At 58.4% G+C, this 57,671-nt stretch carries 40 protein-coding genes and 5 pseudogenes (1 of these 45 cut by a window edge); 23 read left to right on the top strand and 22 right to left on the bottom strand.

Translation table 11 applies throughout. The features are described 5' to 3' along the window. Nucleotides 1-89 precede the first annotated feature (89 nt). Nucleotides 90-474: pseudogene (locus C3L37_RS15640) on the top strand (zinc ribbon domain-containing protein); the annotation flags it as partial. 420 nt (nt 475-894) lie between these two features. Here C3L37_RS15640 and C3L37_RS15635 read toward each other — a convergent pair. Continuing rightward, nucleotides 895-1,875, bottom strand: coding sequence for a C-terminal binding protein (locus C3L37_RS15635; RefSeq protein ID WP_129115523.1), 981 nt, complete (start codon nt 1,873-1,875; stop codon nt 895-897). Nucleotides 1,876-1,961: 86 nt separating this feature from the next. Continuing rightward, nucleotides 1,962-3,326 carry a GntP family permease gene (locus C3L37_RS15630; RefSeq protein WP_129115522.1) on the bottom strand — a complete coding sequence of 455 codons (1,365 nt, stop codon included), beginning with the start codon at nt 3,324-3,326 and terminating at the stop codon, nt 1,962-1,964. Nucleotides 3,327-3,553: 227 nt separating this feature from the next. Between C3L37_RS15630 and C3L37_RS15625 the strand changes: the two genes are divergently transcribed. Next, a complete protein-coding gene (locus C3L37_RS15625; RefSeq protein WP_129115521.1) occupies nt 3,554-4,300 on the top strand; it encodes an SDR family oxidoreductase in 747 nt (248 codons plus the stop codon). Between the two features lie 66 nt (nt 4,301-4,366). Here the strand turns inward: C3L37_RS15625 and C3L37_RS15620 are convergent, their stop codons facing one another. Next, nucleotides 4,367-5,275 carry a dihydrodipicolinate synthase family protein gene (locus C3L37_RS15620; protein WP_129115520.1) on the bottom strand — a complete coding sequence of 303 codons (909 nt, stop codon included), beginning with the start codon at nt 5,273-5,275 and terminating at the stop codon, nt 4,367-4,369. 682 nt (nt 5,276-5,957) lie between these two features. Between C3L37_RS15620 and C3L37_RS15615 the strand changes: the two genes are divergently transcribed. The 3 genes from C3L37_RS15615 (at nt 5,958) to C3L37_RS15605 (ending at nt 9,384) form a co-directional block, all read left to right on the top strand. Then, on the top strand, nt 5,958-6,803 hold the full coding sequence (locus C3L37_RS15615) for a succinylglutamate desuccinylase/aspartoacylase domain-containing protein (protein ID WP_129115519.1): 846 nt from the start codon (nt 5,958-5,960) through the stop codon (nt 6,801-6,803). 448 nt (nt 6,804-7,251) lie between these two features. Further along, nucleotides 7,252-8,565 (top strand): sulfatase-like hydrolase/transferase, encoded by a 1,314-nt coding sequence (locus C3L37_RS15610; protein WP_129115518.1) that lies wholly within the window; start codon nt 7,252-7,254, stop codon nt 8,563-8,565. A gap of 510 nt (nt 8,566-9,075) precedes the next feature. Next, nucleotides 9,076-9,384, top strand: coding sequence for a hypothetical protein (locus C3L37_RS15605; protein ID WP_129115517.1), 309 nt, complete (start codon nt 9,076-9,078; stop codon nt 9,382-9,384). 496 nt (nt 9,385-9,880) lie between these two features. On the opposite strand, the gene C3L37_RS15600 is transcribed toward C3L37_RS15605, so the two are convergent. Both C3L37_RS15600 and C3L37_RS15595 read right to left on the bottom strand, forming a co-directional pair. Next, nucleotides 9,881-11,416, bottom strand: a complete 1,536-nt coding sequence (locus C3L37_RS15600) for a flippase (protein ID WP_129115516.1) — start codon at nt 11,414-11,416, stop codon at nt 9,881-9,883. 188 nt (nt 11,417-11,604) lie between these two features. Next, nucleotides 11,605-13,035 carry a sulfatase-like hydrolase/transferase gene (locus tag C3L37_RS15595; RefSeq protein WP_129115515.1) on the bottom strand — a complete coding sequence of 477 codons (1,431 nt, stop codon included), beginning with the start codon at nt 13,033-13,035 and terminating at the stop codon, nt 11,605-11,607. A 212-nt stretch (nt 13,036-13,247) separates the two neighbouring features. On the opposite strand from C3L37_RS15595, the gene C3L37_RS15590 reads away from it, so the two are divergent. The 3 genes and pseudogenes from C3L37_RS15590 to C3L37_RS15580 all read left to right on the top strand — a co-directional run bounded on the left by C3L37_RS15590 (nt 13,248) and on the right by C3L37_RS15580 (nt 17,176). After that, nucleotides 13,248-14,402, top strand: a complete 1,155-nt coding sequence (locus C3L37_RS15590) for a sulfatase-like hydrolase/transferase (protein ID WP_129115514.1) — start codon at nt 13,248-13,250, stop codon at nt 14,400-14,402. A gap of 242 nt (nt 14,403-14,644) precedes the next feature. Next, a pseudogene (locus C3L37_RS15585) lies at nt 14,645-15,523 on the top strand (RNA-guided endonuclease InsQ/TnpB family protein); the annotation flags it as partial. Between the two features lie 327 nt (nt 15,524-15,850). Beyond that, nucleotides 15,851-17,176: a hypothetical protein gene (locus tag C3L37_RS15580; RefSeq protein WP_129115513.1), complete on the top strand. Its 1,326-nt coding sequence runs from the start codon at nt 15,851-15,853 to the stop codon at nt 17,174-17,176. A gap of 498 nt (nt 17,177-17,674) precedes the next feature. Here C3L37_RS15580 and C3L37_RS26000 read toward each other — a convergent pair. Further along, nucleotides 17,675-18,277 (bottom strand): annotated as a pseudogene (locus tag C3L37_RS26000) (RNA-guided endonuclease InsQ/TnpB family protein). Between the two features lie 440 nt (nt 18,278-18,717). Here C3L37_RS26000 and tnpA point away from each other — a divergent pair. The 3 genes and pseudogenes from tnpA to C3L37_RS15560 form a co-directional block, all read left to right on the top strand. After that, nucleotides 18,718-19,101, top strand: a pseudogene (gene tnpA, locus C3L37_RS15570) (IS200/IS605 family transposase). A 201-nt stretch (nt 19,102-19,302) separates the two neighbouring features. Then, nucleotides 19,303-20,484, top strand: coding sequence for a sulfatase-like hydrolase/transferase (locus C3L37_RS15565; RefSeq protein WP_129115512.1), 1,182 nt, complete (start codon nt 19,303-19,305; stop codon nt 20,482-20,484). 430 nt (nt 20,485-20,914) lie between these two features. Further along, nucleotides 20,915-21,157: pseudogene (locus C3L37_RS15560) on the top strand (hypothetical protein); the annotation flags it as partial. 81 nt (nt 21,158-21,238) lie between these two features. Here the strand turns inward: C3L37_RS15560 and C3L37_RS15555 are convergent. Beyond that, the gene (locus C3L37_RS15555) at nt 21,239-22,219 is read right to left on the bottom strand and encodes a hypothetical protein (protein ID WP_129115511.1); all 981 of its coding nucleotides are present in this window, start codon (nt 22,217-22,219) and stop codon (nt 21,239-21,241) included. A gap of 554 nt (nt 22,220-22,773) precedes the next feature. Between C3L37_RS15555 and C3L37_RS15550 the strand changes: the two genes are divergently transcribed. After that, a complete protein-coding gene (locus C3L37_RS15550) occupies nt 22,774-24,084 on the top strand; it encodes a sugar transferase (protein WP_228546268.1) in 1,311 nt (436 codons plus the stop codon). 765 nt (nt 24,085-24,849) lie between these two features. Here the strand turns inward: C3L37_RS15550 and C3L37_RS15545 are convergent. Together C3L37_RS15545 and C3L37_RS15540 are read right to left on the bottom strand one after the other, a co-directional pair. Then, nucleotides 24,850-26,037, bottom strand: coding sequence for a glycosyltransferase (locus C3L37_RS15545; RefSeq protein ID WP_228546267.1), 1,188 nt, complete (start codon nt 26,035-26,037; stop codon nt 24,850-24,852). Continuing rightward, entirely contained in the window at nt 26,034-27,500 is a 1,467-nt protein-coding gene (locus C3L37_RS15540) for an O-antigen ligase family protein (RefSeq protein ID WP_129115509.1), read from the bottom strand. The genes C3L37_RS15545 and C3L37_RS15540 overlap by 4 nt, the downstream gene beginning before the upstream one ends. 221 nt (nt 27,501-27,721) lie before the next feature. Here C3L37_RS15540 and C3L37_RS15535 point away from each other — a divergent pair, with 221 nt between their 5' ends. Next, the gene (locus C3L37_RS15535) at nt 27,722-28,543 is read left to right on the top strand and encodes an undecaprenyl-diphosphate phosphatase (protein ID WP_129115508.1); all 822 of its coding nucleotides are present in this window, start codon (nt 27,722-27,724) and stop codon (nt 28,541-28,543) included. Between the two features lie 22 nt (nt 28,544-28,565). On the opposite strand, the gene C3L37_RS15530 is transcribed toward C3L37_RS15535, so the two are convergent. The 4 genes from C3L37_RS15530 to C3L37_RS15515 form a co-directional block, all read right to left on the bottom strand. Beyond that, complete coding sequence (locus tag C3L37_RS15530) at nt 28,566-29,672, bottom strand: glycosyltransferase family 4 protein (protein ID WP_129115507.1); 1,107 nt, start codon at nt 29,670-29,672, stop codon at nt 28,566-28,568. Continuing rightward, a complete protein-coding gene (locus C3L37_RS15525) occupies nt 29,669-30,730 on the bottom strand; it encodes a glycosyltransferase family 4 protein (protein WP_164974767.1) in 1,062 nt (353 codons plus the stop codon). The genes C3L37_RS15530 and C3L37_RS15525 overlap by 4 nt, the downstream gene beginning before the upstream one ends. 169 nt (nt 30,731-30,899) lie before the next feature. Next, nucleotides 30,900-31,304: a helix-turn-helix domain-containing protein gene (locus C3L37_RS15520; RefSeq protein WP_129115505.1), complete on the bottom strand. Its 405-nt coding sequence runs from the start codon at nt 31,302-31,304 to the stop codon at nt 30,900-30,902. Nucleotides 31,305-31,567: 263 nt separating this feature from the next. Further along, complete coding sequence (locus C3L37_RS15515) at nt 31,568-32,713, bottom strand: MBL fold metallo-hydrolase (RefSeq protein ID WP_129115504.1); 1,146 nt, start codon at nt 32,711-32,713, stop codon at nt 31,568-31,570. Between the two features lie 232 nt (nt 32,714-32,945). Between C3L37_RS15515 and C3L37_RS15510 the strand changes: the two genes are divergently transcribed. Together C3L37_RS15510 and C3L37_RS15505 are read left to right on the top strand one after the other, a co-directional pair. Beyond that, a complete protein-coding gene (locus tag C3L37_RS15510) occupies nt 32,946-33,272 on the top strand; it encodes a hypothetical protein (RefSeq protein WP_129115503.1) in 327 nt (108 codons plus the stop codon). 555 nt (nt 33,273-33,827) lie between these two features. Beyond that, the gene (locus C3L37_RS15505) at nt 33,828-35,000 is read left to right on the top strand and encodes an MFS transporter (protein WP_129115502.1); all 1,173 of its coding nucleotides are present in this window, start codon (nt 33,828-33,830) and stop codon (nt 34,998-35,000) included. Between the two features lie 56 nt (nt 35,001-35,056). On the opposite strand, the gene C3L37_RS15500 is transcribed toward C3L37_RS15505, so the two are convergent. Beyond that, complete coding sequence (locus C3L37_RS15500; protein ID WP_129115501.1) at nt 35,057-35,266, bottom strand: hypothetical protein; 210 nt, start codon at nt 35,264-35,266, stop codon at nt 35,057-35,059. A gap of 171 nt (nt 35,267-35,437) precedes the next feature. Here C3L37_RS15500 and C3L37_RS15495 point away from each other — a divergent pair, with 171 nt between their 5' ends. Beyond that, nucleotides 35,438-36,157 carry a haloacid dehalogenase type II gene (locus C3L37_RS15495; protein WP_129115500.1) on the top strand — a complete coding sequence of 240 codons (720 nt, stop codon included), beginning with the start codon at nt 35,438-35,440 and terminating at the stop codon, nt 36,155-36,157. 112 nt (nt 36,158-36,269) lie between these two features. Here the strand turns inward: C3L37_RS15495 and C3L37_RS15490 are convergent, their stop codons facing one another. From C3L37_RS15490 to C3L37_RS15480, 3 genes are all read right to left on the bottom strand, one after another. After that, on the bottom strand, nt 36,270-37,538 hold the full coding sequence (locus tag C3L37_RS15490; protein ID WP_129115499.1) for an RNA-guided endonuclease InsQ/TnpB family protein: 1,269 nt from the start codon (nt 37,536-37,538) through the stop codon (nt 36,270-36,272). A 32-nt stretch (nt 37,539-37,570) separates the two neighbouring features. Next, complete coding sequence (locus C3L37_RS15485; RefSeq protein ID WP_164974766.1) at nt 37,571-38,329, bottom strand: bile acid:sodium symporter; 759 nt, start codon at nt 38,327-38,329, stop codon at nt 37,571-37,573. 1,319 nt (nt 38,330-39,648) lie between these two features. Then, nucleotides 39,649-40,407 (bottom strand): IclR family transcriptional regulator, encoded by a 759-nt coding sequence (locus C3L37_RS15480; protein ID WP_129115497.1) that lies wholly within the window; start codon nt 40,405-40,407, stop codon nt 39,649-39,651. Between the two features lie 454 nt (nt 40,408-40,861). Between C3L37_RS15480 and C3L37_RS15475 the strand changes: the two genes are divergently transcribed. Beyond that, nucleotides 40,862-41,773 carry an HpcH/HpaI aldolase/citrate lyase family protein gene (locus C3L37_RS15475; RefSeq protein ID WP_129115496.1) on the top strand — a complete coding sequence of 304 codons (912 nt, stop codon included), beginning with the start codon at nt 40,862-40,864 and terminating at the stop codon, nt 41,771-41,773. Nucleotides 41,774-41,793: 20 nt separating this feature from the next. Here the strand turns inward: C3L37_RS15475 and C3L37_RS15470 are convergent, their stop codons facing one another. After that, complete coding sequence (locus C3L37_RS15470) at nt 41,794-42,165, bottom strand: VOC family protein (RefSeq protein WP_129115495.1); 372 nt, start codon at nt 42,163-42,165, stop codon at nt 41,794-41,796. Between the two features lie 178 nt (nt 42,166-42,343). Here C3L37_RS15470 and C3L37_RS15465 point away from each other — a divergent pair, with 178 nt between their 5' ends. Further along, on the top strand, nt 42,344-44,593 hold the full coding sequence (locus C3L37_RS15465) for an NADP-dependent malic enzyme (protein ID WP_129115494.1): 2,250 nt from the start codon (nt 42,344-42,346) through the stop codon (nt 44,591-44,593). 123 nt (nt 44,594-44,716) lie between these two features. Here C3L37_RS15465 and ddh read toward each other — a convergent pair whose 3' ends face one another. Continuing rightward, nucleotides 44,717-45,655: a D-2-hydroxyacid dehydrogenase gene (gene ddh, locus C3L37_RS15460; protein ID WP_129115493.1), complete on the bottom strand. Its 939-nt coding sequence runs from the start codon at nt 45,653-45,655 to the stop codon at nt 44,717-44,719. A 155-nt stretch (nt 45,656-45,810) separates the two neighbouring features. On the opposite strand from ddh, the gene C3L37_RS15455 reads away from it, so the two are divergent. The 4 genes from C3L37_RS15455 to C3L37_RS15440 all read left to right on the top strand — a co-directional run bounded on the left by C3L37_RS15455 (nt 45,811) and on the right by C3L37_RS15440 (nt 53,570). Further along, nucleotides 45,811-47,421, top strand: coding sequence for a thiamine pyrophosphate-requiring protein (locus C3L37_RS15455; RefSeq protein WP_129115492.1), 1,611 nt, complete (start codon nt 45,811-45,813; stop codon nt 47,419-47,421). A 225-nt stretch (nt 47,422-47,646) separates the two neighbouring features. After that, a complete protein-coding gene (locus C3L37_RS15450) occupies nt 47,647-48,891 on the top strand; it encodes an RNA-guided endonuclease InsQ/TnpB family protein (protein ID WP_129115491.1) in 1,245 nt (414 codons plus the stop codon). 174 nt (nt 48,892-49,065) lie between these two features. Beyond that, nucleotides 49,066-50,328: a CaiB/BaiF CoA transferase family protein gene (locus tag C3L37_RS15445; RefSeq protein ID WP_129115490.1), complete on the top strand. Its 1,263-nt coding sequence runs from the start codon at nt 49,066-49,068 to the stop codon at nt 50,326-50,328. 275 nt (nt 50,329-50,603) lie between these two features. Continuing rightward, nucleotides 50,604-53,570 carry an FAD-binding and (Fe-S)-binding domain-containing protein gene (locus C3L37_RS15440; protein ID WP_129115489.1) on the top strand — a complete coding sequence of 989 codons (2,967 nt, stop codon included), beginning with the start codon at nt 50,604-50,606 and terminating at the stop codon, nt 53,568-53,570. A 40-nt stretch (nt 53,571-53,610) separates the two neighbouring features. On the opposite strand, the gene C3L37_RS15435 is transcribed toward C3L37_RS15440, so the two are convergent. From C3L37_RS15435 to C3L37_RS15425, 3 genes are all read right to left on the bottom strand, one after another. Then, on the bottom strand, nt 53,611-54,642 hold the full coding sequence (locus tag C3L37_RS15435) for a TatD family hydrolase (RefSeq protein WP_129115488.1): 1,032 nt from the start codon (nt 54,640-54,642) through the stop codon (nt 53,611-53,613). 240 nt (nt 54,643-54,882) lie between these two features. Beyond that, complete coding sequence (locus C3L37_RS15430) at nt 54,883-56,103, bottom strand: CaiB/BaiF CoA transferase family protein (RefSeq protein ID WP_129115487.1); 1,221 nt, start codon at nt 56,101-56,103, stop codon at nt 54,883-54,885. Then, nucleotides 56,100-56,882, bottom strand: a complete 783-nt coding sequence (locus C3L37_RS15425) for an enoyl-CoA hydratase/isomerase family protein (protein ID WP_129115486.1) — start codon at nt 56,880-56,882, stop codon at nt 56,100-56,102. Before C3L37_RS15425 ends, C3L37_RS15430 begins: the two co-directional genes overlap by 4 nt. Before the next feature lie 219 nt (nt 56,883-57,101). Between C3L37_RS15425 and C3L37_RS15420 the strand changes: the two genes are divergently transcribed. Continuing rightward, nucleotides 57,102-57,671, top strand: partial view of an isocitrate/isopropylmalate dehydrogenase family protein gene (locus tag C3L37_RS15420; RefSeq protein WP_129115485.1) — the 5' portion only. The gene runs 486 nt beyond the window's last position; the window shows 570 of its 1,056 coding nt (coding positions 1-570); its start codon is at nt 57,102-57,104; its stop codon lies beyond the right edge, outside the window.

Here is a 57,671-nt window from a genome sequence, read left to right as displayed (position 1 = left end):
GGGCGCTACGACGGCCCTCTGTCGAGGAAATCGGGGATTTCAACCAATTGGTTGCGCGGAGCCCCCTTCCTCAAGCGTGAGCGAACAGCGCATCGTGGGGTCCCAAGTGGGCGTTCCGAACGCTCTGCGAGTACGTCAGGTACAAAGCCGAAGCCGCCGGCATCTCGATGAAGCAAGTCAGATCGGCGTACACGTCGAAGCGGTGTTCCGAGTGTGGATTTACGATAGAAGAATCACCCGGCGCGTGACGATTTCCGATGCGTGAAACGTGGGTCGGAAGCGAACGCGGACTCCAACGCGGTCGTCCGATCGCGCACGATCTGACGGGCAGCAAAGTCGCTTCGCGACTTTGCGACGGCGAAGAATATCGGTATGCGCTATGTCCGTCGGGGCCAACAGTCGTCTCGTAGGACGGGCGACAGTCAATTCGCCCTAAAGTCTGGAACGGTGACGCCGAAGCGCAGATTAACCTGAATTGCTGGCGGGTAAGGTCCCTCTCTCAATCGCGAGCGAAGTGAGCGATAGGGAGGAGATACACTCGCCGTCATCGTCTGAATCCACGAATTCGGCAGGTTTACTACCCACAGCGGACGTATCTGCAGGATGCGTCCGATGTGAGAACGCACACACACGCGTGTATCGGTCGTGTGGCCGAGTGTCGATTCGGGAGGAGCGGGACACTCCGAACCGCCCGTAACGGGAAGTCGCCTGCGGAGGCTGGAACCTTTGTGTCCATGTCGGATGCACGTGCCGACGCAGAAACAGGAAGCTCCGACCTCAACAAGCGAGGGGCGGGTAGCCCTGAGTGCGGTAGGGCAGGGTAGTTCACCGCCTACCCGGGGATGGGTTCGAGGCAGAGGTCACGGACATCTCCCATCAACGCGCCGAAGGCGCTTAGGGTGGGGTAGTTGACTCGAAGACATCGGGATTGACGAGGTTCTCCGGACGCTCCCCCACTATCGCGCGGAGCACATCCCTCGTCGCGGTCCGCCGGAGCTCTTCGATCGACTCCTCGGAGTACCACGCGACGTGCGGGGTCAACACCACGTCGTCGCGATCGAGAAGGGGCGACGGCTCCGGCGGTTCCTCCGGGAGCACGTCGAGGCCGGCGCCCGCAAGTTCGCCCGCCGTGAGCGCGTCGGCAAGCGCGTCCGTGTCGACGACGCCACCCCGGGCGGTGTTGACGAGGACCGCTGACTCCTTCATCACCCGGAACGCGTCGGCGTCGAACAGTCCCCGCGTCTCGTCCGTCAGCGGCGTGTGGACGGAGATCGCGTCCGCCCGTTCAAGCAGTTCCTCGAACTCGACCTTCTCCGCGCCGCGCCCGGCGATCTCCTCGGCTGAACGGTACGGATCGTAGGCGACCGCATCGAGGCCGAACCCGCGGACCTTCTTGACCATCCGCTCGGGGATCTTTCCGAACCCCGCGAAGCCGAGCGTCCGGCCCCGAAGCCGGTGGATGGGACGTCCCCGTTTCCAGTCCCACGTTCCCCGTTTGATCTCCGCGTCGTAGTTTGACACGTTTCGAACGCACGCCAGAAGGAGCGCGATGGCGTGCGTCGACACCTCATCCTCACAGTAGGCGGGAACGTTCACGACTTGAACGCCGTGAGCCGTCGCGCTCGCGACGTCGACGGCGTCGACGCCAACCCCGTATCGACCGACGACGACAAGGTCGGGGAGCGCGTCGAACACCGCTTCGGTGATCGGCGCGTACTGGACGAGCAGCGCGTCCGCGCCCGCAGCCGCCTCGATCACCTCCGTCGGCGTCGTCGCCTGTGCGGTCTCGAGCGTCGCGCCATGCGCCTCACAGAGTTCGCGTTCGAGTTCGACGTCCGGAAAGTCGAAGTCGGTCACGACGACCGTGTGCGACATGACCGCGTGGTCCCGCGGTCGGCACAAAAACCCTTCGGCAAATCCTCACCATCCTCCTGCCGTCGTCGGTAAACGCACCTCGTTGTCTATTGCAAGGGCAGGAGCGTGGAGAGGATCAGAACGAACGTGATCCCCGTGATCGACATCACGAAGTTGACCGCGGAGAACGTCTTGAACGTCTCCTCCTGCGTGATGCCGGCGACCTCCTTTACGATCCAGTAGCCGCTGTCGTTGTACCACGCGAACAGCATGCCGCCGGTGCCGACCGCCATCATCATGTACACTGGGTGGACGGACAACGACCCCGTGAGCGGGGCCATGATCGCCGCCCCCGTGAGGATCGCGACCGTCCCCGATCCCTGCGCGATGCGGATCAGCCCGGCGATGAGCCACCCGGTGATCAGGAGGGGGATGCCGAGGTCGCTGAGCCCCCCGGCGATGTAGTCGCCAATCCCAGCATTCTGAAGCATCACGCCGAACGCGCCGCCGGCCGCGGTGATGGCGATGATGTTCCCGCCGCTCTTCAATGCCTCCGTCAGTTCGTCGCCGAGGGCTTCCTTGCTCAGCTCTTTCATCCGGTAGAACGTCCACGTCGCGACAAGTGCTGCGGCGGTCAGCGCAATGTTCGGATCGCCGAAGAAGCCTGTGACGGACCGCACCGGTGACGTCTCCGGGAAGACAACTTCCGCGATGGTGTTCGACGCAATCAGCGCGACCGGCAGCGCGATGGGGAGGAGTGACTCAAAGAGTCCCGGGAGCTCGGATACCGGCCGATCGGCCGCCGCCTCGATGCTCTCGGCCGTCGTTCCCATCGCGTCCCGGAGTGGGATTTCCATTCGCTTGTCAATCCAGCGCCCGTACACAACGCCGCCGACGAGGCTCGTTGGGAGGGCGACCAGCGCGCCGACGCCGATAGCGATCCCGAGGTCGACGCCGAGTTCGTCCGCCATGGCGAGCGGACCGGGCGTCGGCGGGACGAGCATGTGCGTTCCGAGGGCGCCCGCTCCGAGCACTGCCACGTACACCGGGAACTTCCCGCCGGTGCGCGCGCGCATCGACCGACCGATCGGCGCGAGGAGGTAGAACACGTTGTCGAAGAACACGGGGATCGAGAGGATGTAACTACTCCCGAGGAGCGCGTACTCCGAGCGATCGTTACCGGTTAGGCGGAGGAACGCGCGGACGATCCGCTCGGCTGCGCCGCTTTCCATCAGCGTCTTCCCAATGATCGCCGCCATCAGGATCGGGATGCCGATCGAGACCAGCACGTCACCGAACGCTTCCGCCGTCGCTGTCGGTACCTCGACGAACGGCACCGCCGGCGTCACGACACCTACGGCGAAGGTCGCGATAATGAGTCCCACGAACGCAGGAAGTTTTAGCCACACGAGCAGTGCGACGACGACGAGCAGTCCGACCGCGAACGGAACAAGTGGGTTATCGAGCACCATACGTCCCTCGTATCATAACTACCGTTAATTAATGTGTTGGTGATTCATATGACACGTTACTGCTTTGCTTGCACAGGTGTAGAATGGTCACGTCGGCGGGGCGGTACTGTTTTCCCCATCGCTGAAATGGCGATCCGGCCGATGTCATCCGCCACAGTGTTTGGACGTATCGTCCCTCATCTCGAAAGCTGGGCAATGTTTATCACGCCTTAGTGTGATGCGAATCTATGACCGAAACCGACACGCTGGACGGGGCGACGACGCTCGTGACGGGCGCGACGTCCGGAATCGGGCGCGCGACTGCACTCGCACTCGCCGAGCGAGGTGCGAACGTCGCGCTTGCAGCGCGGCGCGAGGAGCGACTCGACTCGATCGCCAAGACGCTCCGCGCCGATCACGGGGTGGAAACGCTCGCGGTGCCGACCGATGTGAGCGACGAGGCTCAGGTCGAGCGGATGATCGAGCAAACGACGGAGAAGTTTGATAGCCTCGACGTGCTCGTCAACAACGCGGGGCTGGGCCGCGAGGGTTCGGTCGAGGAGCTCTCGACAGAGGACTACCGCCAGATGATGGATGTGAACGTCGATGGGATGTTCTTCGCGACGCGCGCGGCGATCCCGCACCTCCGGGAGTCGTCGGGAAACCTCGTGTTCGTCGCGAGCTTCGCCGGTCAGTACCCGCGGCCGGCGAACCCGGTGTACGCCGCGACGAAGTGGTGGACGCGCGGGTTCGCCCACAGCCTCGAAGGGAGCGTCGGCCCCGACGGAGTCGCAGTTACGGTGATCAACCCGACCGAGGTCCGGACCGAGTTCGGCTCGGAAGACGATGACCCCCTCGTCGAGCGGTTCGACGAGGGCGAGGTGACGGAGCCGAGGGAGATCGCGGAGGCGATCGTCTTCGCCGCGAACCAGCGACGACCGACGACGGTGAGCGAGATCGACCTCTATCGGCGCGACAAGTTCAGCCACTTCTGACGCGTCGGCCGCTTTCGCACTGAACGACGCCGAAATCCACGCAGCGACGAGCACCGACCCGTCGACTCAGTCCGACGCGCTCGCGGCCGACGCCGCGAGTCCCTCGATCTCCTCGAATCCGTCGCCTGCGTCGTCGAGTTCGACGAGCGGCGGGCGGACGGCCGGATCCGAGAGGACGCCGCGGGAGACGAGTGCCGCCTTCGTCGCTGGGGCGAATCCGTGGTCCACACACGCCTCGAACAGCGGGACAATCCGTGTTGTCTGGATCTCCAGTGCCGTATCGAAATCACCGCGCTCCCACGCGTCGACGGCCGCGACGAACGCCTCGGGGACGACGTTCGCCAGCGCGTTAATGCCGCCGGTGCACCCGTGTGTCAGCCCCGCAAGGAACTGGCTGTCGAAGCCCTGATACAGCTCGAAGTCGTCCGGAGTCCGGCGGAGTACCTCGACGAAGTAGGTGAAATCCCCGCTCGAATCTTTCATCCCGTGGATGCTCTCCATTGCTGCGACTTCTTCGATGATCGCCGGCTGAATCGCCTGTCCCGTACATAATGGAATATTATATAAGTACAGCGGCAGCGCGGCCTCCTCGGCGATCGCCGAGAGAAACCGGGCGTTGCCGGCCGGGTCGTTCGCAGTGTGGAAGTACGGTGTCGTGACGAGCGCCGCGTCAGCGCCGACGTCCGCGGCGGTGGCGATCCGATCAAGCGTTCCGTCGACGCTCGTTGAGGCGGCCCCCGCCATCACCGGCGTGTCCCCCGCGGCGTCGACGGTCGTCGAAACGACCATCCGGTACTCGTCGTCGGTAAGGCTGGCGAACTCGCCGGTGGTTCCGCACGGGACGAGCCCGTCGATCCCCCCGTCAAGGACGTGGTGAACGAGCGATTCGAGCGCGTCGCGCGACACGGATCCGTCGCCGAACGGCGTCACCAGCGGACAGAGCGTCCGTCCGAACCGTCCAATGCGTTTGGACATCGTGCCGCACGGTTCGAGGAGAGCCGTTATAGGTCTACCCGTCACCGCGCGGTCCGGAGCGGGGGGGTCGGTGCACGACCCGCCCTGACGTCCTCTCGTGAGCTGTCGATCTCTTACTTCGAAGACGACACTTACACGCGTCCATTGGAAATACTTGGATCGATGTCGCGAGCGTTCGCGTCACCTCAGTTCCCTCACGACCTTGGTTCGACGGTTCGGGCGCGGGTCTGTCTTTTCGCGCGAACCAACCGTCGTTCCGAATAAGTGCGTTTTCTCCCGACAGGTATATTCGACAAATTCTGTCCAAGTTCGGAACTGAGAACCGACAAAATCGGCGCAGCTCGACCTCGCCCTCGGAATGTCGATACAGTAACATCTACCTACCGCCGACACCGTCGATCTCGGGACGATCCGTGTCCGACGACTGCCCGCTTCACCGCGGATAACGTGGACGACTCGGCCCAATGTGGCCGTTCAGTCGGAGGATTCGCCGAACGACGCCGTTCGTGGTAACGTGTCCGCGATTGCCCGGTCGTTATCAGCGTAGATGGATAGTAATTTGTGGTACACTGTAAATAACTATCAACGTTATACCCCACTTGAAACTCGAAGTAGCAAAACATACAGTTAGTACATCCAATTTGGAAGAATAGTCCTCGACCGAAACGCGAGACCAACTGAAATGACGAAACAAGGTGCGGACGAACATGCGGCAGTCGAATCGACTACGAACTCAACCCGCCGGACGTTCCTGAGGCATTCCGGTGGTGTTCTCGCCGCGTCCACGATCGGCTTCGCGGGCGCGGGTACGGCCTCGGCGAACAGCATTACGCGCGATACGTTCACCATCCGGGACGATACGGCGGAGGAGACGGAGGTTCACGTCACGACCTACACCGAGTCTGGGCCCACGGCACTCGTCGTCGGCGGCGTCCACGGCAACGAGGAGGCGGGCTACGAGGCCGCCGATCAGATCACCAACTGGCACCCCGACTGCGGTCAGCTCATCACGCTTCCGGAGGCGAACGCTCCCGCGGTCGAAGCCGAAACTCGATACGGCAACAACGGTGACCTTAACAGACAGTTCCCCGCAGGCGAGCAGCCGACGACCGCGCTCGCCCGGGCGATCTGGGACGTCATTCTCGACTACGACGTCGACATCACCTTCGACCTGCACAGTTCCTACGGCATCTATGAAGCCGACGACGCGCCCGAGGCCAGCGGTCAGGCGATCTATCCCACCAGCGCGAACGGCGCGCGGGCGAATGCCGGTCGGACGGTCGATTACATGAACGAGAACCACGATCTGACCGAGCGATCCGCCGACCACGAATTCGTCATCGGCAACACTCTGACAGGGAAGCGACCGCTCCTGATCCACAAGGTCGCCGCTGACCTCGACCGCCCCGGTTACCTCGTTGAGGTGACCCAGTACGAGACGGGTCTCACCGCACGCATTCAATGGAGTAAGAAGATCGTCAAACATCTTCTCGGACAGCATAGCATAGGGGTTTCTACAGGACAATAACCAAACTAAATACAGTTATCTTTATTGGTATCTAATGGACAAATATTTTTGGTGATGTCTCACAGCTGATTTTTTTCGCCATCTATCCCACCGAAGCGGTGCATGTGCGTGGTAGTTGTAGAAATTGAAACCCTCAAGGCCTACCACGCACTGCGCAGTGCGGAAAGATGGACATGTGGCAGGACGAATCCGCGGCTTCGGAGACTGCGATCGCTGTGGATCCCTTGCGAATCTACAAGACGCGTCGTTGAACGAGGAAGCCCTAACCTCAAGAAGCGAGGGGGTAAGCAATCCCGTACGCGGTAGGTGGGGGTAGTTCACACGTAGGTGTTTCCGACTGGAGAGCCGAACATATTATTACCTCTGAGAAGCAGGGCTATAGTACCGAAACGCATTATCGGTTCCAAAATAACCATGCATAATTATCAAATTAATAACATCACAACCCATGACTAACATTGCACTTGTTGTTTTAGACACGTTGCGAAAGGATACGTTTGATAAACATTTTGATTGGTTGCCAGGAAGACGATTTGAGTGGGCATACTCAACAGCAAATTGGACTGTCCCCGCTCATGCATCCTTGTTCACAGGTCTCTATCCGAGTGAAGTTGGTATCCATGCGAAGCATATCTATTGTGATTGTGACGAGCCTACTCTTGCTGAACAATTGCAAAAAGCAGGATATACCACTCGTGCCTTCAGTGCTAATACAAATATCACGAGTCATTTCAACTTTGATCGAGGGTTTAATGACTTTAACACTCCTGATGAATTTGAGAAATTTAAGGATGATGGCATATTTGATTTCCCTAAATTCAGTAGGGAGACTAACACATATGGGATTAAAAAATATCTTGCTGCCGCTTATGAATGCGTCCGAAGCGATGCTTCCATTATTCCTTCCTTGATTCTTGGTGGAAAATATGCACTGGGCGATAACGAAATTACAGAATACGGCGGTGCAGTCGAAGCCTTGGACGCGATTTCCGAGATGGAATTTAGTGACCATGAATTCCTCTTTATGAATTTGATGGAGGCTCACGAACCGTACAGGGCCCCAGAAGAATACATGACCGTTGAGGAACCAGGCCTCACTGAATCTATTGGTGATTTAAGCTTTGGTGGTGGAGATAAACAACAAATACAACTAGCTTATGATGACTGTGCACGATATCTCTCTGATATATATAAAACAGTCTTTAATGAACTCCGGACGGATTTCGATTATATTATTACTCTTTCAGACCATGGTGAGATGTTGGGTGAGCATAATGCTTGGGGTCACGAGCATGGCGTCTATCCAGAATTAACACACATTCCTCTGTGTATTTCTGGAAGTGGTCTTTCCGGAAGTTGCCATAAAACCGTCAACTTACTCGATGTTCATTCAACAATCCTGGATATTGCAGAAATCGAAGGTGATGGCCGTGGGCAACCAATTTTATCAGAAGTAGGGGATCATGATCGACTAACTGAGTATATGGGACTTACTTCTTGGAGCGAAAGAAAATTGACAAAAAACGGCCATGAGGAACAATTAGAGAAGTATAATAATCCACTTCGTGGAATCGTTTCGAATGAAAAATACTATGGATTTGAATCCAATTCGGGATTTATTGAAACCCGCGAAAATTATATCGTCAATGGCGAGAAACGTCTGAAATCCTTAGTAAAGAACTTGAACTTAAGAGAAGTTGATCAGCAAAACGAAGTGCCTGACGAAGTTAAAAACCGATTGGAAGATCTCGGCTACGCATAAATTCGAGATAATATTGGTTGTATCCTTTTAGGCCATCAATGTCATATGCCCACGGGAAACTTAACGAATTTATCAAAAAACGTGTGTGAATCACAACTGCAGGTATCGTCACAACCAGCCAACTGAGATCAAATTATAGTACGTGGACGGTTAGTTCCACAATCTGGTCGATATCGACGAGATCCAGAACGTCCAACTGGTTCGTGCCGTCTACGAACACGGCGAGTGGTGCTTGCATATCGTCTGCGGGCTGGAATCGATACGAACCCATTAGACAACCAAACCGCCGGCGTCGGACTCGGCATCTGCAACTTCGCTCCCGTCTCCTATGGGAATGAAGTATACTGCATCCCGACGGCGTACTCAAAGAAGACATCCACTACTTCGCGATTCATCCTCTGGAGAAGCACGTTGGCTTGCCCGCAAATAAACCGAGTTCGGGGGGCACTTCCTGCATATACTCTTGAAACAAACATCCCGAAATGCAAGTACCGTGATGGTGGTACCATCGTGGTCGGGAACCTCGGCGATATCTGCGATGATGAGAACGATACTGTTCGTAATTGGAGAAAGTACGGCAATCTCGACATTCACGGATGGGCGTTCGTCCGCTTTACGTTAATGTTTGAATACAAGGGCGAAGACGTGGGACTGAGGCCATTCGGAAGTCTGAGCGATAACTTAAAGACGCGTTCGTCATACCGGATGATGAACGGTAACCAGTGCGTTGATCTTGGATTGTACGTCTGGATGACTGTGAAATGGTTGCCACCGGCGATGTTAACGAATCCGAGGATATCCAACGAAAAATACCTCTGAGTCCCGAGGGAGATAGGAGTACCGACTGGGTGTCACAGCCAGCGGTTCATCTGATTGACCGAAGCACGGGATGTTTCTCCCTGCAAGAAAGGTCGTGGACCGCGAATCCTAATATCCTACCGCGGCATGGGAAATCCCAGCGTAAACGGCGGGAAAGATGTTATCTGAAACTAACGTGCCGAGACTTCCTGCACAAACTCTCGAACCATACGTCTGGAAGTGATCCTCCTCGGGGTAAAGTCCCGAGGCTTCCTGCTTCGGCGTCAGAACGTCCATCGCGAAAGGCGGCAGAGTGGTTCCAGACTCCACAGGCGTTCTCCCTCGCTGGGATGATTCGGCCCATCCCCTACCTATCTGGTTCGATGGGCGCTCCAGAGCGCGTCGAATCGAACTTCCGGCGTTCGTTCGTCGGAAGTTTGTGCAACTCCCGTACGTACGTCCAATCGGGCCACGCGGCCCATCACACCCAAAGAATCGGGCGGTTGGGCGATAAATCTTACTCTGTAAATCGCCTCGCTACGTCTTTAACAGGATTCAAATCAATCCCGAGTCTATCTTCGACTGATTGCATCATCATCATTTCTTCCCTTTCAATTCCTCCATATCTAATAATTATAGTGCCGTATATAGGAATGAATAGCAGCACTGAGGTTATGAAAGCTAAATAATCTGCTAGTGGAAGAGCTTTTCCAATCAAATATAGAGCGGTCCAACTACCTAAAGAAGCGATAGCCGGTCGTATTAACTCTGGTCGAATAGGGTGGATTCCAATTTTCTGTTGTAGTTGATGGAGATATAGACCATTCATGAGTAAGTACCCAATGGTCGTTGCGACTGCTGCTCCTAAGAATGAGTACCTAGGTATAAGAATCAGATTCAATATTGCGTTCACTACGGCAACTGAAATATTATCATACATAATTAAACGGGATTCTCCAACAGCCATCAGGGTGTTACCGGTTGGTCCGACTATCGTATGAGTGAAAAAGCCAATCGTTAGCACTGTCAGAGCGAGTGCCCCACCTGTGTATTCTGAGCCGAATGTATAACTAATAACGATCTTAGGATAGAATGCGAGAACAATAAACAATGGAAGTGTGAATACAAAAATCCATTTTGAAACTACTTGATACGTTCGCTCAAGCTCTCCATATTTATTACTTGAATGAAGTTCAGACATTATGGGCATGAACACAAAGTTAAACGCCGTTAGAAGAACTGTTAACATTTCCGCTAGTGGATATGCGACGTTGTAAACACCCACGTCACCAGGCGATGAGAGAATACCCAGCATAAAAATATCTAAATTTGATAATATTATATTCATTGTGGCTGATATCATGAGAGGTGCAGAAAAAAGGAGAAGTTCTTTCCGCATGAATACGGGTGCACTCTTATCTAAAAGGGGTGTTTTTTTCCAGAGGTATATGAGTGAAAATGTAGCGGCTACGATATAAGCACCTGTATATGCCCACGCAACCCCTACACTTTCGAATCCTAGAACGATAGCTAGCGCAATCAAAGAAAAGCGTGTTAATGGGAGTGCTATATTTTCAATATATACTCTAGGAAGTGCTTCTTTCATTCCCTGGATACTCCCGATGGTAAGGCGAACAAAAGCGGCAAATGGAATAGCTATTCCAAAAATACGGAATACTGGTGCAATTTCAGGTTCGTTAAAGACGAAAGAAGCGATGAAGTCAGCTAAAATAAAATTTAACACTCCTATCACCGCTGCCATCGGAACCACAACTTGGATTGCTGAAAGTAACACACCGCGTCTTCGCCCTTGATCATCATACCGGGGGAGATATCTCCCTACCCCTTTGTCAACCCCAACGACAACGAAAATCGATGCTGTTACCAGTAGCGTGTATCCAAGGGACACACTCCCATAGTTAACTTTTCCCAGAAATCGAGCAATTACTAATCGGCCAAGAAATCCCAACCCCATCTGAAACGCTAGTCCAAAAACTAGTATACCACTTGATGTTAGGATTGCTTTGAAGATGTTGTCTTGGTCACTCGCCATTATTACCCTCCTTCAAATGTAAACTAAAACTTGGACTCACTGTACGTGTTAGGAATTCAACCATCTTTCCACCATTGCTGAAATGCCCCAGTATACACATCAATAGGTTCTCCTTGTTATTCAATATTCCCAGACATTTGTTACCAAACCCAAATTAATGGCTCTTCACTCACCATTAGTATACAATTTCAATCAGTGTATCCTAATTGTTGAAGTTGTTCCATTGTCTCTGAATCTATTTCTTCATTTACCGTACGAATCTGATTATTTAGTCTGGCGCACTCGTCAAGCCAGTCAACTAGCTGTGTTTCTAATTCATCTGTAATATCTGGACGTTCTTTTGCCACATTATATAATTCTCCCGGATCTTTCTTAATATTGTACAATAATTTCTTTTCCTTATTAAAAACTTCGTCGATCACGGCATCCTTAATAGTTTTCAACACATACTTTCTATTTGATAATTCTCCCCTTCGATTATACATTAACTTTAATGTTTGAATAAGTGAAGAACGTTTTGTTTCTATATATTTCCAGTCAGTATTCCTCACAGAATAATACGCGGGTTTGAAATCGCGGATATGTGTTTCTGAATACACACTCCTCTCATTATCATAGTTCGGATTAAAAGGAGGTATGGCTTTACCTTGGATGTGTTCCTCCTGAACGTCTATGTTCATAATCTCAAGTATTGTGGGTAGAACATCAATAAGGGAAACAATATTAGATATCCTTTGAGGTTCTTGGATAGTACCTTTTGGTGGCTTTATTACTAAGGGTACGTGGAGTACTTCATCATGCGGGACAGACCCATGGAAAATATGATCGTGCTCGTAAAATGCTTCTCCATGATCGCCCATAACTATTATCAAACTTTCCTCGTATTCCCCTATCTGCTTTAGTTTATTTACTAACTTTCCAAATTGTGAATCTGTGTATTGTATTTCACAATCGTATAGGTCCTGCAGTCGATTAAGATCTGATGTAGTGAATTCATCTGGGAGAGTCTCAAAACTCCCGTCGATAGGGCCCTCATAATTTGTATCGAGGAAGTCCTTGTAAGCATTTGGTGGGTCTAAAGGCATATGCGGATCGATGCTCCATGCAAAGGCGAATAAATCGTCATTTGCGCACTCAAACTCTGGCTCAAGGTACTTGTTAATGTCCTCACCACGGGGTAGAGCAATTTCTTCACGGTCCTCATGTAAGAGCTTCTCTCGGTCAGTTGACGCCCGTTGTCGTTTTTGAATAATTTCTTCTTCTTTATAGATGTCGTAATATGTATCAAACCCTACGTCGTATCCAAGCGTACTAGAAACGTTTCCCATAGTCGATGCTCCAACCGTCTTGAAACCTGCTTCAGAAAGGTACTGGGGGAGGCGCTTGAGATCTGATGGGAAAATATTATTCCGATGTCGAACTCCATGTGTTGGTGGATAAGATCCTGTAAGTAAGGAAACGCTAACTGGTCTCGTCCAGGTCGCTGGAGAAAAACACTGAGTATACTGAATTCCATCCGCAGCTACTGCATCTATATTGGGTGTTGTTTCGCGTGAATAGCCATAACACGAAACATGGTCACTTCGAAGACAATCAATTACATAAACGAGGATATTCATATGTTACCTGTGACTCACACTGGAAAGCCTGTAAAATCTATCGGTATTACTTGTATACTCTTAATTCCTGAATGAATTTTTAGATATAATACTCAATATTTTATATGAATAGCATCTCGATTATCGTAATCGTCGGCATTTGCATGTGTGACTGGAACAACAATTCTGGCAGATAGATTTATAGATTCTCAAGAGGACGATCCAGTTGGTCAATGAATTTCAAAAATGTCCACATCTACGTCGCCGATAGCCTTCGGTGGGATTATCTACCCGACACCATCTCTGAGCTTGGTGTCACCTTTAAGACAGTGGCGCAATCCAATTTTAGCGCCCCGTCGTTCGCTACTTTAGGTACTGGGCTCTACCCCGTCCAACACCAAGTTCACAATTGGGGTGACGTCCTCGCTCCCGATACTCCTACCATCTTTGAACTGGACGGACTTCACACTGGATATCGAGATCATGCTGAAGGTACAGAAGCTACAGTATTCCGAATTCTAAAACAGGATGAAGCAGTCGATCTAAGTGATTTAAAACCACCATTTTTACATGTTGAACGGAACTCTTACCCTCACGTTCCTTTTGGGAAAAACGCTCCTGACACTGTACAGGAGTATTATAATGATCGAGGAAATGATTGGCAGCAGATGCGTCGTGATTATAAGTGCGGTATTAAACAAAGTGTGAATCGATTTCAAAAACGGCTAGATTATCTTGAAGACTCTGGATTACTTGAGGATACGCTCATTGTCTTCACTAGTGACCATGGAGAACTGTTTGGTGAATACGGAACGAAGGGTCATGGATCTCCAACTTGTCCAGAACTAGTTTATGTCCCTACAGTCTTCATCAACCCCCAATTGCAAGAGGAAGACTTTCAAATTAACCCACAATCTGAAATTATCGAACACGTAGATCTCGTTCAAACCATGCTTTCTTCTATTGGTTATGGTAACGCACTTACCACTTCAGGTGTGGATCTCTTTTCTAGGGATCGGATGCGAGATTGGGGTTACAACCATATAAACATCGTTCGAAAAGGAAGGAAATTTTATACAGCTGAATCAGCATGGGATTACAACGGTGGCCATGTTTTCGCTCAAAATAAGACTTTCTACAGATTTATTTACGCTATTTCTCAATTTAGAGACGCGCCGGCTAGAGAGAATTTGGTAGCCAATCCAACTAAGCTTATTAGATATTATATAAAAAACACTGAATTATTCGGATCGCCAACTCACTCGGAGTCTAAAAGCAAAGAAAATATTGACACATTCACAGATCAATTGTCTAGAGAAGAAGGATACGCACACGGTCTAAGTGAGAATGAGAAAGAGCGTTTGAAAAACTTAGGATATTTAACCTAATCGAGGCGCTACGTCCCCTTCCTCAACGAGCGCCGGAGGCGCGAGTAGGGAGTGGATACAGCGTTTACAAGAACGAAGCTCTTGTGTGCGAACGAGACGCGCAGCGTCTCGTCAACGCGCACAGTTCTCAAACGTGTCCGGTAGCAGGCCCACAGGCCCACGTACACGATACACTTTTGTCTATCCATGGTCTATACACTCGTAATGGATCGGTTCGAAATCGACGGCCACGAAGTCCTCGATGGCACCGCGAAACCCCCAATGACGCGACGGTCAAGCAAGTCACGGTCAAGCGAGAACCTACCAGTGAGTGGTTCGCCGTCCTCGGACTCGAAACCGAGAACGACGCGCCGCCGAAACCCGAGAACCCCGAGCAGTGCGTCGGCATCGACGTAGCGATTCTCTCGCATACTCACTACTCGGACGGATTCTCGGTCGGATCACTCGACCTTTCCGACGAACGCGAGCGACTTGAACGTGAACAACGCAAGCTTTCGCGAAAGGAACACGGATCGGCGAACTATGAGAAGCAACGGCGCATCGTTGCCCACCGTCACGCCGATCTGAAATGGAAGCGTCGGGACTTCCTTCACCGACTGTCCGCATACTACGCTCGGGAACACGACCTCGTCGCGGTCGAAGACCTTGACGCGAAGGAACTGATGGGACTTCCGTCGAACAGCCGTAACCGAGCGTCGGCGTCGCGGGGAACGTTCCTGCGGATGCTTGAATATGAGTGCGACCGCAAAGGCACGCACTACGTTCCGGTTGACCCGAGGGGGACGACCAAGGAGTGTTCGCAGTGCGGTGTTTCGACCGACAAGCCGTTGTGGGTCCGCGAACACTCGTGTCCATCGTGCGGATTCGAAGCGGACAGAGACGCGAACGCGGCGCTGAACATTCTTTCTCGCGGCCTCGATCAAGTAGGAGTTGTTCACTCCGAATCAACGTCCTCAGAATCGCGGTGCGATCCTGATGAGTTGCGAAAATCGCTACGCGATTTTCGAACGCCTGTGGAGACTACGCTCCCTACGGGAACCACTACGGTTCCTGCAAAGCGCGTCGTGGGAGCAGGAAGCCCTGCCCTCAGGGAGCGAACGGCGTCAGCCGTGAGTGAGTAGGGTAGTTCACACAGCTCCATTCATAAAGTAGTTGTTGAAGATGATCCGATATTTTTACTCTTCACACGACAATAGATAATAATGGATATAGATCATGTTTTTCCTTTATTGGCTAAAAAGACAGTATGAATGCCAAAGGAAAAATGGAAGTGTTTATATTTTCCGAGTAGAAAGACATTCATGAGACGGATAACCAATGATGGCATCAGATGATACTCTACCCGCCTCGATTAGAAGCTCTCATTATAAAATTGAGTATGACTTACAGATTGTGGGTGAATCGTATAAGTACTCAATTACCGATGGTGCTGAATCACACTTAGAAAGATGAATCTTGCAGGTATTTTTCTGGCACTCGTCTTTAGCATCTCTGTTGGTTTTACTTCCTGGCGCCGTGTCGGCGAGGATCTGTTTCACCCTATTGTATTAGTAAACGTCATTATGTTGTATTATATTATTGGCCCTGCTTGGTTTTTGCTATTTACCAATAAGTATCATTTTGGAGAATCACTAAACGATCCTAGCGGCTCGTTAACGCTGACGTTGGGGATCGCATTCCTCACATACTGTGTAATTGTTGGTGTATATTCTCGAACATCACCACGGACGCAATCGTATTCCAGATCGAATCGATTTTTCCCTGACACAGACGACATCGATCGACGAGTCCTCTTTGGACTTGGGGTAATCGGGTTTTTGACCGGCATTTTCACGTATCTATACTATGTCTTCGTTAATGGAGGATTCATTCGACTACTGACTATTACTCCTCGAACAGCGTTTGCAGCTCCGGATACAGCACGCTTTAGCTTCCTCGCATACGCCGGAATTATGGCTGGAATGGTGACAATCTTTTTAGCGTATCGTCCTGAAATACGTCGTGACAACCTCACGAAATTTGATTATTATGTACTCGCGGCTATTCTCTCAATAACGTTTGCTATTGTCCTCTCACTACGTTCACGTATGAACCTCGTTATCCCGGCTGCGTACATTCTCCTTTACGCAGAGGATACGGACCAACTTCCTCGTTCATATTTAATAGGCGGTGCTGCGGCGCTTTTCACCGTAGGTATGAGCTATACTATGTTTGAGGCAATCTTCGCGGATCGTGGCGCGCACTTAATGATGCTTGTGTCTCAGGGACTGATTGATACAATACGCCTTGAAGTGCTCATGCATGTTATCGATGCAGTGCCTTCGTCCCACCCGTATCAGTGGGGTGCAACCTTTGTACACACGCTGGGAATTCGATGGGAAGGTATGCCGGCTTCATATGGTAACCAGTTGCAGGAGATCGTGATTGGTCAGCAGCGAGACTACATCACTTTTCCTGCGCTCATGCTCGGTGAACTTTATCTAAACTTTGGAGCCTTGGGGTTGTTCCTAGGTGGCGGCATATTTGGTTATGTTCTCAAGGTGGTTCATCATATGAGGACTCAAGCGCGGACCTGGCTTTCGCGTGGCATTTCCCCTCTTATCCTACTCGGCATTGTGTCTATGCTCCCAACGAGCATTGCTTGGGGAGTGAAGTCTATTTGGCTCCGTGTTGTTGTTCCAGTGACTCTCGCAATTTTTGTTGCATATGTGATCACACATGTTGTGCTTCGCGGACGTCGCCGCCAAATTGAAAGTATTTCTGACTTCTTATAGAGATTAGGCGAGAAAACCTACGACTGAAGTCGTGGGATGAATCGCCGCACGGTTCTCAACCACTGAAACCGCAAAGTATGAGTGCCCACACTGCGTTTCTGTGATTGTCGTTGCGACGGATTCCCGTCGTAATTGACTGTCCGAGAACTGGCAGTTGACTTGGTGTTTGCCTCAGCAAAACGTAAGCCTTCGGACAACCAGACCGACGTTAAACAACCAGATACCTCCGATTCCTTCACGGGATAGGAGTAACGGGGGCGTGGCACTCCCATCGGCGTGTCGGGTCGGAAACGTACGTTCCCAAACCGGCGTGGGAAGCCCACGACTTGAGTCGTGGGAGGATGTCACAACAGATCGTTCTTATCTCACCACTCCTACTATGTAACCCGGAGTCGTTACATCGTATATATATATATATATATATATATATATATATATATATTTAAATCTAATCAGAAACTAGGGCGATCCCTCCTGAAAACGTGAACGTACTCGCGGTCAAGCCGCGGAGCTTCCTACCTCCACGGCGTGCTTTGCATCTCCTCGTCCTGAATAACGAGCAAACCCAGGGAGCACAGTCTGCACAGGCGGTGATTCGTACCGTCCCGACCCTACATGAAGAGAATTGCGTCCCCTGTCGAGGATGTTTTTCGCCGCGTTTAGGTCGCGGTCCTCGGTGTGACTACACGCCGGGCACGAATGTTCCCGCACCTACGGCGGCTTGCTGGTTTCGACGCCACACTTGGTGCACTCTTTCGTCGTGCCGCAAGCGTTTATTCGAACGAAGTGAGTTCCGTGAAGGTCGCCCTTATATTTGAGTAGGTCGAGAAACCGTCTACGCTGTGTCTGTTTGTTCTTCGCCAACTGGCTGGTTTCGAACATCGGCTTCATGTCGAGGTCTTCGACCGCCACCACATCGTATTCCCGAACGAGCCATGTCGAAAGCTTGTGCTGGAAGTCGAGTACTTTCCATCGAACTCGTCGCTTCGCTCTGGCGACCTTCTGGCGGTGTTCCTCCCAGTTCGCCGACCCGCGTTGTTTCCGGTCGAGCGACCGTTGTTCGCGGGCGTATTGGTCGTACTCGTCGGAGAGGTTGAGCATTCGACCGAAAGATTGGCTCATGTGAATGTACGATTGAATGTCATGATCTACGCCGATGCAATCGGCGAGTCGATTTCGTCCGGGCTGGGTTTCTCAGGTTGATCGACTTCGACCACAAGGCAGGCGAACCAGTCGCCGGTTCGTTCCTTCTTGAGGATCGTCGCTTGAGGTTCTCCGTGTTCGGCAGGTCGCGGTATGCGCGGATCGGTATCTCGCCGAATTTTGAGAGAGTGAGCGTCCCGAAGTCGTCGTTGTGGTCCGTCGAGTGATTGACGTTCAAACCTTCCGACTAGTACGGTACCGACCGAACTTCTCCCGGACCTTGCAACTTGAGTCGCCCGGTCTTGCGACCGTTTTTCCGATATTCTTTGATGTAGTCGTGTCGAGGATGTCAAGGAAGCCATACGGTCTATACAACCAACTATCACTTTATTTGATGCCTGAAGTACCGACACGCGATACTGGACCGGATCAAAGCTTCACACAATTTCGAGGCGGAAGCCCACGACTGAAGTCGTGAGTACCTGACTCGAGCGGAGCATCCAGGACGTGGCCGAACGGTACGGATACGACATTCTCTCGTTGCATATAGTACCGGACCACGTGCATCTGTTCCTGGTGGCACACCTGAAACACGCTCCGAGCGAAATCATTCGAACGATTAAGAGCGTCACCGCCCGAGAGATGAGGGAACAGCACACCCAATGTTGGAACGAGTGTTTTGGGGCTGTGGCTTCTGAGAACATTCGTTTTACGTGGGAACGGCAGGAGAAATGAGCAGCCGGACTGTGAGACGACACGTCAAGCGCACGGAGCCTGTTTGAATCGGACTTACGCGATTCACCCTCGGGGTCAAGCCCCGGGCCGCTCTTGCTGTATTTCCTGTAAATAGGGCCGACCGCGGTATTCCACAGCAAAATACCAGTTCTCTCTATTCATATGATCGGTTATAAACGATATTTGTGCTACATTTCGGCTACTGGGTCACACTACTTTTTTATACCTATAGTTAATCCTTTAGCCTGATGCTACTCGATTTGGATGTCAAAAACGTATACGTCTATGTTGCAGACGCAGTCAGATGGGACTTTGGGCCGGATGATATTTTAAATCAAGGCTTGAGTATTAAAACCATTGCCGCGGGGATTCACTCACCTACAAGTATTGCAAGCATTGTTTCTGGCACTTACCTTCCTCAACACCAGGTAGCCCAGTTTACCGATGCTCTCCCTACTGATGTGCCGAATTTACTGAATACCTCACTTTCTACAGCGTTTATCAACTCAATTAATGATGTTCGATTCGAACCAAGCGAAGACAGTATTATCGCAAACACATTGAATACGAACGTTCAACCACCGAACACCCTATCATCAATCGAACCACCTTTTGTTGTGGTTGAGCGAGGACCTGGTGGTCACGCTCCCTACGGGGATTTTGAGGGAGATGGGTGGGAGTACTATGAGGAACGCGGAGCTTCTCCTCGTGAACAATTTGCTTCGGAATATCGGAGAGCAATTGCGAAAGATTCTGAATGGTTCTGGTCGAGAGTGGAGTCGCTCGAGGAGAAAGGGTTATTGGATGACACCCTTATTATTTATACAAGTGATCATGGAGAGCTCTTAGGTGAGGACGGGATGATTTCGCATAGTCCACCAATTCATCCCAAACACGTTTTTGTCCCGACAGCTTTCATCCATCCGGATATCGACAACTCGAGCATCAAAGATCGTGTACTCCGACACATGGACCTCACACCAACAATAGCTTCCCTCTTAGATCTTAAGTTTTCTACACCAATTCAACCAATAGGTCGAGACATAACTCAAGAGCAGCTAGCAAGCCACGGAGTAACCTTCCATACCATGAGAAAATCGACACCTGTCGGTGAGTATACTGTAGACTACGAATCTGCTTGGTCTCCAAGTGGTGGTTACGTTTTCCCACAATCAGGAATTCTGCACCGGTTGCCATTCGCATTATATCAATTAGCTCGAGTTCCGTGGAGAGAGTATGCTCGGGAAAATGCTGCATCCTATCTTCGATTCCAATTACGGAATGCACGGATTCATGGTGCGCCTGAGATCTCATTCAGCGACGCAGAACATTATATTGAAAATGTGAAACAAAAAGGAGAGACCGGAGAAAAACAACAAGTGCAAGAAGTGGCTGAAGAATCACTACGCCACTTAGGTTATATTGAGTAAGCTACCCACGACTACAGTCGTGGGCTTTCCCCCGACGGTTTCGGCACACGACTCGGTCACTCGTGGGGGCGGTTCACGGCGGCAGGACGGGCACACGGAGGGGATTCCTGCGTGGTGTTCCGTCCCGTGGTCTGCGTCCGAAGCCGACACACCCGGCTTTAATTCCCGGTGTTCTCACGCTCAATCCCAACAGTGGGAACGGAGTGGCCAGTGGCGTCACGTTCGCGGTCATAGTCCCCGAGTTCAGGGCCTGCCTACGGAGGCCCCTACCAAGCGTCCGTTTTGGCCGCTCGGCAGTGTCGTACAAAACGCCGCGGATGGGCGTAATCCTTCCGATTCCGGCGTTTGCGACCAAAGACAGGCGATCCCTCCCACGACTCGAGTCGTGGGCTTCCTCGCCCTACAGTTATGTGAGTAGTTCTGTTGCTAGAAGTGCGGCTACGAGGTAAACGCGGACTACAACGCAGTCGTCAGATCGCGTGCGACCTGACGGGCAGCAAAGTCGCTTCGCGACTTTGCGACGGCGAAGAATATCGGGCTGCGGTACGCTCGGAAACGACGATACCGGCTCCGTTCCTCGCCCACGTCGCGGAGCGGAGACGAACCAGCAGACGTGCATATATATGGTGAGACGGTGAACGGCAAGAGTCACAAGCCTATTGCTGGCGATTAATTACCGGGAGTTCACATCAAAGCCTCACCCTTAATGAAGCGAATCCCATATGGGTGAGCGAAGTAAGGCGGGGTTGTATACCTAAAGATAACCCAGGTCCTCTAGTCTAGAAGTCACGTCGGAATTAGTTGTCTCATGATCATCCTTATCAGGGTACTCACTTACCCCATTAACAACCCCCCACGGCACCATTCTAATGTATGGATGTTCAATTCGTGGGTGTTCATATGCCCAGTATTCTCCCAGTGCTTCTCCGTGATCACCCATTACAACTATTGTCTCGATCTTTGTCTCGTCTACTAACCGACGTACTTCTCGCAATACCCTATGTAGGTTGCTTTCGTACACTGCTCGTAGTTCCTTACGAGAGAGGTCACCAAATTTCACCTGTTCCCAAACTGGAACATCGACTGGTTCTCCCTCCCATGGGCGAGAAGAATCGTCGTTTGTGTGCCCGAGTAAAGACTGCCGCCCAATGTATGGTGCATGTGGTTGGAAGTAATGTGCGACGGCTTTTTGGCCGCTTATTTCGAGTGTAGCATCCGTGACGGCCTCGGGAGGAGTAATACCAATGCTTTCGTCCCATGATTCACGCCAAACATCGCGGATTTTGTTGATGTGCTCAGATGGAACATATCCTTGATAAAGCTGAGACAGAGTATCGTTATCATAATCTTCGCGTGGATCACTGTTCACAGGGGTAGCTGCACTAATGTATTCTACGTCCTCATATGTCCCATTCCAGCATTTGGAAACATACTCGAACGTATTCCTTCCCTCGCTTCGTACTGACTCTAGCGACTTGAACGTTAAATACTCTGGAGCGATACTGGAAAATATATCGTAACGGCACGCATCAAGTACAATAAGAAGATACTCTTGTTCTTGCCGAAGGGCCTGTACTTTCTTTGCTTGCCTTGGTAGACCATCTGTTTTCCATTTTGTGTGTACCTCGGCGGGCACTGCCCCAATAGATTCCTTAATCTTGTATACCGCTTTTTGAGGATTTTCAGCCGCTTTTGCTCCCAACGTCAAGTACTCCCGTATCATTTTCTGGTTCATGTTTGATGCGCAGTAAGGCACTCTAAGAATGCCGTCTAAAAAACTACTCTGAAATCGATGAGCTATGAGCCCCTCTTCACCTCCTATATAACTCAAATCATTCCTCAGATTGAAGTCTAATGAGTATTTAGACTTCTATCACTTATTCACAGCCTTTAAAAAGATGAATTGAACTATCTAAACCGTTTTAATTACTATTCTGGTTGTTTAGCTGCTCACGATTGTCTATTTGAACAACCACCCCTGGCTCTAATTTGGATCAATTTCAATAGGTTGTATGATTGGTTGATAGCCAAGATAGCAGCCTGAGAGGTGATTAACAGACCGATAATAATATCCTAAGACCCGAAATTACGGATCAAATGGCTTCCAGTAGGTGGTACCGGGTCGTCAGTTTCGTTGGGGCTTCCCTGGCCATCGTCGGCGTCCTGTACCTCGTAAATCTTAGCATCGTCCACGAAGTGTCCGCGAAAGTTCCTATCTTCGGACGGCTCCCGGTGTCCAGGTTGTCCCCTGAATCGCTTCTGCTTCCAGCCAGCGCGGTATTCCTCGTCATGACCACCGTTCTTATGCCGCTTTTCAAACCCCAGCCACGCCGGATCAGTGATGTCATTTCACTGACGCAAAAGCGAGTGTTTCTCGGTGCGTTCATCCTCACGACGGTCGGGTACTTTGACTACACGTTCCGGCTCCCGCGGATAACACTCGTATCGACGACGCTTGTTCTTCTCATCGTGCTCCCGGCGTGGTTCGTCGCCCTCCGACAGTGGAACCGAACTCGGGAGGAACGCATCGTCATCATTGGCGACACCCACGAGAACATCCGAACAGTCTACCGACTCGCGGACGCGCCGATTGTCGGCTATATCTCGCCCGGAGAGCCGCCGATAGCTACCGGCGGTGACGGCGCGGCTGCGACGCCGTACACGGACGGCGGTCCGGTTGCGGACGGCGGTCAAGTCGTGGACGACAACCAAGTCACTGACGACGGCCGACTTGCAGATGACGGTCGCGGACAGGTTATCGTCACAGATCCGCTTGCGGAACTTGAACACCTCGGTGGGCTGTCACAGCTTAACGACATTCTTGTTGAGCATGACGTTGACACTGCAATCTTGGCGTTCAGTCAGTCGAAGAGCCAGGAGTTCTTCGGGGTGCTCGACGTGTGTTACGGCCACGGCGTAACGGCCAAGGTCCACCGTGACCAGGCCAACGACGTGTTGACGAGCGATGCCCTTTCGACTGACGATTTGGTCGAGGTCGACCTCTCCCCGCTCGACTGGCAGGATCAGTTCGTAAAGCGCCTGTTCGACATCTCCTTCGCCGCGGCTGGACTGCTCGCCGCTTCGCCGTTCGTCCTCCTGATCGCGATCGCGATCAAACTTGACGGCCCCGGTCCGGTGTTCTACGGGCAAAAGCGGACCGCGGAGTTCGGTGACACCTTCCGGATCTACAAGTTCCGGACCATGCTCCCCGACAGCGAGTCGGTGACGCCGACGGACGACGACGAGAACGACCGCATCACCCGCGTCGGACGCGTCCTCCGCAAGACCCACCTCGACGAGATCCCCCAGCTCTGGTCGATCCTGACCGGCAAGATGAGCGTCGTCGGGCCGCGGGCCGTGTGGACGGACGAGGAAGCGCAGATCGAACGGGAGACCGAAGAGTGGCGGAAACGATGGTTCGTCAAACCCGGCCTGACCGGCTTCGCGCAGATCCACGACGTCTCCAGCACCCAGCCGAACACGAAGCTCCGTTACGACGTCGAGTATATAAAACGCCAGTCGTTCTGGTTCGACGTCAAGATCGTGATCCGGCAGGTGTGGAAGATCGTCCGCGAGTTCCGGTCAGCTACCCACGATTGAAGTCGTGGGCTTCCCCCCGCACCGCAACGGCACCGCGCCGCCCGGTGGGGTTTCGGCCCGCGCTTCAATGAGCGCCGTAGGCGGGTTGCAGAGAACCCGTCCACCGCGGAGGGGTTCCGCACACCACTTTGATTGGTCGTGGACTCCGGCTCTGACCGTCTCGCACCCGCGAGACGGTACGAGTGTGGAGCTACGTTCGCCTTCGTCGTCCCGACCGCTTGCTCCGATTTCTCGGCGGGTGCGCTGACCGGCACCCAACCCGGACGGACGCCGTGTCTCCTGCCTCCGCAGGGAGGGTGGCGAACCGCTTGAGGCTCTTTGGCCGTCCGGTACAGGTGGTCCACACTGGACCTCGCGCCCGTCCACGGAGAGGGCGGCCGTTCGCCCCACGAAGCGGTTTTCTCGCCGGAGTTGCACCGCCCGCGACGAGTGCCTTTGTCGAACGAACTTCCCGATGGACGCAACGCCGTTCGGCCACCATGAGAGAGGCTGCCACGGAGCAAAAGCGTTGCGAAACCGCCGCCAGCGTCGCACTCCTCCCACGGCTAAAGCCGTGGGCTTCCTGCTTGAACCACTGTGACACCGGTCTTGGGCGATTCTATGCCCTCGCCGGTGTGAGCCCCGAACCGTACTCCTTGTCAACTATCTCAGAATCAGTGGATTTACCTCCGAATCCGAATTACGTCAGCCCGCGTCGATTGTTATTATTTACCGTTACAGAATTAGACGTGTAAATTTATTGTTCTTCTGTGATGACACGCCCCGTCAGTTCATCGCGTCGCGGTACACCGCCTCCGTGCCTTCGAGCATGCGCTCCGTGGTGAAGCGACGTTCGACTCGTTCGCGCGCGTTCGCACCGTATGTTCGCCGTTGCTCCGCGTCCCCGAGCAGGTCATTGATCGCCCCAGTGAGGGCGGCCGCGTCCTTGGGAGGGACGGTCAGCCCCGTCTCGCCGTCTCTGCTCACCCAGGGCACGCCGGTCGGGAGGTCGGTGTTGACGACCGGCGTCCCGGTCGCCATCGCTTCGAGCTGGACGACGCCGAACGCCTCGCTCGGAGCGATCGAGGGGAGCACGAACACGTCGGCCGCCTCGTAGCAGTACCGCAGCATCTCCCCCGGGACTTTCCCGAGGAACGAGACGTCGCCGTCGACGCCACGGTTCCGCGCCCGCCGTTCGAGCGTCTCGCGCCGCTCGCCGCCGCCGACCACGAGGAGGTCGGCGTCGACGTCAGCCATTGCGTCGATCAGGTACTCGACCCCCTTGTAGTAGCTCAGCCGCCCGACGAAAAGCAGGGTCGGACGCGACGAATCGCCGGGGAGATCGTACGTTGGACCGTCGTACTCGCTGAACTCGTCGAGGTCGATGGAGAGCGGGACGACCTCGCACTTGTCGGCGAACGGTTCGAGGTGCGCCGAGTGGTCGAGGAGATTCGGCGAGGTGACGATGATACGGTCCGCGCGGTCGAGGAACCGGCGCAGGATCGGCCGGTACGCTTCGAGCGCGGCCGCCTGCTTTACGATGTCGCTGTGGTAGGTGACGATGATCGGAGGGCGGTCCGACCCGGCCAGAAAGTGCGAGGCGACGGCCGCCGGATTCGGGAGATGAAAGTGCAGCAGGTCGGCGTCGCGACTCACCTTCCTGAGGTGCGCTGGGAGCGTCGGGCAGATCGGTACTGACTGGAGCGTGGCGACGGTCGTCGCCCTGATGACCGGCACGCCATTCACACGCTCGCGCGCGCCCCTCCCGTTCTCTGCGGACGCCAACACGCGGACTGCGTGCCCGTTTCCGTGAAAGCCCTCCGCGAGCGTCTGTACGACCTGTTCGAGTCCGCCGACGTATGGGTAGTAGAACTTACTGATCTGCTGTATCTTCATGGACGTCTCCTGGAGTGTTTCGCTATCTCGCTGCGACGCGTTCTCGCGGCCGCCGTGCCGATCGGAATCGCCGCTCACAGTCGGTTACCCCGAGATAGGTTGACGTTCCGCGCGCCCCTGAGCTTGCTCGACAGCGCCGACGCGGTTGGCACCTCGTCGAGCGGCGGCGATCCGTCGAGAACGAGGTATCCGAAGACGATCGCCCCACAGACGGCGGCAAATTCGTACTGGTACAAGGTATACGCTTCGAACATGTGGTGGATCCCGAAGCCAGTCGCGAATGCGAGCATTGAGACGTCGACCTCGCTCTTAATGTACGCACCGTAGAGGACGCTCCCAACTGTGAGAACGAGGTACGCGAGCCCGCCGAGTAGCCCCGCCCGGAGGAAGATCGAGACGTACGAGTTGTGCGGACTGAAGCCGCTGTAGCGTCCCTGTAAGTACGGCTCGAGTGGCTCCGCCGGATCGATTATCCCCGCTCCGAAGAGCGACGGGTTGTCGACAATCGCGCGGAAACCCGCACCCCAGAGGGTAAACCGGCCGCTGGTGCTGATCTCCACGATTGATAGGAACATCGCGGCGAAGAGTAGAACAACTCCTCCCACGATCGCCGTGAAGCCGATCGGGACGGTATTCCGGCCGAACAGGACGTAGAAGCCGTACAGAGACAACGTGACGGTAGCCGCAAGCCACGCCGCCCGGCTGTACGACAAGTACAGACCGAAACCGTTGAGGAAGAACAACCCCGCGGGGAGGAGCCAGACGCCTGGGATCGACCCATTGATGTAGGATCGGTGCGCCGCCATCGCCGCGCCGACCGTCCCCGCGAACGCCAGTCCGCCCATAGTGTTGGGGTTGCCGAACATTGATTCGAGTAATTGGAACTTGACGCCGACGAGCGGCAGCATCTTTCTCGTCCCCCACAGCTCGAACGACAGCCCAAACAGCGTGTACTCTCCGAGAACGTACACGGGCAGACTGATCGCAATGACGACGGCCGAGATCACGCCGACCGTCCAGAGGAAGGCATCGCGAGAGACATACCGCGGGAAGATGAACATACAAAGGCCCATCAGGAGGCCTGAGCGGACCGCGAAGCCAACAAGCCCACTGCCGACAGCGATCTCCGGCAGATGCGTAAAGAATGCTCCGAGCACGATCGCGAAGGCGAGGACGTAGCCGACGGTTCGCTTGAGCGACTCAATCGGCTCCGCGTTCGCAGCTACCACGAACAGCGATAGGAGGTAGACGATGCCGAACTTCAGCGCCCGCCCTGGCTCAGGGAATCCCGACTCGTTCAACGTGAGTATTAGGCCGATGAGCAGCAGGCAGGACAATACATACGGGACGAGCAGCGTCGAAACGAACGCCAGATCGAGCGCGTCGCCCCGATATGCGTGCCACACGAACCCGATCGCGGCGAAGAGCAAGAGCAAATAGAGCAGATTGCTCACCGTAAGCCACTCCGCCTCGAAATCCGCGTCCATGAGAACCGCTGCTGCAAGCGGAACGACGGCAAAGATGTCGAGGAATCGTTTCATCCGTTCTCGGGTGATGTTCTGAAATCCCGAATCATAAACGTCCCGGCCACGTTACTATTCTCCGTCACGTGTATTGACGGAATTCTAATGACTCGCGCGAACAGGGTCCGAAAACCGGACCGGAGCTGTCCGCACGTTCCGGTTCGGCGGATTCTGCGTTCCTCTCCATCGGTGCACTGTCAGTCGAATCGACTTTATACGAGCGATTTCCCATGGTAGGTATGGATCGCGACCTCATCGTCGCCCTCGTCGCGGGCGTCCTGCAGGGAATCTTCGAGTGGCTCCCCGTCTCCAGCGAGGGGAATCTCGCCATCGCACTAACGGCCATAGGATCGAGCCCGGGGGCGGCCGTCGCGTATGCGCTCTTTTTGCACCTCGGCACGGCGCTCTCTGCGACCGCGTACTATCGCGACGAACTGCTCTCCGTCTTTCGCACCGTCCCCTCGTGGCGGCCGGAGCGGGCGTTCGAGGAGGAGTCGTCGACGCTCTCGTTTCTCCTCGTCGCGACGGTCGCGACTGGCGTCGTCGGCATCCCGGCGTACGTCCTCCTCGGCCAGCTCGTCTCGGAGCTGACCGGCGGCGCATTCGTCGCGCTGATCGGCCTGCTCCTCGTCGCGACCGGGCTCCTCCAGCGGTTCGCCGGGTCGCTCGCGCTGGGCGGCCGCGACCGGCCCGACCTCGTCGACGCCGTCGTCGTCGGCGCGTTGCAGGGACTTGCCATCCTCCCCGGCGTCTCCCGGTCGGGGACGACTGCGAGCGCGCTGTTGCTCCGCGGTCACGACGGCCCGGACTCGTTCCGCCTCTCGTTTCTCCTCTCGATCCCGGCGGCGATTGGCGGCGGCGTCGTCGCCGTCCTTGACTCAGGCGGCCTCCCGGACCTCTCGCTGCAGGCGGCCGTCGCCGCCCTCGCCACTGCGACCGTCGTCGGCTACGTCACGATCGACGCGCTGATGCGGCTCGTCCGCCGCGTCCCCTTTTGGGGCGTCTGCGTCGGCCTCGGCGGCCTCGCAGTCGTCGGCGGGGTTGGCTTACTCTTCATCTGAGCTTGAGATCCTCCCATCCGGCTCACCGCGACGACTCGCGCGCGACACTCCTGTACGCCTCTGCCGTCCGCCTCGCCGCACGCTCCCACGTGAACACCGCCGCCCGCTCGCGGCCCCGCCGCGCGAGCCGTTCGCGCGCGTCGGCGTCGCAGAGCGTCCGCTCGATACCGTCGGCGATCGCGTCCGAATCGGTGGGATCGACAAGGCACGCGGCGTCGCCCGCGACCTCCGCCATGGCCCCCCGGTCGGCAGTGACGACCGGCGTGCCCGCGCTCATCGCCTCCAGGATCGGCAGTCCGAACCCCTCGTAGAGCGACGGAAAGACGAACGCGGCCGCGTTGTGGTACAGCCACCCCAGTTCCTCGTCTGAGACGAACCCGAGCGTCTCGACGCCCTCGCCTGGCTCGATCGACGCGTCGGCGAAGACGCTCTTGGTCGGCCCGACGAGCGCGAGCGATGCCGGGTCGGCGGCGTGCTCGCGGTACCGGCCGTACGCCTCGACGAGTCGTCGGAGGTTCTTCCGCGGATTCATCGATCCGACTGACAGGAGGAACTCGCCCGATCGCACGCCGTCCACGGTGGGCCCGTCAGGCGAAGGCGGCGTCAGCCCGTTGTGGACGGCGACCGTCTTGCCCGCGGCGCGGGGGTACCGGTCGACGATCTCGTCGCGCGCGAACGCCGAGACGGTGACGATCCGATCCGACGCGCGGACCGCGAGCGGCGTCAAAACGCGGTAGAGCGCGGCGTAGCTCCGGGAGAACCACTCGGGGTGGACCACGGGCGAGATGTCGTGGATCGTCGTCACGAGGGGGACGCGAGCCAACACCGGGGGCTGTCCGGCAGGGGTGTGAAACACGTCGACGTCGACGCGGCCGATTGCGCGCGGGAGTTCCAGCTGTTCCCATCGGTGCGCCCGCAGCCCGCTGTGGGCGGGCACGGGAACCCCGGTGCTTTCGACGTTGTCGTGGGCGGCCAACCCTTCCGGGACAGCGTCGACGCCGAACAGGACGAACGTCGCGTCCGATCCGCGCTCCTCCCTCGCGAGCGCGTCGACGAGCTTTCGCGTGTATCGGCTCACGCCCGCCGGATTGGGCTTCGATAACGCCCGCGCGTTAATGCCGACCCTCATGCGCTTGCTCGCTCCACGACGGTTCGAACGTTCTCCTCGAACGCCTCCCGGTCGAACGGCAGGTCGTCCGTTCGAAAGCTCTCCCTGATCTCCCGCTGGAGCGCGTCGTCTGAGAGGATGCGATCGATCTTCGTCACCGCCTCCTTCGGGGAATCGTAGAGGAGCCGTGGATCCTCAGCCAGGATCTCGCGCTGGCCTCCGCTGTTCGGCGCGAAGGGGATGGTCCCGCCGGCGAGTAGCTCCGCGACTGCGATCCCGAAGTGCTCGTAGGGTCGACCGTGGAGACCGTACCGATGACTCGCGATCAAATCGAGCAATCTGTCGTACTCAACGGCGCCCTCGACGTGGACGAATTCGAGCTCAGCCGCCCGCTCTCTGACCCGGTCGCAGTACTCGCCGTCGGTCGTCGGACCGATCACGTGCAGGTGCACGTCGTGTCCGCGCTCGCGGAGCGTGGCGACGACCTCGACGTTCTGGAGGATGCGCTTGCTTGGCCCGATTCGACCGATCGTCAGAAAGCCCGGTTCGCGATCCTCCCACGCGCGCCGGGGGAACTGCGAGGTGTTCACCGGCGGATACACGGTCTCCGCGCTCGCACCGTACGCGTCCGCGACAACGCCCGCTGTCCAGTCCGAGTTTGCGAGCAGCACGGCGTCCTCGATGCGCGAGGCGTCGACTCCGGCGAGAGCCCGGCAGACGGCGTCATACGCCTGATTTATCGGGTCAACCTTGTCGAGCCCCGGATCGGCCTTCGCGAACTGTGGGCTGTGGATGTATTGCACCGACGGCGTCTCGAAGGAGAACTCGTTTTTCGTGCTCAGTATCAGGTCGAATCCGTCCTCGTGACGACGGATGTATCGGCCGAGCAGCGCAGCCTGCAGTTTCAAAAACCGATGACCGGCGCGTTCCCGCAGTTTCGGCCCGATGGAACCGGCGACCTGGACCTGAACGTCGACGACGTCCGTCCGAAAGTACTCGTTCAGCTCGTCGATGTCGGGACGCTCGAACGTGAACAGCGTGAGATCGTGCTCCGACTGGAGCGCTTCAAGTGCGTGCATACAGACCGACTCGGCACCGCCACGTATCATGAGATTTGGATGTACGACCGCGATAGTGGCCATTCACCCCTCTCTTATAGAGCGATTCATAATACCGTTGTGGGCGAACCTCCGCGCGATTGGATCATTTTGGTCCGCGTATTTTGCCGGAATCTACGACGGGAAACTCTCAGTTTTTGACGGGCGCCGGTTGCTCCGATCGGGTCTCGTACTTGCCGCGGAACTCCTGGATGAGCTGTCCCATCTTCGCGTACCAGTCGTTGAGCATGCGCTGCATGTCGTCCGCGAGCTCGTCTGGATCGGTCGGGCGATAGACGTGGTAGTACCCGCCCTGCTCATAGTTCACCTGGTCTTTCTGGATAAAACCGGCCTGTAGTAGCCGCTGGACCGACCGATACGCCGTCGAGCGCTCGCGGTCGACCGCCGCAGCCACCTCGTCGATTGTCAGCGGCTCTGTGCTCTCGGTCAGCACCTCGAAGCACTGCCGATCCAGATCCTTTAGCCCGTGGATACACTCGAGGAGTCCCTCGCACTCCATGTCCTTCTGTAGGTATTCCGCCATCGAGTCAGCCATTTGCTCGCTATAAGCGGGCGACAACCATAAGGCCTTGCATAGATCGTACACAACCCCGCCGTCACCCGTCGGACGGGCCGAATCGACGTTCGCGAACAGAACCGACGGGAAATCGTTATTCGAACGGTGCGTCGTAGATATAGGTGAATATTTCCTACTCTTGCACGTCGACAGATCGTCGATGATCGTGGGGACACAGCGCCATTCTGCTGGTGGACTCCCGCCGAAACCGGACGGCGAGTGGCGACCCGCCGCGGCTCAGATCACGCCGCGCAGTTGTTCGCACCGGTTTCGAGGTCGGCGAGAGCCACCGGGTCGTCGACGCGCTCTCTCCCGCGGTTGATTCCGATGATCGTCTCGTAGTTGGCCGGTTTGTCGGGGACGCTCTCGACCATCTGTTCGACGAACGCCTTCTCGTCCAGATCGAGCACGTCCAGCCGTTCGCGGACCTCGCCGAGAGCCGCGGCGACGGGTTCGCCGGGCGAACCGTTCCGGTAGTGGCCGTCGTTCTCGACCGTGACATGACCCGGAAGGACCAGCAGGTCGGCGTGCTGCTCCGCGAGCGTCCCGTGGAGCGTCTCGTAGGCCATCTCCGCGCCTGTCGCCGCGTCATCCTCGTCAAACTCGAGTTCGGTTCGGCCGATCGAGTCGACGAAGAGCGCGTCGGCCGTGAGGATCGCCTCGTCGCCGATCCGGTAGCTCGTGAGTTCGGATGTGTGTCCGGGGGTGTGCAACGCCGTCAGCTCGACGTCCCCGACCGATAGCACGTTGCCGTCCTCGACCGGATCGAATTCCATCGCGACGCCCCGATCTCGGGCGTGCGCGCCCAGGTGGTAGGGGACGCCGAGGCGCTCCGCCAACTCCCGTCCGCCGGAGACGTGGTCAGCGTGGACGTGCGTGTCGACGACGCGCGTGATTCGCAGGCCCAGCTCCGCCGCGGTCACGACGTACTGGTCCGTATGTCGGGTCGGATCGACGACGATCGCCTCGCCGGCCTCACGTGATCCCACCAAATAACTCAGACAGCCCTTCGCGCGGCGCTGAAACTGGACGACCACAAGGTCGTCCCCGACGTCGATCGGAACCCGCTCGTAGACGTCGTTCCAGTCGCGCATCCCTCCCTTCACGACCGTCACATCCTCGTAGCCGTTTGCGTCGAGTTCCGCCGCGAGGTTCGTCGAGGTAATGCCCTTCCCGCAGATGGTGATGACTGGTCGGCTGTCGATCAGTTCGTCGAGTCGTTTCTTCCCCTCGTCGTCAAGCGTCTCCGTCGGACCGAACGGAATGCTCTCTGCGCCCGGGATGCGCCAAGCCTCATAACTCTCCTCCGTTCGCGTGTCGAGGAGCGCGTACGATTCGCCCGCGTCCCGCTTTTCGGCCAGTTGCTCGGCAGTGATCTGGTCGAACATCGTTCACGTAGTTGTACGATATTGTACGTACTATAACGTATTGGCTTGGTCACGGTGATCCCCGCGACGAACGTCACCGATCCGCGCATCGGCTGCGTCCAAGCGGTGGACGGGGATCCGAGCCGAAACACGTCGAATTCCAACTCCTGGACGCTCTCGGGGCCGTCCGTATCGTCGATTTCGAAACCGAAAAATAGACATGCCCAAAATGAAACGTCGAGACGACCCGACTGTGAGTGACCGTTCGAGCGACACGACTCCGCAGGCGGCGCAGGGAGCGCCAGGGACGTCCGCTGCGAATGAGACGCCCGTCGCACGCGTTCGAGGCGTTCGCGTCCGAGAGACCGCGTTCGGCCCTCGCGTCGAACTGCTCTTGGACAATCGGCTCTGGCGCGACGACGTCGGTGATCCGCTGCTCGACGCCCTCCTTGACGCCTTCGGACTCGACTCATGGCACGACGCCGGCTGGCTCTACGGACGAGACGTTCCGGTCACCACCGACGAACACGGCCGTTGGTGCAGCCTCGACGAAGACGCGCTGGAACGAATGCGCCGATAGACGCGTACCCAATAATTCGAACATCACCGATAATACGTCTCATCTGACTTATCCGTATGATACGAACCATCCGTACGGCACGAACTATCCGTATGACACGGGTGATTCAGATTCCGTGCCCAGCGCGCTTCGTGCGCGTCCCTCGCCCTTCTGCGGACGCGTGTCTATCGTCCTCCGGACCCCGACCTTGGAAAGGACTCGCGCTTCGACACACCGCATCGTCACCCCAATACGGTAATTCGGGGTGATCGACATAATTCTTTCTTATTGTAGATGGCAAAATAATGGGCTAGCTCGCATTCAACGCGATTAGGCGTCGACGAGCCTCCGCTCGCTCCGCGGCGGTACCGTCGCGTCTCGGAGGATTTTTACCTCCCCGCGGAATACCCCCTCTCGGGTGCACTCAGGCACACGACTGGGCCAACCCACAACTTTGACACACCCCCTTTTGCGAACAGGGCGACTCGGAAGGGTGAGTTCGCCGTATCGATAGACGGCGAGCCGATCATCAGAAGAGCTACGTTCTTCGTCCTTCGACAATCGAGCACGTATTCGATGAACTGGCGATACCGCGACACGGTCCTCGCTCTCTGTACGCTCGCGTTTTTTGTCACGATGGTCGCGCGGCTGGCGATCAGCCCGGTCGTCCCGGCGATCACGAGCGAGTTCGACGTTTCAAACGCACTGATCGGGACCGCGCTGTCCGGGATGTGGCTCGCGTACGCGATCGTTCAGTTTCCGAGCGGCGTCCTCGCCGACCGGTACGGCGAACGCTGCGTCATCCTCGCGTCGGTCGGCGGAACGGGGTGTACGTGTCTCGCGGTCGCGGTTGCGCCCGAGTTCGCCGTCTTCCTCGTCGGGACCGTCCTGCTCGGCGTCGCCGCGGGTCTCCACTACAGCGTGGCGACTGCGCTGCTCGCCCGCACGTACGAGGACCTCGGGACCGCGATCGGGTTCCACAACGCGGGCGCGCCGGCCGCCGGCCTGTTCACGCCCGTCGCCGTCTCCTGGATCGGCGTCCGGTACGGCTGGCGACCGGCCGTCGCAATCGCCGTCGTCGTCGCGCTCCCGATCTTCGTCGCGTTTCTGTGGGGCGTGCGCCCGACCGAGCCGCGCCGTCCCAACCGGCCGATGCGCGACCGATTCAGGCTGCGGCCGATCGCCGAGTTGCTGTCCCGACCGGCGATCGTCTTCACCTGCGTCATCGCGATCGTCACCGACTTTACGTGGCAGGGGATCGCCTCGTTCCTGCCGACGTTCTTCGTTCAGCACCGCGGCTACTCCTCGACGCTCGCCGGGGCGCTGTTCGCGGCGTACTTCGTGGTCCAGGGCGTCTTACAGGTGGGCGTCGGGTCGGTCTCGGATCGGTACGGCCGCGACTTCGCGATCGCACTGTGCATGGTCGCCGGCGTCGTCGGCCTCGCGCTCCTCGTCGCCTGTCCGGGACTCCCCGCTGTCGGGATCGGTGTCCTGCTCCTCGGTCTCAGCATGGGCTGGGGGGCGGCGGTGATGCCGCGGTTCATGGATCACCTCTCCGAGGCCGAACGCGGCGTCGGGTTCGGACTCGTCCGGACGGTGTACATGATCGTCGCCTCGGCGGGCTCCATCGCGGTCGGACTGTTTGCCGATCTCTTCGGGTGGGCCGTCTCGTTCGGCGTGCTGATCGCGCTGTTGGCGTTCGTTCTGTGTCTCCTCGTCGCGAACTGGTCGCTCGGGGCGGGGTACTGATCCGCCGGACCCTTCGACTTTGGCAAGGACGTCGTCGCCCGCGTCGACGCCGGCCGTCACCGCTCCGAATACCACGCTCGTTTCCGCTGTTCTTCGTCGGTGCTTTCGAGCTTCTCGATCCGTTGGCGAAGGTCGTCGATCTCCTCGCCGAGCGTGAGTACCGTCGCGCTCAGAAGACCGATGAGCGCCCTTGTCTCGGGATCCACGCCGTGGACCGCCTGTTTCTCGTTCAGCTGCCGGAGTAGCTCCTCGCGCTCGTCGGTCATGATGTGACTGTTTGAGCCACCGTACCTTATTTTTTGGCCGAATAAATTAGTTTTCTACGATCAATGATGGGTTGAATAAACGAATGGCGCGGCGGCGGTCGGCGACCGCCCAGTCGACCACGCGCTTCTGCGTTCGCGTACCTTTACGTGATCTCCGCCGAACCGTGACGTATGACACCGATTGCCGAACAAACGATCCGCGAGGAAGCAAAGGTACTGGCGTTCGATCTGTGGGATACGCTCTTAGACCGCGAAGCGACGCTCGTGCCAGCACTTCGAACTCTCCTCGACTCACACGCGAGCGACTACGAGCCAGAGATTCTCCTTCGGCGGTACCTGGCGATGCATTTCCGCGACTCGCTCGTCGACTCGCTGATCCCGGGACCACACACGCCGTTCAAGGAGATAAGCAGGCGCGCGCTCACGTATCGGCTCGAACAGCTCGGCCTCGACGTTCCGGACGTGGAAGTGCGCGCCGTCATCCGAACGTGGAAAGAGTTGGAACCGTACGAGGACGTGGATGCTTCGCTGGCGCGTCTCGGCGAAACGTACACGCTCGTCGGGCTGTCGAACGGCGACCCGGACATGCTCGCCGCGGTCCGTTCGAACTTCGAGACGGATCTTGACGGAATCGTCTCCGTGGCGGACGCGGGCGCGTACAAGCCTCATCGCGCGTCGTACGATCTCTGCTGCGAGCAATTCGACGTCGCCCCGCACGAGGTCGTATTCGTGACCGCCCACACGTTCGATCTCGTCGGGGCGAAGGCGGTCGGGATGCGCGGGGCGTTCCTGAACCGTCACGGAAATCCCTACGGCGGGTGGCCGCACCGCCCCGACATTGTCGTCGACGACGCCGGGGCGCTCGCCGACGCACTCCTTTCGGACGAGTGAGGCGAGCGCCCGGTAAAGCTGACCCCTACACCGGCGGGAAGACGTCAAGTGGCGACATCGGCGTTGACATCCTCTCCGCCCTGAAGGGCGAGGATTCCCGAGCGTTGGGATATTAAGGTTCGCAACCCACCTGTTCGCTCGGTGCGAAACGCCCCGAGGTTTGATTGAACAGGTAGGCTACTGGCCGTGCCAAACGACCGTTACTCATATCCCTCGTTGGGGGATTCTGAGTTATCTTTCTGCGAATGTTTACCGCACCGTTCACGTCTGCATTCATCGTCGTTCCGCACGATTCGCAGACGTACAAGCCACGCTCCACACGATTCGCGTCACGCTTCCGTCCACAACACGAACACGTCTTTGACGTCTCTCGCTCACTCTTTCGGTCTACGAGGATGCCGTGTTCTTCGGCCTTGTATTCGAGCAACGTGGTGAAGCGGTCAAATTCCCACCCGTGGAGTTTCTTGTTCCCGCGCTTACCCCAGTTCCGCGAGTCGCCGTTCTCGTCTTCTCGAATCTGGCTCAAGTCCCCGATGGCGATGCGACCGACCTCGTGGTCGATGCACCGTTCAACGATGTGCTTGGCGAGGGCGTGCAGGAAGTGGTCTTTCCGCCGAGAGAGTTTCTGCCGAGCGCGAAGCGCACGGCGTGACGGGCCGTTTTCGCCCTCGGTGTCGTACTCGTCTCGCGTGAAGTAGTGCTTGTCCTGTTTCAGCACGTTCCCCGGATACAACTCCGCGTCCCCATCCTCGTAGGCGATGGCGAGGTAGTTCTTGATACCGAGGTCGATACCCGCCGTCTTGTTACCGGGTGCGTCCTCAACGGGGATTTCGACCTTGCAGACAAGGTGGAGTTCCCAGCGGTCGCCGTTCCACACGGCTCTGACTTGCTGGATGTTCTCCACGGTCACGTCCGGTCGCGTCTCGTACTCTGCGAGGATGAAGTCCGAGCGGTGGGTCTTCAGGTTGAAGCCCTTGCTCAGGCGGAGTTGGTTGTGCTTCGCGTCGTGTTTGATGCCGTTCTGCTTCCACGTCACGGTGGAGCGTGGATGGTTGTCGCCTCGCTTTCGGTAGCCGGGAGGATTCGCGTCGGTGTCGCCGTTCTTGCGCTTTTTGAACCAGCCGTTGAACGCTTCAGCGAGTTCTTCAAGAACGCGCTGACTTGACTGAGAATGCAGGTCACTGTAGCGTTCGTGGTCTTTTAATTCGCGCTTGAGGTCGGCTTCGGACGGAATCTCGCCGGTTTCTTCCCACTCTTGTTGGGCGTGGTAGCGAGCGACGTTCCACAGTTTGGATGCTGAGCGTCCGCAGTCATCGAGGTCGTCGCTCACCTGTTGGTGGTTAACGATTTTCGCTCGATAGGTGCGGGTCGTCTCCAGCATCGTATTGTGTTCATAAGTACTTATGATGAATATCATTTTAAAAGTAACGACTGGGGACGTGGAATATCCTGTCTTGCCCTCGACGGTGGATTGGGTAGGAGTTGTCGGCTGTATCCCCGCCCTGAAGGACGGGGTTTTAGCCTTGTAATCTCCATAATCAGCCCGAAGCCGAGAAGAAGGACGGAGACGCCGACAATCACGAGGACGGCCCGTCCGACCGTTTCGAAGAATTCGATCCGTGCGACGCTCGTGTAAATCAACAGTAAAATGGCGAGCATCGCGCCGGCGTCGACGGTTCGAACGGAGACGGCGTTCGATGGGATCATGAGCGCGAGCAACCCGCCGCCGACGATGATCAATGCGAGGTCCGCGAGAACGGACCCGGCCGAAACGGCCGACTGAGTGTCGATAAGGTGGGTGAGAATGATCGGCGTCGCGATCGGTGCGGCCAGAAGCGAAACGAGAGAGATCGTCGTCGCGAGTTGGACGTCCCCGCGCGAGAAACGAGTCCAGATAATTGCGCTTCCGGCGGTCGTCGGCACCGAGAGCGCGATCGCGAATCCGACGACAGCACCGTCGGTCAGAAACGCTTCTGCGACGTGTATTCCCCCCGTGGGAACTACGACGTATGCGACGAAGACGGACAGAAGAACAAGAAACGCGTAGGAGGTGAATTCGATCTCGTCAAGACGTGCTCCGCGGAGCGAGCTGTAGACGAGAAAAATCACTAGTGGCGTGATGAGCGGTTCGAGATAGGGGCTGAAATCCGGGCCGAGAACCCCCGTGCTCACCGCTAGTATCACGAGGAAAATATTCCTCAATCGTCCGATGTACCCTTCGATTAGCTGTGAAATCAAATACTTTCTCTATTGTCAGTTTGTCACCGGCTGTCCTCAACACGATTCGTGTAGCCCGATTAAATATATTGCGCCGATCGATCTCTCTCGGAGGCTGAGGCCCACCGACGCGCTCTCTGTGGCTAGGGGAACCGAACTGTGACATGCTCCTCGCCGTAAACGGCGAGGCTTCCCGTGAATAGATCTCGGAGGCTCATTCAAATTATTTGTAACTTGTTCTGACTCACTTCCCAACGATCTTATCTCGAAATTTGACATTCGAATGTCGACCGAAGGCCGGTTCAGCCGTACCGTCAAGTCGCAGGCGAACTCGACGTCAGCGACTTCGCGAACGCCCCTTACCACGACCGTCCGCGATCGTTTAGCTGAATTGCAGGCGCTAAGCCCCCATCCTCACCGAGCGCCGAAGGGAGCGAGTAGGGGGGGATACAGCGCCGTCTTTGGTGGTCTTACACGTACGATAGCGTGATATACTCTCTCACGAAAGCGGTACGTGTGCGTGATAGTAGGAGGAATTGAAGCCCTCAAGGCCTCCCACGCACTGCGCAGTGCGGACACGTAGGCACGGGACAGGCCGAATCGACGCCTTCGGAGACTGCGACCGCTGTGGATTCCCGGTGAATCTGCACGTCACGTCGGTGAACAAGGAAGCTCCCACCTCAAGAAGCGAGGGGTGGGTAACCCCGAGCGCGATAGGTGGGAGTAGTTCACTGGCACCAATCCCGTATCGAAAACGAATCTCAATCTCCGTTGGAAGTCTGAAAATTTACGTTCATTAGACGTACCCAGAACGTTCTGAACACGGGCAGAGGCCGCGTGATTTCGCGCTAATTCGAGAACAAACCGGCACCGCACCGTTGCGATCCCCTCCAGACTACGAGATTTTTGATCCGGTGTTCCTCACGATTTATCGGCAAAAATAATTATTTCAGTTGAGTCATCCGGTGATTGGCGTGAGAATTTCACTTTGGTTGGGGCAATCCAACCACTGCCGATTGAGAACGTATACAGTACAGATTGTACTTTTTCGGGATCGTCATCTTTCCAAATTTCTGTAACCACCGAACGTATGACAACAGTAAGACAGTATGTGATCGTTGTCAACATCTTCTCCGATATCGTTACTCTTGTCGTACTACCGTACTAGATAGTCACCCTGCCACAATACGTTCGAACTATCAGTAAGAATGTTCGGTGTTGCTTCTGGAACTAATAATGTCTCTTACCGTTACGAGAATAGGCCTGTCAGACGGTCAGCTGTAGGTAAGGTTGATTTCGATCACGTTGGCCGTCCCTTTGACGAGTGACGGAAGCTCGTCGGTGAACCATTCGCCCTGCATGCGGCTTTTCGGTCCCGAGACGCTGACTCCCGCGACGATCGCGTCGTCCGTCATGACGGGCGCAGCGACGCATTGGAGCCCGGTGAGTCGTTCCTCGCGGTCGAACGCGTACCCGCGTTTCTCGATCACCTCGAGTTCGTCGAACAGTTCGTCTCGGTCGGTGATGGTGTGCGGTGTGGCCCGCGGGAGGCCGTGGCGGTCGATGATTGCGTCCACGCGCTCTTCCGGCAGGTACGCCATTATCGCTTTCCCGAACGCGGTCGTGTGGAGGTGGACGCGTTTCCCCTCGTGGGTGTCCATGTGGACTGCGTCCGGTCCTTTCGATTTGTAGACGAAGACGCCGCGTCCGTGTTCTTCGACGAGAAGGTTCGCCATTTCGTTGGTCTGCTCTGCGAGCTTGTCGATTTCCGGCGGGCCGATCTTCGTTACGCGTCTTCGGTTACGCGCGTATTCCCCCAACTGGAGAAATCTAAGCCCGATGTCGTACGTGCCCTCCCGTTTCGTCACATACTCATTCCGTTCGAGCGTCTTCAGGTGGTTGTACACGGTGCTTTTCGGCAGTTCCAGGTGTTGTGACAGCTCCGTCACCCCTGCCCCTTCGCGAGCCATTAGCGCTTCGATGATCCTGAAGCTCGTTTCGGTGGCTTGTACCGATGGTGCGCCCGATTGCATGGCCCCCGTTCGAAAGCTGAAACCTTAGCTCCTCTGGTGAACCACGTGTTCAGACAAGGTGAACGCGCGGCGCACGATTCCCACCCGTCTGATAATTTTCTGACGATAACACGCCGGTTACGGAGCGATTTGGTCGAGAATTCCCGTCAGACGGTTCGATCGTTCGGTGATGAACGCGACGGTGCGCCGCCTTCCTGATCGACTGTTCAGACAGGCTGAATCTAGGTGAGTATCCGGATAGCCGGGGGGTGAGCGAAAATTGCGGAGGGTCGCGGGGGACGTCTCTGGATATTCGTTATTAAATCACCTCGATTTGCTTCAATTACGTAACTGAGTACCACTCAATCACGTTCAGGTTGTGTGAATCGTCAACAAAGGACGTGACGATCGCCACGTGCGCCGTCACCATGGGGAATCTTTATGGGATCTCCCTTACCACCGCGAGTGTAGAACGATGACAACAGTCACACTACGCAGGACGCAGTTAGCGACGCCAGCGAGCGACGAGAAGATGATGGCCAAGGCCGCCGCGAGCGACGCCGACGAGGTGTTTCTCGACCTCGAAGACTCGGTCGCCCCGAACGAGAAGGCGGACGCCCGCGACCCGCTGATCGACGCCGCCCGGGACCACGACTGGGACGGAAAGATCCTCAGTTACCGCATCAACGGTATCGACACGAAGTGGTGGTACGACGACCTGATCGAGGTCGTGAGCGCAGCGGGCGAGTCTATCGACGACGTCATTATTCCGAAGGTCAAGTCGCCGAGCGACGTTCACACCGTCGAGAACCTGCTCGAACAGGTCGAAGTCAACGCTGGACTCGAAGTCGGCTCGGTGGGGCTCGAACCGCAGATCGAGGATGGACTCGGGATGAATAATGTCGACGAAATCGCACACGCGAGCGATCGACTCGACTCGATCATCTTCGGACCGGGCGATTACTCGGCAGCGATGGGGACGCCCGGGCTCGACATCGGCCAGTTCCCCGAGTATCCCGGTCACTACTGGCACTACGCGCTCTCGCGGTGCAACCACGCGGCGAAGTCTGCCGGACTCCCCTGCATCGACGGACCGTACGCTGACATTGGCGATCCGGAGGGCTTCCGCGCGTCGTGCGAGAACGCGAGCATGATCGGCTGTGACGGGAAGTGGGCGATCCACCCCGCCCAGATCGAGATCGCGAACGAGGTGTTCGCCCCCGACACCGAGACCGCAGAGCGCGCTCAGCGCATCGTGGACGCGTACGCCGAGGCGATGGATGAAGGTAAGGGCGCCGTCTCCGTGGACGGCCAGATGGTCGACGAGGCGACGAACAAGATGGCCCAGGAGATCGTCGAGAAGGCCAAGGCCGCGGGGATACTGTAGCGCCGAAAAACGTTCTTCTTCTATTCGAGCGGCCCGACGAGTTCGACCTTGTGTCCGTCCGGGTCGCGGATGAAGGCGGTTCGAACGCCAGCTTCCGGCTGATCGCCGGGTTCCTTGACGACACCGTGGTTCTCGATCGCCTTGAACGCCGCATCCACGTCGTCGACGAGCAGCGCGACGTGGTCCCACGCGGTGCCTTCCTCGAAGGAGGTTTCGCCTTCCGTCTCGGACAGTTGGATCTCAATACCGTTGTCCGCGGCGACGTACCGGTGGACCGTCTCGCCGTCCGGGGCGTCGAACCCCCACGTCTCTTCGAACCCTAACTCCTCGGTGTAGAACTCCAGCGCGCGGTCGACGTCTGCGACGTTGAGATTGACGTGGATCAGATCCATGGGATGGTTCGCGCGAGCCGCGTCTTAACGGTACTGTCGGCGGCAATGCGTGCGATCGAGCGGTGACAACGGTGCATATCGCCGGCACGCCGATCGATCGGTCCCTTCGACCATCACCACGAGCGCAGCAATCGCTTATGACGATAGCTTTTACTCCCCCCTTTCCGACGGAGGTAGCATGTCACTAGAGGAAGACTCCCTCGACTATCACCGAGCGCGTCCGTCCGGCAAGATTGAAATCCGGACGACTAAGCCGACGAATACCCAGCGAGATCTCTCCCTCGCGTACTCACCGGGGGTCGCCCGTCCGTGCGAAGAAATCGCCGACGATCCCGAGGCGGCGTATTCGTACACCGCGAAAGGGAACCTCGTCGGCGTCGTCTCGAACGGAAGCGCGGTTCTCGGCCTCGGCGACATCGGCGCGCAAGCGTCGAAGCCGGTCATGGAGGGCAAGGGTGTGCTGTTCAAGCGCTTCGCCGACATCGACGTCTTCGATCTCGAACTCGATACGGACGACCCAGATGAACTCGTTCGTGCGATCGGCCTGATGGAGCCGACGTTCGGCGGGATCAACCTCGAGGACATCAGGGCACCGGAGTGTTTCGAGATCGAAGAGCGCCTTCGCGACCGACTGTCGATCCCGGTGTTCCACGACGATCAACACGGGACCGCCATCATATCGGGGGCCGGCCTGCTCAACGCCGCCGAACTCATCGAGAAGGATCTCGCAGACCTCGATGTCGTGTTCTCCGGAGCCGGTGCGGCCGCGATCGCGACGGCGCGGTTCTATGTCTCGCTCGGCGTGCCGGCGGATCAAATCACCATGTGTGACTCCTCCGGGATCATCACGGACGCCCGGGCGAGGGCCGGCGATCTCAACGAGTACAAACGTGAGTTCGCTCGCGATCTCCCCGAGGGCGACCTTGCGGACGCGATGGTGGGCGCGGACGTGTTCATCGGCCTCTCCGCGGCGGGTATCGTCAGCGAGCGGATGATACGATCGATGGCCGATAATCCGATCATCTTCGCGATGGCGAACCCGGACCCCGAGATCACCTACGAGAAAGCGAAGGAGGCCCGTGACGATACGGTTATCATGGCCACTGGCCGTTCGGATTACCCGAATCAGGTGAACAACGTGCTCGGGTTCCCATTCATCTTTCGCGGCGCGCTTGACGTTCGCGCGACCGAGATCAACGAAGCGATGAAAGTCGCCAGCGCCGAAGCGCTCGCTGACCTCGCGAAGCAGGACGTGCCGGATGCGGTAATCGAAGCTTACGGGGACGGTCCTATTCAGTTCGGCCCAGAGTACATCCTCCCGAAGCCGGTCGACCCGCGCGTGCTATTCGAGGTCTCCCCCGCTATCGCGAAGGCAGCGATGGATAGCGGTGCCGCTCGCGTCGAGATCGACCTCAATGAGTACCGCGAACGACTCGAGGCTCGCCTCGGAAAATCACGCGAGATGATGCGTGTCGTGTTGAACAAGGCGAAGACGGATCCGAAGCGGGTCGCCCTCGCGGAAGGGACCGACGAGAAGATGATCCGAGCAGCGTACCAGCTGCAGGAGGAGGGGACCGCAGAGCCGATTCTCTTGGGGAACCGAGAAAAGATCGAAGCTACCGCTGAGAGCCTTGGACTGGCGTTCACGCCGAAGATTGTCGACCACCGCGAGGACAACCACGAGGCGTACGCCGACCGCCTATACGAGCTCCGTGGTCGAAAGGGAATCACCCGCACAGAGGCGGGCGAACTCGTTAGCAGCGACTCTAACTACTACGGCAGCATCATGGTCGAACGGGGCGACGCGGACGCACTCCTCACAGGGCTCACGCATCATTATCCGTCGGCGTTACGACCGCCTCTTCAAGTCATCGGCACGGCCCCGGACGCGACGGTCGTCGCAGGGGTCTACATGCTCACACTTGACACCCGCGTTGTCTTTATCGCCGATGCGACGGTCAACCAGAACCCAACCGCGGAAGTCCTCGCGGAGGTCGCTCAGCAGACCGGAAAACTCGCGCGGCGGTTCAACGTCGAACCGCGCGCGGCCCTGCTTTCGTATTCGAACTTTGGCAGCGTCGACAACAAGGCGACTCGCGTCCCCCGACGGGCGGCCAAGCTACTCCGTGCCGACGACTCGGTCGATTTCCCTGTCGACGGCGAGATGCAGGCTGACACCGCGGTCGTCGAGGACATCCTGAACGGAACATACGGGTTTTCAGATCTCGACGAGGCGGCGAATGTACTCATCTTTCCAAACCTCGAATCGGGTAACATCGTGTATAAACTCCTCCAGCGCCTCGGCGGCGCAGAAGCGATCGGCCCGATGCTCGTCGGCATGGACAAGCCGGTGCACGTCCTCCAGCGCGGCGACCAGGTCAAGGACATCGTCAACCTCGCGAGCGTGGCTGTCGTCGACGCGCAGTAGACGGACGAGACTCCACGAGGTCGTTTTCGACCCCGCGAGCGTACGTGACTCCGCCAGTTCGGAGCGCTAAGACTGTAAGGGGAATACCCAATGGGGCACTCGAACGGAGACCTCCACCTGTCTTCAGGCGACCCGATTTCTGAGATCCTCGCCGGATCGGTACCGGGAGACGTTCTCTTTCACCAGCTCGGCGATGTCGAGGTGGTAGCGGTTCGTCGCCGAGCCCTTGTGGGGCATGACGATGACCTCCTCGAAGTCCCACAGCGGAGACTCCCTCGGCAGAGGCTCCGTCTCGTACACGTCGAGGCCTGCACCAGCGAGTTCGCCCTCACGGAGTGCCGCGGCGAGCGCTCCTTCGTCGACGATCGGCCCCCGAGCGACGTTGATTAGGTAGGCGTCGTCGCGCATCGCGGCGAACTCCGCGTCCGCGAAAAGGCCGTCGGTCTCCGGCGTGTGCGGAAGCGCGATGGCGACAAACCGTGCGTCTGTAATGGCCTCGTGCAGGTCGCTCGGATCGAAAATGTTCGAGACGCCGAGGATGGGGTCGTCCGAGCGGCGGACGCCGACGACGTCCATGCCGAGGGCATTGGCCCGCTGTGCGATTCCCTGTCCGATCGTCCCAAGGCCGACAACACAGAGCGTCTCTCCCTCCACGGTGAAGGGGCGGTCGTACTCGGGCGTAAACCACTCGCGGTCGCGCTGGTGGTCCCGGTAGACATGAAGTAGCCGAGCGAACGAGAGCATACAGCCTACCGCCACCTCGCCGACCGTCGCGCCGTGGATGCCAGAGCTATTCGTCAGCGGAACCTCTGCGGCGGCGTACGCCTCGGCGTCGAATTCGTCGTACCCGGCGCGCGCGCAGTGGACCCACGCAGCGTCCAAGAACTCTGGACGTGGAATGTAGGTGACTACAGCGTCGGTGGTTCCGTAGCTGTGGCCGTCGCCGACGAGTTCCGCGGAGATCGAAAGGTCCGAGAACGCGTCGACGAAGGCCCGCTTCGGAATCACGTTCTCGACCGACTCGTGCACGTACAGCTGTTCGAGGGTGGGACGTCCGGCCATGCACGCCGAGTGTGGATCGAGCGAAATTCAATCTTTCGGAACGGGTAACCGCCTGGTGAGTTCCCCGCAAAAGGAGGCAACATAGGTGGTAGTAGAATAATTTATATTGACTCTGAGGAACGCATTTAGACAATCGGATCGGATAGACTACTCACATGGACGTCAATACTGCAATCGCGAACATTCTGAAAGAAGAGGGCGTAGAATATCTCGTCGGGTTCCCGAGTAACCCGCTCTTCGATACGGGTGCTGCCGAAGACGTGGGCATTCGAACGATCATCACCAGACAGGAACGCACAGCGGCCCACATGGCCGATGCGATCGGACGGTTGACGTCCGGCGACCAGATCGTTGGCTTTGCCTGCCAGCACGGCCCCGGAACAGAGAACTCCATCGGTGGGGTGGCACAGGCGTACGGGGAATCAGCCCCGATGGTCGCGATTCCCGCGGGGTACGATCGGGCGAAGACGGACGTCGATCCGAAGTTCAACTCCCTGCTCAACTACCAGCACGTGAGCAAATCGTGCGAGCAGCTCACCGACCCGGACGCCGTCGGGGAGACGATGCGTCGCGCGTTTAGCGCGGCGCGCAATGGCCGGCCTCGCCCGGCGGTGGTCGAGGTCCCCAAGGACGTCTTTTGGGAGGACGTACCGAGCGGACTCGACTACGCGCCCACCTCCTCAAGTCGATCCGGTCCCGACCCAGAGGCCGTCCGGGAGGTCGCGGGCGTCCTCCTAGATGCCGAACGTCCGGTGATCTACGCCGGTCAGGGCGTCCACTACGCGAAAGGCTGGGACGCCCTGTTGGAACTGGCGGAATCGCTGGAAGCGCCGGTCGCGACCAGCCTCAACGGGAAAAGCGCCTTCCCGGAGACCCACCCGCTCTCACTCGGTGCGGGGAGCAAGAGCGAACCCGGACAACTCGCCCACTTCCTGCGCGAGGCCGACGTCATCTTCGGTATCGGGTGTAGCTTCACCCAGACCGCCTACGGCATCACGGTGCCTGATGGGAAGACGATCGTCCACTCGACGCTCGATGCGACGGATATCGACAAGGACGTCGAGTCGGAGTACGCGCTCGTCGGCGACGCTCGGCTCACGCTCGAAGCGCTGGTCGACGCCGTCGACGATCGCATCGACGGCGAACGCGGTCGCTTCGACGAGGTCGCCGCGGAGATCGAGTCGGTGAAGGAAGAGTGGCTCGACGAGTGGAACCCGAAGCTCACCTCCGAGGAGACGCCGATCAACCCCTACCGCGTCATCCGCGAGTTGACCGAGGTCGTCGACGCCGAGGACGCCATCATCACGGCCGACGCCGGCAATCCGCGCGACTTCCTCGCGCCCTTTTGGGAGGCGACGGAGCCGCTCTCGTACATCGGCTGGGGGAAGACGACGCAACTCGGCTACGGGCTCGGCCTCGCCCTGGGCGCGAAGTTGCTCCACCCGGATAAGCTGTGCATCAACATCATGGGCGACGGTGCCATCGGAATGACCGGGCTGGACTTCGAAACCGCCGTCAGGGAGGATCTCCCGATCCTCACGATCCACTTGAACAACTACGAGATGGCGTCGTACGACACGCCCTTCGGCGGCGACTTCGCCGACGTGGGCGCGGCACTCGGCGGGTACGGTGAACGGGTCGAAGAACCCGACGAGATCGCGCCGGCCCTCGAACGCGCGATCCAGCGGACCGAAGAGGGGACGCCGTCGCTGTTGGAGTTCATCACGGCCAAAGAGACCGAGCTCTCGCGTCCCGACTTAGAGTAAGTTGCACGTCGTGGCGGATTGGCTCCGTCACATTGGACCTTTTCCGTTGAAATAACTGGATTCGACTGGCGAATCAGCATACTTCGAGGTGGTGCCTCCGACCTCACGGAGCGAGCGGAGCGAGCGAGTAGCTCGGAGAGGAAACCGACGAAGGACGACGCAACCGCACGACGGTAGCTACCCGACTCTCAAACGTATAAGTACCGTCGGGCAGTAATCTGAAATATGGAGGTGCGTCGAACCGCGCCGGTCAAGCTCATCGTTCCTGATGAGCGCCGCGACGACCTCCACGAATCCGCTCGACAGTTCCTTCACTGTGCGAACCGCGCCGCCGAGTTCTGTTGGGACGACACCGACTACACGAACTGCGTTACCGCGAATACGACGGCACGGGACGCGCTCTACACGGAACTCCGAGAGGAAACCGACCTCACCGCGAACCTCGTTCAAGAGGCCATCCGACGCGCCGTGCAAGCAACGAAAGGGTGCGTCGAACGGTGGAAACAGGGCAAGCGCGTGAGTCAACCGGAGTTCACGTCATGGAGCATGATCTACGATAAGCGGAGCGCGACCTTCTACCGCGACCGTGTGTCCCTTTCGACCGTCAACGGGCGCGTCGAGTGTGACTTCAAGCTTCCAGCGGATAGTCCGACGCCATACGAGCGGTACGTTCTCTCGGAGGATTACGAGTTCCGGGCGAGCACACTGCAATACGATAAGGCGACCGACGAGTTCTACTTCCATATCACGACGCGGAAGTACGATAGCGACGAATCCGAGGTTTCGGAAGATACCGAGCACCAAACAGTCCTCGGTATCGACCTCGGCGTCAACAGCCTCGCGGTCGCTTCGACCGGCACGTTCTGGCAAGGCGACGAATACGACCACTGGTGCCGCGAGTTTGAGAAGCGACGTGGCGAGATGCAACAGCGCGGGACGCAAGCCGCGCACAACGCGCTCCTTCGTCTCGGCAATCGCGAAGAAGCGTGGCGAAAGCAGTACATCCACACTGTTGCCAACGAGATCGTCACGAAAGCCGTTGAGAACGGGTGCGACGTAATCGTGTTCGAGGACTTAACGGACATCCGCGAGCGGCTTCCACACGCGAAGTGGCACCACGTGTGGGCGTTCCGCCGGTTGTTCGAGTACGTCGAGTATAAGGCACCGGAGCGCGGCGTCACGGCGAAGCAGGTTGCGCCGAACCACACGTCCCAACGCTGTTCTCGAACGGACTGTGGGTTCACGCACGAAGCGAACCGTGACGGCGAACAGTTCCATTGCCAGAAGTGCGGCTACGAGGTCAACGCGGACTACAACGCAGCGAAGAATATCGGGCTACGCTACGCCCGAAAGCGGACACACAGACTCCGTTCCTCGCCCACGTCGGGGAGCGGAGACGCACCAGTAGACGTGCGTATACATGGTGGGACGGTGACCGGCAAGAGTCACCAGCCAATTGCCGGTGACTGATTGCCGGGAGTCCACATCAAAGCCCTCCCCTCAACGAGCGAACCCCGTATGGGGTGAGCGAAGTAGGGTAGGGTAGTTTACCCCGCAGTTTCGTCCGCATCGGTTGCGACGATCGATCGCCCGAGAATCACCCCGACGGGAACGTTTAAGAGCAAAACATTGTAATCATGTAGCATGGGTAGAGACAGCGCAGCGTCCACAAGTATACTGGACGGAATCACTGTCGTCGATCTTTCGACGTTCGTCACTGGAGGATTCGCCACTTTAATGATCGCCAATCTCGGCGCGGAGGTGATCAAAGTAGAACGGCCCGTCGCAGGCGACGATAGCCGCCACTCGGGGCCGCCGTTCGTCTCGACGGACGGGTACGACGGGCCGGGACGGTCGGCGTCCCAACACGGCGAGTCGCCGTACTTCTGGACCGTCAACTACGACAAAAAAAGCGTTGAACTCGATCTCAAGTCCGAATCTGGGCTCGCCGCGCTGTACGATCTAATCGAAGAGGCAGATGTGGTCGTTGAAAACTTCAGACCCGGAACCGCAGAGCGGTTGGGCGTCGGTTACGACGACGTGTGCGCGGTCAACGACGCCGTGGTCTACTGTTCGATCTCGGCATTCGGCGACTCCGGTCCGTGGCGCGAGCGGCCGGGGTACGATTTACTGGTACAGGGGACAAGTGGGATCATGAGCGTGACAGGCCCGGAAGACGGCGATCCTGTGAAGGTCGGCCTGCCACAGACAGACTTGATCACGGCGATGTGGGCGGCGTTCGGCATCGTCAGCGCGCTATACCGCCGTGAGCGGACGGGCGAGGGCGACCGCGTCGAACTCGGCATGCTCGACGCGGCGCTGCCGTGGCTAACTAAGCAGGCGGCGAAGTCGTTCGCCGGCGAACCGCCGGAGCGAATGGGGACGAAGGATCCGGTGCTCGCGCCATATCAGAGCTATCCCACCGCAGACGGGTACTTGAACGTCGGCTGCGGGAATCAGAAGTTGTGGGTGGAGTTCTGCGAAGGGATCGGTCGGTCGGACCTCCTCGAGGACGAGCGGTTCGCCTCGAACCCCGACCGCGTCGAGCATATGGACGAACTCGAAGCAGAACTCTCGGCGACGCTCCGCGAACGGTCGACCGACGAGTGGGTCAACCTGCTCGCCACAGAAAAGGGCCTGCCGGTTGGACCCGTCTTCGAGGTGGGCGAAGCCCTCGACAACGAACAGGTCGACGCACGCGACGTCGTCCGAACGCTCGATCATCCCGCCGTAGGCGAAATTCCGGTCATCGAGCACCCACTGAACTTTTCGAACGCGGCAAACGGATTCGAGGAGGCACCGCCGCTGCTCGGCGAGGACACTGAGTCCATCCTCCGGGACGTCGGCTACGACGACGACGATCTGGCGGCACTTCGTGAGGAAGGCGCGATTCCCGACCGTGAATGAACGTGTCTCGTCCACCGACCGCGCTGTCGCGGCTGCGTCAACCGATCCGCCGACGACCGACGAAACAATTATGGGTAACGAAGGGAAACGCACATCGTACGATCTGAGCCCGTTATCGGCTACGACCGGTCGGAACCGCCCGTCGTTCTGCACGGCCCGTCGGCTGGGCCGACGGACGGTCGAGGGAGGCGGTGAGGACTCGTGACCGACACACCGCCGCTCCGATCCAATTTCGGAGGGAAGGCCATGGGCCCCACAGCATTCAGTTGATGAGTATGGATTCACGCAATCAATCGGCGAACGGCAATCCGGCAACAGACGGCCGGGCGAAGTACGACTACCGAAATGGAGCGGTCGAGCGCCCCGATCTCGTGGCGGATCTAGCCGCGCGCGTCGACGGCGAGGTTCGCTTCGACGAGTATTCAAGGCAATTGTACGCGACCGACGCGAGCGCCTACGAGGTGACGCCCGTCGGCGTCGTCTACCCCGCGGGGACCGACGATGTCGCAGCAGTCGCGGCGTACTGCGCGGAGCGAAAGATCCCCGTGCTGCCGCGCGGCGGCGGAACGAGCCTCGCGGGACAGGCGGTCAACGAGGCCGTTGTTCTCGACTTCACCCGCTACATGGACGGGGTGGTGGACGTCGATCCGGACGCCCGCAGGGCGCGGGCGCAGTCGGGGATCACGCTCGGCGAACTCGATCGGCGGCTCGCCCCCCACGGACTGAAGTTCGCGCCGGACCCCTCGACCGCGGATCGGAGCGCGCTCGGCGGGGCGATCGGCAACAACACGACCGGCGCGCACTCGCTGTTGTACGGAAAGACCGACGCGTACGTCGAGGAGGTCGAGGCGGTTCTCGCCGACGGGAGCATCGTTACCTTCGGCGAGATCGACCTCGACGAACTCCGCGAGCGTGCGACCCCCAACGGCGATCTCGAGGGGCGGATCTACGACGAGGTCGTGCGGATCATCGACGAGGAGACCGAGGTCGTCGACGAGCGGTATCCGAGCCTGAAGCGAAACGTCTCCGGGTACAACCTCGACGTGCTGATCGACGAGGCGCGCGACGGAACAGTGAACCTCGCGCGCCTCCTCGTCGGGAGCGAAGGCACCCTCGCGATCGTCACGGAGGCCGAAGTCTCGCTGGAGCCGATTCCGGCAGCGAAGTCGATCGGCCTGCTCACCTACCACAGCCTGTTGGAGGCGATGGAGGACGTCGGGGCCATCCTCGAACACGATCCCGCCGCCGTCGAGGTTCTCGACGGCGTGCTGCTCGACCTTGCGCGGGAACTCGACGAGTTCAAAGACGTCGTCGGCGTCCTGCCCGACGAGACGGACACGTTCCTCCTGATCGAGTTTTACGCCGACAGCGACGCGGAGCGACGCGAGAAGGTCGAGGCGCTCCTCGACGACCGCGTCGGCGACGTCGCGTTCGACGGTCTGGAGGCGTACGATCCCGACCAGCAGAAGAACTTCTGGAAGATGCGTAAGGCGTCGACGCCCATCCTGCTCTCGCGGACGGGCGACGAGAAACACATCGCGTTCATCGAGGACGTCGCGATCCCCCCCGAGCACCTCCCCGAGTACACGGCGGACTTCCTCCGCGTCTTCGAGGAGCACGACACGTTCGGCAGCTTTTACGCCCACGCCGGCCCGGGCTGTATGCACGTCCGCCCGCTCGTCAACACAAAGACCGCCGCGGGCGTCGAGACGATGGTGTCGATCTCCGACGCCGCGACCGATCTCGCCGTGAAGTACGGCGGCAGCGTCTCGGGCGAGCACGGCGACGGCCGCGCGCGCACCCAGTGGAACCGCAAGCTCTACGGCGATCACCTCTGGCACGTCTTCCGCGACCTGAAGACGGCGTTCGATCCCGACTGGCTGCTCAATCCCGGCTCGGTCTGCGGCGACTTCGACATGAGCGAGAACCTCCGGTTCGGCCCCGAGTACGAGTTCGACGCCGGCTTCGAACCCTCGCTGAACTGGGAGAACGAGAACGGCTTTCAGGGCATGGTCGAACTGTGTCACGGGTGCGGCGGCTGTCGCACGAGCCAGGAGGGCACCGGTGGGGTGATGTGCCCGACGTACCGCGCCTCGCGCGAGGAGATCACCTCGACGCGTGGCCGGGCGAACATGCTTCGGCAGGCGATGAGCGGCGACCTTCCCGACGAGGAGCACCTCGACGCGGCGTTCATGCACGAGGTGCTCGATCTCTGCGTCGGCTGCAAGGGCTGCGCGAGAGACTGTCCGAGCGAGGTCGACCTGGCGAAGATGAAAGTCGAGGTCGAACACGAGTTCCAGAAGCGCCACGGCGCGAGCCTCCGCACGAAGGTGTTCGCGAACGTCGACCGCCTCTCCGCGCTGGGGAGCGCGACCGCGCCGCTGTCGAACTGGGCGAGCGCACTTCCCGGTTCGCGGGTGCTCGTCGAGAAGGCGCTCGGCATCGCTCGCGAGCGTTCGCTCCCCGAGTTCCACCGCGAGACGCTCGTCGACTGGTTCGACGGGCGTGGGGCGCGCGTCTCCGAGGCGACGGCCGAGCGGAAGGTCGTCCTGTTCCCCGACACGTACACCAACTACAACAACCCCGAGGCGGGGAAGGCCGCCGTCCGCGTGCTCGAAGCGGCGAACGTCCGCGTCGCGGTCTCGGGGGGGACGACCGCCAGCGGCCGCCCCGCTCACTCGAAGGGGATGCTGGAGAAGGCCCGCGAACAGGCGAAGCGGAACGTCGCGTATCTCGCGCCGCTTGTACGCGACGGCTGGGACGTTGTCGTTGTCGAACCTTCCGACGCGGTGATGTTTCAATCGGACTACCGCGATCTCCTCCGGGGCGAGGCGGTCGAGACGGTGTCCGAGAACGTCTACGGCATCCTCGAATACGTCGACCGATTCCGCCTCGATGAGAACCTCTCGTTCGACGAGGTCGACGAGCACTTCGCGTACCACGGCCACTGCCACCAGAAGGCGACCAAGAAGGACCACCACGCCGTCGGCGTCCTCCGGCGAGCCGGGTACCAGATCGATCCCCTCGACACTACCTGCTGCGGGATGGCCGGCTCGTTCGGCTACGAGGCCGAACACTACTCGATGAGTCAGGCGATCGGACGCATGCTGTTCGACCGGATTGACGCGAGCGAGGGCGAGGGCGTGGTCGCGCCGGGGGCGTCCTGCCGGACGCAGATCGGCGACGAGTACGGCGAGAAGCCGCCGCATCCGATCGAGAAACTCGAAGCCGCGCTTGCGTGACGGGAATCACTCGGTTGGGGACTCGGTCGCCTGATTCCGATCAAAGGCCCAGAACCGCCTTCGGGTTTTCGTAGACCACGTTCTTGACGTCGGCGGGATCGACGCCCAGCCGAAGAAGGTCCAGTGTCATCCGCCGCATCGTCAGCGCTGCATCGTCGGCGTAGAGCCCGGCGAGCAGGTCAGAGTCGACAAGCACTCGCTCGGAGCCGTACTCGTCGATCACCGCGGCGACGTCCTCGGGGGCGACTGCCTCCGTCTTGCGGACCAGAGAGAAGCTCAGATAGCAGCCGGTCTCCCCGAGGACGTACGGGGCGATGTCGGGGTGGCCGTGGTCGATCACGACTCGCTCAGGCGGGAGTCCGACCTCGTCGGCGACCGCCACGTCCATCTTCGCCGCCTCCAGCTTCGCGTTCGCGAGGTCGAACCCCGGGGCGGGGTCGGCCTCGGGGGAACCCCCGTAATCGAACTTATGGTCGAACGTGCGGCCGAACTGCGCTGGGACCGATCCTGGACCCGGCGAACCGTCGCGGTCGGCGGGCGTGTGGAGGATGACGGGCAAGCCGTGCTCGTCGGCGATCCGCATCTGTTCGGCCAGCACGGCCCGCTGGTCGTCGAGTGACCAGGTGGATACCGACTGGACCGGGTCGATTCCGGTCTCGCCAACGGCGACGACCTCGTCCAGGTCGCAGTAGTCGGGCAGAACGTCGAGGAGCTCGTCCGTCCCCTCGATCCGCGCCCCGAAGTGGATCCCGGTTGCGAGGTGGACGTCGAAGAAGTGGTTGCGCGAGATCTCGCCCGCCCGCCGCAGCGCCTCGTCCCAGAGGAACCGCCAGTCGTCCGCCCTGATCGGCCGGTACGGCACCTGGAAATACGACGCCGCGATCATGACGACCGCCCGGGCACCGCTGGCATCCATCTTCTCGTGGTGGTCCCAGCTCAGGGTTCCAGTATGCTGGTGGATGTCGATCCACGGAATCTCCTTTGCCTCGGCCGGGTACGGTCGCTCGTACGCGACCGCCTCATCGGTGATCGCCGCCGTCGGACGCTTCGTTGGATAGTCACTATCTCCCATACGATTGTTGGAACGCAGAGCGAGGTGATAACGGTGAGCGGTCGAACACCAGTCGTAGGCGGGAGGTGCGTCGGTGCAACCGGACAGCGTTCAGATAAGCGATTATCGACCAATCAGCCGCCGTGGGGTGGGATTTTCGTAGTAGTCTCAGGATCACTGGTACCTCTCCACATCTTATCTAAACAGCATTATCAACTAACGAGAAATGCTGCTCTCGGTCACCTCCCGTGAAGGCGACGATCAGCCGCCGAACGCGCCCCCCTCGCCCCACTCGTCGAGCGTCGTCTGATCCCCCGCGACGTCGGCGAACACCTCGTCCGTGTGTTCGCCCAACCGCGGCGCGGGAGATCGGACTGTCGCGTCGTAGTCCGGGAAGTGCACGGGGTGGCCGGGGAGGAGACACGAGCCCCAGTCCGGATCGTCGTGTTCGACCACGAGATCTCGGGCGAAGCTCTGTTCGTGCCCGGCGACGTCCGCGACGTCGTTGATCGGTCCGTTGGGGAAGCCGTGCTCCGTGAGCAAGTCGAGCCAGTAATCGGTCGACCGTCCCTCGAACTCCTCCTGGATGATCCCAGTCACCGCCTCCTGGTTCGCCTGCCGGTCGTCGTTGGTCGGGTACTCGCGGAGCTCCTCCCGGTCGAGTACGTCGACGAAGTCGTCCCAGCGATCGTCGCTCGGGACGCCCGTGACGACGTAGCCGTCGGCGGTCTCGAACACCTGATAGGGGACGAGCGTCTGGTGGGTGGTTCCCTGCGGACCCGGCACCTCGCCGGTCATCGAATAGTTCGTCAGATACTCGTTCATGAGTACGACGATCGAGTCGAACAGGCCCACGTCGAACTTACCCGTGAAGCCGCGCGAATCGGTCGAATCAGCCGGGTCGGTCGAGTCGACGCGGCCGCGTTCGTAGAGCCGTGCGAGGATTGCGATCGCTGCGAACATCCCCGTCGTGAGGTCGCCGATTGCCTGGCCCACCTTCACCGGGTCGCCGCCTTCCGGCCCCGTCACGCTCATGATCCCGCCCTCCGCCTGGAGGATGAGGTCGAGCCCCGGCTTCTCGCGGAGTGGCCCGGTCTCACCGTAGCCCTTGATGCTAGCGTAGACAATCTCGGGATTTCGCTCGCGAACGTTCTCGTAGCCGATACCCAGCTTGTCGGTGACGCCGTAGCCGAAGTTCTCGACGAACACGTCCGCGTCCGCGAGCAGCGAGAGCGCCGCCTCGGTGCCCGCGTCCGTCTTGAGGTCGAGGGTGACCGATCGCTTGTTCCGGTTGTTCGCCATGAAGTAGCCGGACTTGTCGTCCGGACCGGCCCCCTGCGTGCGCGCAGGGTCCCCGACGCCCGGACGCTCGATCTTCACGACGTCCGCGTCCATGTCGGCGAGCAGCGCGCCGCAGAACGGCCCGGCTCGGTGACCGGTCATCTCAACGACCCGCAGGTCGGCTAGCGGTCCCCTGCTCATCGCTCGTTGAACTCGCTGACCAGTCGACGGCGCTCCTCGGTCGCGAACTGCTCCCACCAGAGTTCAGCTTCGAACTCGCGCGCGGTCTCGGCGTCCGGGGCTTCCGCGGCGAAGTTGATCGCTCGCTTGGAATTCTTCACCGCAAGACGGCCCGTGTCCTGGATTCCGTCGAGGACCCCCAGGACGGTGCCATCGAGGTCCTCCCGAGGAACGGCGTGGTTGATGAGGCCGATCCGCTCGGCTTCGTCGGCTTCGATGAATCCCGCGGTGAACACGATCTCCTTTGCTTTCGCCTCCCCGACGAGCTCGATCGCCCGGCGGTTCGATCCGCCCGTGGGGATCTGGCCGATGTTCGCTGTAGGGACGCCGAACTTCGCGTCCTCGACGGCGACCCGAATGTCGCAGTACATCGCGAGGATGAGCCCACCGCCGACGCAGTAGCCGTTGATCTTCGCGATCACCGGCGCGTGGCAGTTCTGGGGCTTCTGATACATCTCGTAGAACAGCTCCTGTCGGTCCTTCTGAAGCGGATCGTGATCCGCCGCGGGTCCCGCGTACTCCGTAATGTCCGCGCCGGCGGAGAAAGCCTCCTCACCCTCGCCGGTGATGACGACGGCGTCGATGTCGCGGTCGAGTTGGATCTCGTCGAACGCGCGACAGAGGTCGAGCATGACGTCGTCATTCAGCGCGTTGTACACCTCGGGGCGGTGGAATTCGATCGTCGCGACGCCGTCCTCGACGCTGACGGTGATACTCTCGTAGGCGGAGTAGCGTGCCATGTGTCTCCACACCCGGGGGGCGACAAAAAGATTGTGTCGGCGTCAACCCCACGATCGACCTCCCTCGCGCCGAGCGATTGGATCCTGCGCACCCGCGCCGCGTGGCTATCACGGCGCCAAACGACACATTTCGAACTTCTCGCGCCGCGCATCGCCCAAAACCCGGCGTTTTCTGACTACACCCCAAAGTTTTAGCGCCTCTCCTCTGCTCTGACGAGTGTGACTTACGAGATAGCGACCATTCCAGGGGACGGTATCGGTCCGGAGGTCGTCGACGCGACGCAACCGCTCTTCGAGCGGGCGGCAGCGGCCCACGGTGTGGAGATCGAGTTCGTTCGGTACGACTGGGGGAGCGAGCGGTACCTGACCAAGGGTTCGATGATGCCCGCGGACGGTCTGGATCGGCTCGAAGGAAGCGACGCGATCCTCCTCGGGGCTGTCGGCCATCCCGAGGTTCCGGACCACGTCACGCTCCACGGTCTGTTGCTCCCGATTCGGAAGGGGTTCAACCAGCAAGTGTGCGAGCGCCCCGCGATCCTCTTCGAGGGCGTCGAAAGTCCCCTACGAGGGTACGAAAGCGGAGCTATCGACTTCGTCGTGTTCCGCGAGAACACCGAGGGGGAGTACTCCGACATCGGCGGACGCGAGCACGTCGGCTTCGACCACGAGGTCGCGGTCCAGAGCGCGATGTTCACGCGTGCGGGGACCGAAACGATTGTCCGAGCGGCATTCGAAGCCGCACAGGAGCGTGCGGGGCACCTGACCAGCATCACCAAGTCGAACGCGCAG

Source organism: Halegenticoccus tardaugens, assembly GCF_004116405.1.
In the GTDB taxonomy this organism is placed as follows: Archaea; Halobacteriota; Halobacteria; order Halobacteriales; family Haloferacaceae; genus Halegenticoccus; species Halegenticoccus tardaugens.
The sequence above is the reverse complement of the archived record's forward strand: the minus strand, read 5'-3'. Positions and strand labels throughout refer to the sequence as shown.

What these genes read in the sequence shown, in the direction of transcription:
- C3L37_RS15465 (WP_129115494.1), top strand. Translation starts at nt 42,344, where the DNA reads ATGTCACTAGAGGAAGACTCCCTCGACTATCACCGAGCGCGTCCGTCC.
- C3L37_RS15550 (WP_228546268.1), top strand. Translation starts at nt 22,774, where the DNA reads ATGACCACCGTTCTTATGCCGCTTTTCAAACCCCAGCCACGCCGGATC.
- C3L37_RS15440 (WP_129115489.1), top strand. Translation starts at nt 50,604, where the DNA reads ATGGATTCACGCAATCAATCGGCGAACGGCAATCCGGCAACAGACGGC.
- C3L37_RS15505 (WP_129115502.1), top strand. Translation starts at nt 33,828, where the DNA reads ATGAACTGGCGATACCGCGACACGGTCCTCGCTCTCTGTACGCTCGCG.
- C3L37_RS15495 (WP_129115500.1), top strand. Translation starts at nt 35,438, where the DNA reads ATGACACCGATTGCCGAACAAACGATCCGCGAGGAAGCAAAGGTACTG.
- C3L37_RS15500 (WP_129115501.1), bottom strand. Translation starts at nt 35,266, where the DNA reads ATGACCGACGAGCGCGAGGAGCTACTCCGGCAGCTGAACGAGAAACAG.
- C3L37_RS15625 (WP_129115521.1), top strand. Translation starts at nt 3,554, where the DNA reads ATGACCGAAACCGACACGCTGGACGGGGCGACGACGCTCGTGACGGGC.
- C3L37_RS15580 (WP_129115513.1), top strand. Translation starts at nt 15,851, where the DNA reads ATGAATCTTGCAGGTATTTTTCTGGCACTCGTCTTTAGCATCTCTGTT.
- C3L37_RS15525 (WP_164974767.1), bottom strand. Translation starts at nt 30,730, where the DNA reads ATGCACGCACTTGAAGCGCTCCAGTCGGAGCACGATCTCACGCTGTTC.
- C3L37_RS15435 (WP_129115488.1), bottom strand. Translation starts at nt 54,642, where the DNA reads ATGGGAGATAGTGACTATCCAACGAAGCGTCCGACGGCGGCGATCACC.
- C3L37_RS15530 (WP_129115507.1), bottom strand. Translation starts at nt 29,672, where the DNA reads ATGAGGGTCGGCATTAACGCGCGGGCGTTATCGAAGCCCAATCCGGCG.
- C3L37_RS15520 (WP_129115505.1), bottom strand. Translation starts at nt 31,304, where the DNA reads ATGGCTGACTCGATGGCGGAATACCTACAGAAGGACATGGAGTGCGAG.
- C3L37_RS15445 (WP_129115490.1), top strand. Translation starts at nt 49,066, where the DNA reads ATGGGTAGAGACAGCGCAGCGTCCACAAGTATACTGGACGGAATCACT.
- C3L37_RS15600 (WP_129115516.1), bottom strand. Translation starts at nt 11,416, where the DNA reads ATGGCGAGTGACCAAGACAACATCTTCAAAGCAATCCTAACATCAAGT.
- C3L37_RS15475 (WP_129115496.1), top strand. Translation starts at nt 40,862, where the DNA reads ATGACAACAGTCACACTACGCAGGACGCAGTTAGCGACGCCAGCGAGC.
- C3L37_RS15480 (WP_129115497.1), bottom strand. Translation starts at nt 40,407, where the DNA reads ATGCAATCGGGCGCACCATCGGTACAAGCCACCGAAACGAGCTTCAGG.
- C3L37_RS15630 (WP_129115522.1), bottom strand. Translation starts at nt 3,326, where the DNA reads ATGGTGCTCGATAACCCACTTGTTCCGTTCGCGGTCGGACTGCTCGTC.
- C3L37_RS15430 (WP_129115487.1), bottom strand. Translation starts at nt 56,103, where the DNA reads ATGAGCAGGGGACCGCTAGCCGACCTGCGGGTCGTTGAGATGACCGGT.
- C3L37_RS15425 (WP_129115486.1), bottom strand. Translation starts at nt 56,882, where the DNA reads ATGGCACGCTACTCCGCCTACGAGAGTATCACCGTCAGCGTCGAGGAC.
- C3L37_RS15620 (WP_129115520.1), bottom strand. Translation starts at nt 5,275, where the DNA reads ATGTCCAAACGCATTGGACGGTTCGGACGGACGCTCTGTCCGCTGGTG.
- C3L37_RS15590 (WP_129115514.1), top strand. Translation starts at nt 13,248, where the DNA reads ATGAATTTCAAAAATGTCCACATCTACGTCGCCGATAGCCTTCGGTGG.
- C3L37_RS15470 (WP_129115495.1), bottom strand. Translation starts at nt 42,165, where the DNA reads ATGGATCTGATCCACGTCAATCTCAACGTCGCAGACGTCGACCGCGCG.
- C3L37_RS15610 (WP_129115518.1), top strand. Translation starts at nt 7,252, where the DNA reads ATGACTAACATTGCACTTGTTGTTTTAGACACGTTGCGAAAGGATACG.
- ddh (WP_129115493.1), bottom strand. Translation starts at nt 45,655, where the DNA reads ATGGCCGGACGTCCCACCCTCGAACAGCTGTACGTGCACGAGTCGGTC.
- C3L37_RS15535 (WP_129115508.1), top strand. Translation starts at nt 27,722, where the DNA reads ATGGATCGCGACCTCATCGTCGCCCTCGTCGCGGGCGTCCTGCAGGGA.
- C3L37_RS15515 (WP_129115504.1), bottom strand. Translation starts at nt 32,713, where the DNA reads ATGTTCGACCAGATCACTGCCGAGCAACTGGCCGAAAAGCGGGACGCG.
- C3L37_RS15455 (WP_129115492.1), top strand. Translation starts at nt 45,811, where the DNA reads ATGGACGTCAATACTGCAATCGCGAACATTCTGAAAGAAGAGGGCGTA.
- C3L37_RS15555 (WP_129115511.1), bottom strand. Translation starts at nt 22,219, where the DNA reads ATGAACCAGAAAATGATACGGGAGTACTTGACGTTGGGAGCAAAAGCG.
- C3L37_RS15615 (WP_129115519.1), top strand. Translation starts at nt 5,958, where the DNA reads ATGACGAAACAAGGTGCGGACGAACATGCGGCAGTCGAATCGACTACG.
- C3L37_RS15565 (WP_129115512.1), top strand. Translation starts at nt 19,303, where the DNA reads ATGCTACTCGATTTGGATGTCAAAAACGTATACGTCTATGTTGCAGAC.
- C3L37_RS15595 (WP_129115515.1), bottom strand. Translation starts at nt 13,035, where the DNA reads ATGAATATCCTCGTTTATGTAATTGATTGTCTTCGAAGTGACCATGTT.
- C3L37_RS15540 (WP_129115509.1), bottom strand. Translation starts at nt 27,500, where the DNA reads ATGAAACGATTCCTCGACATCTTTGCCGTCGTTCCGCTTGCAGCAGCG.
- C3L37_RS15635 (WP_129115523.1), bottom strand. Translation starts at nt 1,875, where the DNA reads ATGTCGCACACGGTCGTCGTGACCGACTTCGACTTTCCGGACGTCGAA.
- C3L37_RS15450 (WP_129115491.1), top strand. Translation starts at nt 47,647, where the DNA reads ATGGAGGTGCGTCGAACCGCGCCGGTCAAGCTCATCGTTCCTGATGAG.
- C3L37_RS15490 (WP_129115499.1), bottom strand. Translation starts at nt 37,538, where the DNA reads ATGCTGGAGACGACCCGCACCTATCGAGCGAAAATCGTTAACCACCAA.